This is a genomic window from Candidatus Binataceae bacterium (genome assembly GCA_035650475.1).
Taxonomy (GTDB): domain Bacteria; phylum Desulfobacterota; class Binatia; order Binatales; family Binataceae; genus JAKAVN01.
The window spans coordinates 170,722-225,856 of record DASRHP010000008.1 but is presented as its reverse complement, the minus strand read 5'-3'; the positions used below and the strand labels follow the sequence as shown (position 1 = coordinate 225,856).

Below are 55,135 nucleotides of genomic sequence, written 5' to 3'. Positions count from 1 at the left end.
GCGATGGTTTCTGCTGGCGGCAATATGTGCGGCGGCCGGGACGCTGACCAAGGGCCCGGTCGCGCTGCTGCTCGCCGGCGCCGTCGGATTCGCATGGCTGGTATGGGAAAGGCGCGTGCGCCAGATCCCGCGGATGCCGTGGCCGTCCGCGATCGCGCTCTACCTCGCGATCGTGGTTCCGTGGTTCGTGTTGGTTGCCCAGCGCAATCCCGGCTTTCTGCATTTCTTCTTCGTCCACGAGCATCTGCAACGCTACCTTGAGAGCAGCGAGCACGGATGGGGACCGTACTTCTTCGTGCTCGTGGTCGCAGGCGGGATGTGGCCGTGGATCTGCTTTGTGCCGCTCGGCGTGCGCGAGCTGATGCGCGCGGGCGCAACGGCCGACCCGCCCGCTGCGGACACCGTCCGTGCCGAGGCGGCTGCCGATGGACGGCTGCGCCCGAGCGAAGCAACGGCGGCGCTTGATGCCGCGGAGGCTCGCAGCGCGATGCGCTTCCTGCTGCTGTGGTTCGGGGTCATCTTCGTGTTCTTCTCGATCCCGCGCGCCAAACTCGGCGCCTATATCCTGCCCGCGCTGCCCCCATTGGCGATTCTTGGCGGCTACGGACTATGCCGCCTGCCACGGATTGGAGTCAGCGCATTGCGCAGCGTTCTGGGATCGGTCGCGCTGCTGAGCCTGATACTCGCGATGGCGGCGATGGTCGCGCTGCTGCGCTTCTCGCTCTACCTCAACCTCGCGCTGGTTCTCGACGGATGCGCGGCGGCGGCTGCGCTGACGCTGGGCGCGATGGTGTGCATGGCGGACGCCTGGCGCGGGCGCCATCTGCGCGGCGCGCTCGTCGCGCTCGCGGTGGGTGTCGTGGTCGCGCTGGGTTTTTTGGGCAAGGCGCGGATCGACGCGCAGCCGCTCGGCTCGTACCGGCGGCTGGCGCGGGAGATGACGTCGTACCTGGGCACCGGATGCCGCCTGCTCTCGTATCGCCACTTCGTGCAGTCGCTGCCCTTTTACACCGGCCGGCGCGAGGCGCTGGTCGCCTATCGCGGGGAACTCGCGCCGTTCGGCAACAGCCCCGACGCGCGGGAGAGCTTCGTCGCGACCGACACCGATCTGGCGCAGCTCTGGCGCAGCAACGGATGCGCCGTGCTGGTCGCCAACCGGACCGACCTCACGCATCTGCGCACGGTGCTCGATCCGCTCACGACCACCATCATCGGATGCGAGGGCAAGAAGGTCGCGCTCCACAACCGCGCCATCCCATTGCCCGCCCAGGCGCGCGGCTGCGAGGTTGGCCCGTGAGCTGACGCCCCTTGGTTTCGCCCGGCGGTAGCTGTAAGTATTCATCTGGACAGCCGCCTTAGCGGCGTTGCATCACCAGCGCGGGGGATGGGCGGATGGCTGCCGGACGGGTAAGCGAAGAAGCCGTGGGCTCCGGGGGCGAGAGCAAGACCGATGGTGTCGGCGCCACGCCGCAGCCCGAGCCGTCCAAAGCCGGCGCCGAAGCCGAGCCCAGCCTCGGCAAGACGCTCGTCGCGGCACGCGAGAAGCGCGGACTGTCGCGCTCCGAGATCGTCGCTCAAACCCGCATCCCCGCCCACTACGTTCAGATGATGGAGAGCAGCGACTACGCACTGATCTCCGACCAGCTCTATCTACTGCCATTCCTGCGCCGCTACGCCTCCTTTCTTGGGCTCGATGGCGAAGAAATCGCTATGCGCTTCGTGCGCGAGGTCCAGCGTGCAGAGGGCGCTCCGCCAGTGCGAATGTCCGAGCCACTGATGCTAGCGGACGACAAGCGCAGCCCCTGGCCGCGCGTGATGGCGGCGGCCGCCGTGCTCGCTACGATCGTCGTGCTCTATTACCTCGCCGCCAAACGCCATCGTGCCGCCTTCCCTCCACCGGCCATGGCGCCCGCGGCCCAAGTGCCCGTGACGGCGCCGGCAGCGCCGCTCGCCTCTGCGCCCGAAGCGCCGGCGGCTCCCGCGCCCGCGATGCCGATGACGGCCGCACCTGCGCCGCCACAGGACGCAGCGTCAAAGTTCTCCAACGCAAATGCGGTTGCCCGGCCTGTTGCGCCCCCCGCCCCGTCCGGGGCTGCGCGAGCATCGCGAAGCGCCGCGGCGCCGCAACCTGCCGACAGCTCGGACTGATAACTGGCGCAATCTGCGCGGCGCTCGCGCGCGGGCGCCGCTTGCTGGCGCGCGGCGCGTGGTTAACTTCTTGGTGTAAATCCGTCAAGGAGGAACCGCCATGGCCAACCAACCGCAGGTATGGTCTCCGCTGAAGGAGCTCGATCGCTTTCGGCGCGATTTCGACGATCTGTTCGACCGCTTCCTGGGCGGCCGCGCCGGCCCGTTGTTCGCGCGGGCAGGCGACTATCCGCCGCTCGAATCCTTCATCGACAACGGCGAGCTCGTCATCCGCGCGGATCTGCCCGGCGTCGATCCCAAGGACGTCGAGATCACGGTCGCCGGCGACACGCTGACGATTCGCGCCACGCGCGAGCAACAGCGCGAGGAGAAGACCCGCAACTACATCCATCGCGAGGTCAGCTACGGCAGCATCGAGCGCTCGCTCCAGCTGCCCGAAGGCGTAAACCCCGACGAGATTAAGGCGTCCTACCGCAACGGCGTGCTCGAGTTGACCGCGCCGGTGCCCAGGGAGGTCAGCGCGCGCAAGGTACCGATCGAGATCGAGCGGAAGTAGAGCAAAGCGCGCGGCGCCCGTGCGGCCGCCGGCGCCGCGTCAGGCATCGCGGCATTTCGCCGCATCAATGAAGCACGGCGTTCGCGATTTCCTCGGCGATAAGCTTGCGCGCCTGGTGCTTGTCGTAGCCGGGATGCCCCACCGCGATCACCGTGAGCCCGCTGGAGCCCTGCCCCGCGGTTGCCCGCGCGATCAAGATCGTGTCGCTCGCGCCGTCCGTGTCCGATTCCTCAAGCGCCCGGCCGGGCCGATAGTTGGGCGGAACATAGGCGGGCAGCGCCGAGCGTTGCTGTGCGGTAGCCGGCGGCACCGGCCACGGCATCATCGGCCACGGATTGAGCGCCGGCCCCATCGGCGCGCTCCCCACGCCCGGCCCCGCCTCGTAACCCTGCTGCTGATAGCTGCTAATGTCGTTGGAGAGACCCGGATTGCCCTCGGCCGCGGTCTGATCGTCGCTGCCCGGTTGCGGCGGCGGCGCCTCGGGCAGCGGAACGGGCTTGACGCCCATTGCCTTGAGCACTGCGACCGCGTCGTGGTCCCCGGGCGCAACGTCGTTGAGCGACATCCCGGGCACCAGCCTGCGCAGGCTGAGGGTGACGGTGATCGTCGTGACCGATGGAGCGCCGCCGCTGGCCAGCCGCCCGGCCACCTGGAGATCCTGACTGAGGACTTGTTGTAGGACCGGATCGGTCGCGATCACGCTGAGCGGGATGCCCGCGGGCAGCGGCAGCTCGCCGGCGACCTTGATCTTGATCAACGACTCATCCGCCGCAAGCGCGATGCGCGCGCCGGCGATTGCGGCAATCGCGGCGAGCGCAATCGTTGCGGCGGCTATCGCAAAACGCGTTCTCCCGAAGGACGTCAATACCCGCATGCGCCATCTCGTCAAGGTAGCTTCTGCTCAAGCACCTCTGTGGCACGGGCGGCGCGATATTTGATGAGCTGCTCGGCCAACTCGGGCCGGCTCAGCGCCATGATCGCCACCGCGAACAGCCCGGCGTTGCCCGCGCCCGCCTTGCCGATCGCCATCGTCGCCACCGGCACGCCGCGCGGCATCTGGACGATCGAAAGCAGCGAGTCCATCCCGCTTAACGAAGTGGTCGGCATTGGCACGCCTATCACCGGCAGCACGGTTTTGGCCGCGATCACGCCAGGCAGGTGGGCCGCGCCGCCGGCGCCCGCGATTATCACCTGCACCCCGCGCTCCTGCGCGGAAGCGGCGTACTCCAGGGTGATGTCCAGCGTGCGATGGGCGGAAAGCACCCGAGCTTCATGTGAAACTTTAAATTCTGTCAGAACTTCGGCGGCGGCAGACATGTGCTCCCAGTCGCTCTTGCTGCCCATGATGATGCCGACCAACGGCGCTCGCTCAGCGGCCATCGCACTCACCTCCCTGGTAGGATCCCGAGTCAAGCAGGCTTGTCCGCGCGGGGGCGGTTGTCAAGCCGCTTCGGGAAACGTAATCACTGATCGAGCGCGTGCGCGGCGCCTTGCGCCATCGGGATGCGGCGCGGCGCGGTGGGGAAATGGCGACGCCGATACCAGCCAACGACTGCGCCTTCCGGCTTGACGAAATCGCGGCGGCCACTGGCGGGCAGATCATCTTTGGCGCTCCGGATACCCGCGTGCGCGGAGTCTCGATCGACACGCGCACGCTTAACACGGGCGCGCTGTTCGTGGCGCTCAGAGGCGCCCAGGGACGCGACGGCCACACGCATCTGGTGGAAGCTGCCCGCCGCGGCGCCGCCGCCGTGCTGGTCGCGCGCGGCCGGAGTCCAGCCGAAGCAGCCGGGCTGGCCGCGGTCGAAGTTGACGACACGCTCGTCGCGCTCGGCGACCTCGCACGCCATCATTTGCACCGTACGCGCGCCGCTCGCCCCCTGGCAAGCCTCGCCGTCGGCGGGGCCGCTGGCAAGACTACAACCAAGGAACTCTGCGCCGCGGCAGTGCGCGCGCTGTTCGGCGAAACGCTCGCCACCCCGGGCAATCTCAACAATCTGATCGGCGTTCCGATGACGATCTTCCTGCTCGGAACGCCTCATCGCGCCGCCGTGCTCGAATGCGGCACCAACACGCGCGGCGAGATTTCGCGCCTGGCGCGCATGGTCGAGCCCGACGTTGCGCTGGTGCTCAACGTGGACGTCGAGCACAGCGAAGGACTGGGCAGCCTCGAGGAGATCGCCGACGAGGAGGCGGCGTTGTTCGCGACCGCGCGCCACGCGGTCGTGGCCTGCGCCGAGGAGCGGCTGGTGATGGCGCGCCTCCCGCGCGGCGCCGAGGTCGTCAGCTTCGGCACGGGCGCGGGATGTGACGTGCGGGTGGTCGCGCGCGAGCCGGCGGCGGCCGGCGCCGGCTCGCGCGCGACCCTGGAACTCCACCCGCGTCTGCGCGCACCGGGCGCGCCGGCGCGCCTGGAGCTCAGCCTCGCGCTGCTCGGCGAGGCAGCCGCACGCAATGCGGCGGCGGCGCTCGCCGCCGCCGCCGCCTTGCGCGCACGGGCGCTGGAGGTGGCCGAGCTCGCCGCTGTCGCTCGCGCCCTCGCTGCCGTCGCGCCCGTGGCTGGCCGGCTCAACCCGCGGATGCTCGGGGACGTGCTGGTGATCGACGACACCTACAACGCCAACCCGCGCTCGGTGCGCGCGGCGCTCGCGGCCGCGGCCGAGCGCGCACAGGCGGGCCGCGCGCGCCTGATTGTCGCGCTCGGCGACATGCTGGAGCTGGGGGCGTTGAGCGCCCCGATGCACGCTGAGATCGTGCGGGAGACCCTCGGGCTGAACCCCGCGGCGTTCGTTGCCGTGGGACCGGAGACGACCGCCGCGCTCGAGTTGGCCGAGCGCGGCCAGCGCGACGCGCGCGTGCTCACCGCACCTGACAGCGCCACCGCCGCCGCGCTGGTCTGCGCGGCGGTGCGCGCGGGCGACGTCGTGCTAGTCAAAGGCTCGCGCGGCCTGCGGATGGAGCGGATAATCGAGGCGCTCGAACACAAACTGGGAAGCCGCACGTAATTGGAAGTCGCACTCAAAATTGATGTCGACACTCATCAGGGGCTCGCGCAGGGCGTGCCGCGGATGGCGCGGATGCTCGCGCAGGAGGGCGTTGCGGCGAGCTTCTTCATTGCGATGGGCCCCGACAACTCGGGCCGCGCGATCGTTCGCGTGCTGCGCAACCCGGGCTTTCTCGCCAAAATGCGCCGCACCCGCGCGGTCAGGATGTACGGGCTGCGCACGGTGCTCTCCGGCACGCTGCTGCCGGCGCGCCCGATAGCGCTCGCGCTGCCCGCGGTCGTGCGCGGACTCAAGAGCGCGGGCTTCGAGGTTGGCGTGCACGGATGGGATCACGTGCGATGGCAGGATCGCCTCGACCAGCTCAGCGATGCCGAAATCCGCGCCGAGCTGGAACAGGCGTTCGAGGCCTACCGCGCGATCTTCCGCGCGCAACCGGCGAGCTTCGCGGCCCCCGGATGGCGCACCAATGCGAGCGCGCTCAGGATCCTCGACACGATGGGGCTCGCCTATCGCAGCGACACGCGCGGGCGCGCGCCGTTTCGATGCCGTATCGACGGCCGGGTGCTCGCGACGCCCGAGATCCCCACCACGCTGCCGACGCTGGACGAAGTGATGGGACGCGACGACCTGCCCAACACCTCAGCGCTGCTGGAGTTTTACCTTGCGCAGTTCAGTGCCGACCGGCTCAACGTCCATACGGTGCATGCGGAAACCGAAGGCATGAGCGAGTTGGACAGCTTCACGGCCCTGGTGCGGGCGCTCAAGGAGCGAGGCGCAAAGTTCGTCCGCCTTGACCAGGCCGCGGCACGCCTGCGCGGCGCCGAGCTTGCGATATGCGAAATCGTGCGCGCGACCCTCCCCGGCCGCGCCGGATGGATCTCCGTGCAGGGCCCCGACGCAACCTCCGAGCTCCATCCGACCTGACAATACGGGCAACGCGGGCTTCAGCCCGCGTCCTGCGCCTGTTCACCTGAGCGTGCTCAGAATTTCTCCTTGAAGGGCCGCACGTCGACCTCCTGGGTCCATGCGCTGCGGTCCTGATGGGCGAGGTGCCAGTAGGTTTCCGCGATTGCCGCCGGTGCCAGCATGTCTTCAGGCTTCAGCTCCGGCCGCAGTTGATGGATGAAGGGCATGTCGATCGGACCGTCGATATTGACGTAGGCGACGTGCACACCCTGCGGCCCCAGGTCGCGCGCCATCACCTGCGCCAGCCCGCGCAGCGCGAACTTCGCGGGCCCGAAAGCAGCCGAGGTCGCAAACGGCTTGACGCCCGCGGTCGCGCCGGTGAACAGGATCGCGCCCCGTCCGCGCGCGAGCATGGCCGGCACCACCGCCTGCGCGCACAAGAACGCGCCCAAGGCGTTGACCCGCCAGGTGTTCTCGAACGTGCTCGGCTTGGTCTCCATCAGACGCCCGAACGGCCGCATCGCCGCGTTGTACAGCAGCACTTCCGGATCGCCGAGCTCGGCACGGATATGCGCGAAGGCGGCCTCGATGTCTGCGGCCCTGCTCATGTCGGCCGCCACCGGCAGCGCGCGAGCGCCCGCGCCGCTCAACTCCGCCGCAAGCTGCTCGAGCTTGTCGGCGTGGCGTGCGACCAGCGCGACGGCGTAGCCGGCCGCGAACCGCCGCGCCAAGGCCGCGCCCAGCCCGGGCCCGACACCGACCACCACTGCTACCGATTTGTTCGTGTCGGTCATTGCGTTTGCCCTCCTCCCCTACGCGCGCGCCGCCGCGGCGGCGGCCAGCGCCTGCTCGACGAAATCGAGCCGGTCGTTGCCCCAGAAGATGTCCTCGCCGACGAAAAAGGTCGGCGCGCCGAAGGCGCCGCGCCGCACCGCTTCCTCGGTGTTGCGCCGCAGCTCATCCTTGACCGCCTGCTCCTCGCTCATCGCGTTTAGGCGCACCGCGTCGAGCCCCGCCTGCTGCAGGACTTCGCGCATCACCGCGTCGTCGCCCAGATTGAGCCCGCGCGCCCAGAAGGCGTCGAACACCGCGCGATGGTACGTCGGAAACACACCGGCGCGCTGGGCCGCGATCGCGCCGCGCATCAGGCGCATCGTGTTGATCGGAAAATGCGCGTTGCGCAGCGGGGCGATGCCATAGCGTTTCGCCCATCGCCCGAGTTCGACCGTCATGTAGTTGCGCTTGGCCTCGATGGTTATCGGCGACGCGTTGCCGGTTTGCTTGAACACGCCGCCGAGCAGGATTGGACGATAGGCGATCTCCGCGCCGGTGCGCGCGGCCAGCCCGTCGAGCTGGGTATCGGCCAGGTAGCTGAACGGGCTTCCGTAATCGAAGAAAAACTCCAATGTGGGCGCCATGCGGATTCCTCCCAGCGAGTGAAAGTTGCATCATGCAACCGACATACGCGAAGCGAGCCTAACAGCCGCAGTTGCATAATGCAACCTTTGCGCGTAAGCTCGCTGCGCGATGCGGCGCAAGACCTTCGCACACATGAACTGCTCGGTCGCACGGGCGCTCGAAGTCGTCGGCGAATGGTGGTCGATGCTCATCCTGCGCGAGGCCTTCATGGGCACCCGCCGCTTCGCCGACTTCCAGCGCCACCTCGGCATCGCGCGCAACATTCTCAGCGCCCGCCTGCGCAAGCTCACCCGCCAGGGCATCCTGCGCCGCGTCCCGGCGCCGGACCCCCGCGCGGGACGCTACGAATACCGCCTGACCGACAAGGGCCGCGCGCTCTTTCCCGTTATCACTGCGCTGCGCCAGTGGGCCGATCGGTGGGTGGTCGGGATGGACAAGCTGCCGGTGCGCGCGATCGAAATCGCCTCGGGCGAGGACATCGCAGAGGTCAAGGTCGCAAGCCGCGCCGGCCGCGAGCTTGCCCCGTCCGAGGTAGCGCTGGTCGCCGGCCCGGGCGCAACCCGCGCGACGCGCGCACGCCTGGCGGCAATCCTCAAGGCGCGCAACCTGTCCTGAGTCTGCGCGCGCCTGACCGCGGCCGCGCGATTATGCTATCTGGTCATCCAATAATCCGGGGCCGAGCAGGAGAGCCATCGATGCCCGCACCGCAACTGATCGCCGCGAACCCCCGCGAAGTCGGCCTTGACCCGCAGAAGGTCGAGGCGCTGTTCGAGCGCGCCGCGCGCGAGGTCAACCAGGGACTGCTGCCGTCGTGCCAGATCGCGATCGCGCGCAACGGGCGGGTTGGCGCGATGCGCACGTTCGGGCGCGCAGTGCAGGGCGGCGCCGAGCGCGAAGCCACCGATGAGACGCTCTACACCGTGTTCTCGTGCACCAAGGCGATCATGTCGGCGGCGGCATGGATCCTTATCGGCGAGGGCAAGCTCGACGTGCGCGAGCGCGCCGCGGCGATCGTTCCGGAGTTCGGCACCAACGGCAAGGAGGTGGTCACGGTCGAGCAACTCCTGCTCCATACCGCGGGATTCCCCAACGCGCCGTATGCGCAGAGCGAATGGATGGACCGCGGCAAGCGGCTCGAGCGCTTCGCCAAATGGCGGCTCGAGTTCGAGCCCGGCAGCCGCTACTTCTACCATCCTACGGCCGGCTTCTGGGTGATCGCCGAGATCATCGAGCGTCGCACGGGCAAGGACTTCCGCGACTTCGTGCGCGAGCGGATCGCGCTGCCGCTCGGCCTGCCCGGGATGTACCTAGGGCTCGGGCCCGAGCTGCACCATCGCGTGGCCGACGTCGTTCACGTCGGCGAGCCGCTGAGCGCGCAAGAATTGCGCAAGCTGGGCTTTCCACCGATGCCCGAGACCGAGGTCACCGAACAGCTGATTCAGGGCTTCAACTCGCCGGTGGTGCGGCAGTCGGGCGTTCCGGGCGGCGGCGGAATCATGACCGCGGCCGAACTCGCGCTGTTCTACCAGGGCGTGATGCGCAATCGCGGCGCCGACGGACAGCCGCTCTGGAAGCCGCAGGTCCTGGCCGAGGCGCTGCGCCCGCGCTCGGGCGAGCTCATCGATCCATTTCTCGGTCACAAGGTCAACCGCGCGCTCGGGGTGGTGGTCGCGGGCGACGACGGCAAGGCCAACTTCCGCGGCTTCGGCAAGACCAACTCGGCGGCGACCTTCGGCCACGGCGGCGCGGGCGGGCAGATCGGATGGGGCGATCCGGCGACGGGGATTTCCCTCGGCTACTGCACCAACGGCTTCGACCGCAACGAGATCCGCCAGGGCCGGCGCGGTGTCGCAATCTCCAGCCTCGCCGCCGTCTGCGCAGGCTAGGCGCTAGGGAAAAGGCGCGGCGCGACGCCGCCCTCTCCCCGGGCTACGACAGAAACGGATTGCGCAGCACGATCGTCGCCTCGCGGGCCGCGCCCACGCCCACCATCGCGAGCGGAACCCCGGCGAGTTGGGCAATCCGGTCGAGGTAGTGGCGCGCGTTGGCCGGCAACTCGTCGAGCGAGCGCGCGCCGTTGAGGCTCCCGCTCCATCCCGCCAGCTCCTCGTACACCGGACGCGCGCGCGCGAGCGCGCCGCGCCCCGGCGGCATCTCGTCGTAACGCTTGCCGCCGAGTGTGTAGGCGACGCAGATGCGCAGCGGATCGATGCCGCTGAGCACGTCGAGCTTGGTCAGCGCCAGCCCCCACAGACCGTTGAGCCGCACCGCATGGCGCGCGAGCACCGCGTCGAACCATCCGATCCGCCGCGGACGGCCGGTCGCGCTGCCGAACTCCTCGCCCTCGGCGCGCAGGCGATCGGCGAGTCGTCCCGTTATCTCGGAGGGAAACGGACCCGCGCCGACGCGGGTGGTGTAGGCCTTGCTGATCCCGAGCACCGCGTCGAGCCGGCCGGGCGCCACGCCGGCGCCGGAAAACACCGCGCTCGCAATGCAGTTCGACGAAGTGACGAACGGGTATGTACCGTGGTCGATGTCGAGCATGGTGCCGTGCGCGCCCTCGAACAGCACACGCTTACCGGCCGCGATCGCTTCGGCAAGGTAAGCGCCGGTGTCGCAGAGATAGGGCAGCAGGCGGCGGCGCACGCGGCGCAACGCGTCTATTATCTCGTCGGCCCGCAGGGCCTTGGCCTTGAGCACCGCGCGCAGGTAGGTGTTCTTGTCGGCGATGTTGCGCGCGAGCTTCTCCTTAAAGCGCGCGAAGTTCTGCAACTCGTCGAAGCGCAGACCCGCGCGCGCCATCTTGTCCTCGTAGGCGGGGCCGATGCCGAAGCCGGTAGTGCCGATCGCACGCCGCCCGGCGCGGGCCTCACGGGCGCGGTCGATCGCCCGATGGTACGGCATCACCATATGCGCGTCGCAGCTCAGCTTAAGCAGGGCGTCGTCGGTGAACTTGCCGCGGCTGCGCAGGCTCGCAAGCTCGTCGGCGAGCGCCAACGGATCAACCACGGTGCCGTTGCCGATCACACAGGTCTTGCCCGGATGCAGCGCGCCGGCCGGGATCAGGCGGAGGATGAATTTTTCGCCGTCGACGACCAGGGTATGTGCGGCGTTGTTGCCGCCCTGGAAACGCACCACCACGTCAGCGTCGGCCGCCAGCAGGTCGACAATCTTGCCCTTGCCCTCGTCACCCCACTGGGTGCCGACCACCGCCACCGTATTCATCCCCTAACGTCCATCCCTCGCTTGGCGTTGAAATGGATCCGGCGCGGCGCGCCGCGCCCCAGGCGCGCCAGACCCTCGGCCCGGCGCCATCGGCCTCCTACAGCTTGAGCAGCGCCGCCGCGGTTATCGCCGGCAACGTCTTGAGGCGCTCGAGCACCTCGGGCGGCACCGGCTGATCGACTTCGACCAGGCTGAGCGCGGTGCCGCCGACGCGGTCACGCCCGAGCTCGAGTCCCGCGATATTGATCCCCGCCTGCCCCAGCACCGTGCCCACCGCGCCGACCACGCCGGGCACGTCGCGGTTGTGCAGCATCAGGAAGTAGCCCTCGGGCACCGCCTCGACGCGGTAGCCGTCGATACGGATGAGCCTGAGCCCGCGGTTGCCGATAACGGCGCCGGCGACCTCGTGCACGCCGGCGGCGGTGCGCACGCTCAGTACCAGCGTGTTGATGTAGTCGGTGGTCTCGCGGGAGCGGGTCTCGGTCACGCTGATTCCGCGCTCGCGCGCGATGAAAGGGGCGCTGACGTAGTTGAATTCCTGGTCGAGAAAGCCGCTGAGCAGCCCCTTGAGCGCGGCCGCCGTGATCGGCTCGGCCTTGAGCCCCGCGGCCTCTCCACCCAGCCCCACCGTGATCTGCGAAGGCGCCTCGTCGATGAGCTGCGCGGCGAGCCGGCCCAGCCGCTCGGCCAGGCGCAGATGCGGCCCGAGCGCTTCGAGTTCTTTGGGCGAGAGCGCCGGCATGTTGACCGAATGGCGGATAACGCCTTCGAGCAGGAACTCGGCGATCTGTTGCGCGATGTCGATCGAGACCCGGATCTGCGCCTCGTCGGTGGCGGCCCCCAGATGGGGCGTCGCAATCACGTTGTCGAACCGGAGCAGCGGATGGTCGCGGGGCGGCGGCTCCTCGACGAAGACGTCGAGCGCGGCACCGGCGACCTTGCCCGCGCGCAGCGCCTCGCACAGCGCTTGCTCGTCAACGATCCCGCCGCGGGCGCAGTTGATGATCCGCACGCCCGGCTTCATCAGGGCGAACGCTGCGGCGCCGACGAGCCCGCGGGTGTCGTTGGTGAGCGGCGCGTGGACGGTGATGAAGTCGGCGCGGTGGTAGAGCTGTTCGAGGCCGACCAGTTCGACCCCGATCCGCGCGGCCGCCTCGGCGGTCAGGATCGGGTCATAGCCGATCACTTTCATCCTGAGCCCCTGCGCACGCTCGGCGACGATCCGCCCGATATTGCCGAGCCCGATCACGCCCAGGGTCTTGTTGGAGACCTCGACGCCGGTGAACTTGCCGCGCTCCCAGCGCCCGGCCTTGACCGCCGCGTTGGCGGCCGGAATGTGCCGCGCCAGCGCCATCAGCATCGACAACGCGTGTTCGGCGGTGGTGACGCTGTTGCCGAGCGGGCTGTTCATCACCACGATTCCGCGCCGCGTCGCCGCTTCGAGGTCGATATTGTCAACGCCGACGCCGGCGCGCCCGATCACACGCAGCGCCTCGGCGTGCTCGATTACCTCGCGCGTCACCCGCGTCGAGCTGCGGACGATTAGCGCATGGTACGGCGCAATGATCCCCGCCAGTTCGGCCGGCTTGATCCCGGTCTTGATATCGACCTTGAGCTCGGGATAGCGGCTGAAGACTTCGACCCCCTGCGGATTGAGGGCGTCGCTGAGCAGAACCCGGAAGGTTTCCGCCATGGTGCTTGCTTACGCCGCCTCGGCGATCCGGCGCGCGACCGCAGCGACTCCGGCGCCGGCCTCTAAGCGATAGCCGACCTGCTTGAGCGCCTGCTCGAGAGCGGCGACCGCGATCAGCATGTCGAACGGCGCCAGGTATCCCATGTGTCCGATGCGCACCAGCTTGCCCTTCATCTGATCCTGTCCGCCCTGGACCGACACGCCAAGCGCGTCGCGCATGTAGCGCACCACCTTGCCGCCGTCGAGGCCGGGCGGCGTCAGGATGCCGGTCACGCCGGGGGCGGGATTGTCGGGCGCGAGCAGGCCCAGTCCCAGCGCCGGCGCCGCCGCGCGCGCCGCCTCGGCCATCACGCGATGGCGGCGGAAGACCTGCGCCAGCCCCTCGGCATGGATCATCTCGAGCGCCTTGTTGAGGCCGAAGACCAGCGAGACCGCGGCGGTCCATGCGGTCGTGTTCTCGTCGCGCTGGGCCTTGAGCTCGCGAACCAGGTCGAAATAAAAGCGCGGCGTGCGCGAACGCTGCGCGCGCTCAAGCGCCCGCTCGGACAGCGCAACCATCGCGAGCCCCGGCGGCAGCATCAACGCCTTCTGGCTGCCGGTCACCAGCGCGTCGATCCCCCACTCGTCCATCCGCTGCTCGAAAACGCCGACCGAGGTGATGCCGTCGACGATCAACATCACGTCGCGCTCGCGGGTCAGTCGTGCGATCTCGGGCACCGGGTGGAGCGCGCAGGTCGAGGTCTCACTGGCCTGCACCAGCACGGCGCGCGCGGCGGGATTGGCGCGCAGCGCCTCCTCGACCTGCTCCGGGCGCACCGCGCGGCCCCATTCGACGCGCACTTCGTAGCCCGCCATCCCGTGCGCCGCGAGCAGCTTGCCCCAGCGCTCGCCGAACTTGCCGCCATTGACGAAGATCGCCTGCTCGCCGGGCTCGAGCAGATTGGTCACCGCCGCCTCCATCGCACCGGTGCCGCTCGCGGCCAGCAGGATAACCTCCTGGCGCGTACCGAACAGCGGCTTGAGCCGCTCGCGCGCCTGCGCAAGGACGGCGCTGAATTCGGGCGTGCGGTGGTGGATGATCGGGCGCGCCATCTCGAGCAGGACCTCGGGCGGGACCGGCGCGGGCCCGGGCGTGAACAGATATTTCTTCACCGGCGGCACGTGTAACTGCGCGCGCTTGCGCGGCGGCGGCAAAAAAAAGCCTGGGGCCCGCCGCAAAGGCGGAGCGCCAGACCCCAGGATCGCCCAAGCCAACGCGCGAAGCGTCTTTTAAACCGATAACGGACGCCTACGGCACTGTCAACAACCGCCTTGGCGGCGCGTTGAAACTGCGGGCGGGCAGAGGCTAAGAATTGTCGGGCGAGCCGCGCGCGCGGCGTCAACAGCGAGGCCCGGTGAACAGAATCGAGTACGAAATTCGTGACGGCGCGCTGGTCTGGATCAAAAATCCGATAACCGGCGTCATTTCCTATGTCGTCGATATGCGCGGCAAGAGTTTCGCCTTCACCCTCGGCGGCCGCAGCGAGCTCGACCCCGCGGCGCCCGCGCTGAGCGCCGAGGAGATCGCGCGGGCGACCCAGGCCTGCCCGTTTTGCCCGGGCAACGAGGCGATGGCGCCGCCCGAGATTCTGCGGGTGACGCCGGCGGAGTTCCCCCGGTGGTCAGGCGGCGCGAACGGCGGCGCCGCGACGGCCGCGGGATGGGTGATGCGAGTGTTCAACAATCTCTTCCCGCGCATTCCGGCCGAGCTCACCGGTGGGCGCAACGAGTCGTACATCGTGGTCGAGGACCCGCGCCATTTCGCGAGCCCGCATCCGCGCTCGGCGAGCGATCTGATGAGCACGGGCGCACTCGGCGAAGAGCATTTCTTCCGTCTGCTGATGACCGACGTCGCGGTGATCCGGCGCGCGATGGAAAACCGCGCGGTGCGCTCGATCGTCGTGCGCAAGAACCAGGGGCGCGAGTCCGGCGCCTCCCAGCCGCATCTCCATCAACAACTCATCGGCGCGCCCGCGCCGCTGCCCGCGCTGGTCGCCGAAGCGGAGGCCGAACGACGGATACCCGGGATGTGGAACGAACTTATCGAGCTGGTCGAGCGACTGGGGCTGCTGATCGAGCGGCGCGACGGCGTTGTCAGTTACGCGAGCCCCATCGGCGCCTTTCCGCGCAGCTACGACGTGATCATGCCGGAGTATCGGGGCACGATAGTCGAGCTGGCGGCCGAGCGGCTGCACGTTTTCGCCCGCGCGATCTGCCGCATCCTGCGCGTGCTCGGGCCGCTGCCGCTGGATTACGAGATTCATCAGGGCGAAGGGCTGCCGCTGCACGCGCACATCAACTCGCGGCTGTATCCGTATTCGAGCGTAGCGGGGACGCTCAATCTGCCGAGCGTGCTGATCCACAACGTCGCCGCGCTGCGCCGCGCGCTCGCACGCCACGAAGAGTTCTAGCCTATTCGGGAAGCCCGGAGCCTGAACTCGCCGACGGCGGTGGCGAGGCGGGCGGAGCGTAGCTCAGCGGCGACGGCTGCGCCTCGGGCGTGGGCACCGGCACGCTGGTCACGTGCGGCAGCGCCCATCCGAGGAACGGGTCGGGACACGAGGTTACCTGGACGCCGTTGCGCGGCGGATCCGTGATGCAGCTGGAGGCGGGCGTCGAAGTCGAGACGTACAGGCATCCGGCGACGCCCAGCGCCGACAGTAGCGCGAGCGCAAGCATCGCCCCCCGTCCGCGCATCCAGTGGCTCTTCCGGTACGCGCGCATCGCGGCCATTCCTCAGCCTAACGCGCCGGCGCCAGGCGCGACAACGCGACGAGCGCGCGCCTCTGCCAGGGTCGGCGGAGAGCCGTTTTTCAGCGCAGCACTATTCGGCGCGCCAGACGGGCTTGCGCTTTTCGAGGAAGGCGCGGATGCCTTCCTTGGCGTCCTTGCTCGCACGCACCATCCGGCCCATCTCCAGGATATCGTCGTGCCAGGCGTCGAACGCCGCGCTCATCGAGCGCCGCAAGCTCTTCTTCATCGTGCGCAGCGAGAGCGGCGCGTTGGCGGCGACCTTCTCCGCCCACGCGACCGCCGCCGCGTCGAGCTTGTCGACCGCCACCACCTCGTGCACCATTCCCATCTGGAGCGCGCGCTCGGCGGTCACGGGCTCGCCGGTGTAGAGGATCTGCGCGGTATTGGCGGAACCGATGACTTCGATGAGCTTGCGGATGAAGTCGTAGGGCACCAGCAGCCCGACCCGCGCGACCGTCATCCCGATCCGCGCGTCCTGCGCCGCCACGCGCAGGTCGCAATGCAGCGCGAGCTCGCATCCGCCCGCCAGCGCCGCGCCCTGCACGGCCGCGATGGTCGGAACCGGGAACTGCTCGAGGCGATGGAAGACGCGCTCGATGCCGACCGGGCTGTGGCCGCCTTCGAGGCGATCGGCCTCGGCGAGGTCGAGTCCGGCGCAGAAGCTCTTGCCGGCGCCGCGCACGATGAGGGCGCGGATTTCCTTGTCGTTCTCGCTGGCGGCGAGCGCCTTGTCCATCGCTTCGAGCAGCGCGGCATTGAGCGAGTTGCGCTTTTCCGGGCGGTTGAGCGTTAGGGTCAGATAGTTGGGTTGGCGCTCGATCTTGAGGACTTCTTCGGCCATGGAAGCAACTCCTTAGAACTGTGGGAGCATCGTGAATTTCGGGGCCCGAGCATCGCACGAGCGCGCGCCGCCCTTCAAGGGCCGGCGAAGGCGCAGCGCGCGGCCCGGGCGAAAAACGTCCGGGCGCCGTTCACTCGCCGCTCCAGAGGGGCTTGCGCTTTTCCAGGAACGCGCGCACGCCCTCCTTGGCGTCCTTGCTGCGCCACACCGCCGCGCGCATCTCGTCGATATCCTTGTGCTCGACGTTGTAGGCGTCGCTCAGGCAGCGGCGGATCGAGGCCTTCATCGCGCGCAGCGAAAGCGGCGCATTGGCGGCGATCTTCTCGGCCAGGCTGTCGGCCTCCGCGCCAAGCCGCTCGTCGGACACCACACGGTCGACGAGCCCGATTTCGAGCGCCCGCCGCGCGGCTATCGGCTCGGCCGTGTACATAATCTCCGCCGTATGTGCCGGGCCGACCAACGCCATGAACTTGCGGAAGACGAAGTAGTCGGGCACGCGGCCGATCCGCGCCGGCGTCATCCCGAGCGCCGCGCCTTCGGCCGCGATGCGCAGATCGCAGAGCAGCGCGAGCACCAGCCCGCCGGTCAGTGTCGGGCCCTGGACGGCGGCGATCGTCGGGATCGGCAGGCCTTCGAGGCGGGTGAAAATCTGATGTGCGGTAACGGTCGGCGCGGCGCCTGCCGCCTCGACCTCGTCGATCTCGCGCAGGTCGATGCCGGAGGAAAAGGCGCGCCCCTCGCCGCGCAGGACGACCGCGCGAATAGCCGTGTCGGCCTCGATCGCGTCGAAGGCGCGGTTGAACTGTTCGAACATCGCGCGGTTGAGGGCGTTGCGCTTCTCGGGGCGATTCATCGTGAGGGTCACGTGATTCGCCCGGCGGTCGAATTTCAGCACGTCGCTATCGGCCATCGCGGTCGCTCCTTGGCGGGGGTTGACAAGGGGCGAGAATCGCACGGCCCGCGCGCGCGGTTCAACTACAGACCCATCGCGGCCAGTTCGCGCCGGATGCGTTCCGGATGGGTCGCGCCCCAGTAGATCCGGCCGCATCGCGGACACAGCGCAAAACGCTCGTGGCTCGCATAGACGAATGGCGGCACGCGGCGGACCACCGTGTCGCGGCCGACCTCGCGCAGCAGCTCGTTGCATCGCGAGCAGCGGGTGAACGCGGCCGGCCGCGGATCGAAGCGATGGCGCGCCATCACCTCGCGGATCTGGTCGCGGATAAGGTTGCTCTCGAGATAGATCGCGTCGGGCGCGGTGCGCAGGCGCTTGTCGCGGGTCAGCGTTACGCGTCCCTCGGCGCGCGCGCGGCGCAGCAGCTTGTCGCTGCCCAGCGCGGGGTCGAACATAACGTCGGCGCCGAGCAATCTCAGCCAGCGTGCCAGCCGCGCCAGCATCCGGTCGGCCGCGAACTTTACCGGTTCGTCCATTGCGCCACGCTATAGTATAGCAGGGTGATACGTGCTGCGGCCGCGTCGGCGCGCGCAGGGGAGAAGCAGCGATGAACGAAGAGCGAATCACGTTCAAGTCGGGAGAGCTCACGCTGGAGGGAATGCTCGCGCGGCCGGACGGCCCGGGGCCGCATCGCGCCGCTGTCGTCTGCCATCCCCATCCGCTGTACGGCGGCTCGATGTACAACAACGTGGTGGACGCGATGTTCGAGGCACTGCACGCGCGCGGTTGCGCCACCCTGCGCTTCAACTTCCGCGGCGTCGGCCGGAGCGAAGGCGAGTTCGACAACGGCCACGGCGAGGCCGACGACGCCGCGGCGGCGATTCGCTTTCTCACCGCGCAAGGCGGAGTGCGCCGCGACGGCGCGGTTATCGCAGGTTACTCCTTCGGCGCGATGGTTGCGGTGCGCGCGGCGCGCAGCCAGCCCGAGATCGGCGCGATCGTGGCGGTAGCGCTGCCGATCGGGATGGTCGAACCGGCGGTGCTCGCCTCGATCCGCAAGCCGATCTTGCTGCTCGCCGGCGACCACGACAGCTACTGCCCGGCCAACCATCTGAGCGCGCTCGCTGAGCGGCTCGGCACCCTGGCGCAGCTCAAGATAATCGCCGAAGCCGACCATTTCTTCAGTGGCCATGAAGAAGAGGTCACCGTCGCGCTCAAGGACGCGCTCGCGAAAGTCTGAGCGGGCGCCGCCAGGAACTCGCCCGGCTGCCGCCCAGCCCGTATCACGGGCGAGACGGCATGCTTCGCTCTCCGTATCGGCAGCAGCCGGCGGGGCTTTCATATAGTTGCAAAAGCGACCTGCTGACCGGCGATGGGTCAGGCGGAAGCTCGTCGGTGACGCGCTTGTGCGCATTCCAAGGGCTGGCGCCATTGGCACGTTGAGTGCTGTGAAGGCTGGTTGACGGATGGCGATGGCTGCGAACGATCGGTTCGAAAGCGAATGCGGGGGCGGCAAGCCGCACGCCATTGACGGTGGCCTGCGGCCCGCAGCTACAGGCACTGAAGCACAGACCGTCCTCGTAGTCGAAGACAACGTGGTCAATCGGCGGCTCGCGCAAGCTCAGCTCAGCGCGCTCGGATTCGCTGCCGACGTAGTGGCAAACGCGCAGGAGGCGTTGGCCGCGATGGCGCGCCGGCGCTACGCGCTGGTCCTGATGGACTGCCAGATGCCGGGAATGGACGGCTACCAGACGACCGCCGAGATTCGCCGACGCGAAGCGGCTGCCGCACACAGGAGTGTGGTGGTCGCAATGACCGCGCATGCGCGCCACGGCGCGCGCCGCGAATGCCTGGAGGCCGGGATGGACGATTACATCAGCAAACCGGTGGAAATCGAAGCGCTCGAAGCTCTGCTCAAGCGTTGGCTGGGTACGCCCGGGCGCTGATCATTACAGCGCTGGGCTAACAAGGCGAACGCATCGCGCCAAAGCAGCGTGCGTCGCATAACAATGCGGGCGGGCGTTTCAGCCCGCCCGCCGTGTGCCGGATGGGAAATTTACCAGCGGCGATTGCCGCCGCCGCCAAATCCGCCGCCGCCGCGACCGCCGCGGCCGCGATCACGACCGCCGCCGCCACCACCACCGCCGCTCGGACGCGGGCCCTGCTCGCGCGCCTCATTGACCTTGATCGGGCGTCCCTTGAGCTCGGAGCCGTTGAGCTCCTCGATTGCGCGGGCCGCCTCGTTCGAATCGGCCATCTGGACGAAGCCGAAGCCTCGCGACTGACCCGAGTACTTGTCGGTAATCACCGCGACGTTATCGACTTTGCCGATCTGCGAAAACAGCGCTTCCAGATCCTCGTTGGTGACCGAAAAGGCCAGGTTTCCTACATACAGCTTTGCGGGCATCTAGTGCGTGCCCTCCTAGAAAATAGATTCGCCGGGAAGCGCTCGAACAGAGAAGCCGGCCGAAAGGGCGGGCTTTAAGTGCGGGAGACTAGCCGGTTAGGATAAGAGTACGTTGGTATCCGCGTATAGTCAATTGGGGATTCGCTAGAGGTCGGCCTTGGCTTCTCCTTAGAAGGCGCCCAGGAATCGCGCGATGTCCGCCCATTTAAGGGGCGCTGGAATCCGCGCCAAAGAAGACAGCAACCGCCTCATGTGGCGCTTTACAGCGGCCTCGAAGCGCAGGCAGCTGCCGGTGATATCCGGGCCCATCGGCGCGGCTACCAGCGCGAGCCCTGCTGCCCGGGCGGCGCGTTCGGCCGGCAGCTCGTCAGAAATCAATTCGAGATCGACGCCTTCGGCGATGAACGAATCACCGCTCATCAGCCGTTCGCAAGCCTCCGAGGCCGATCGGCGGGCGAGCTCGGCGGACTCATAGCTGCGGTCGCGCCCGTTTATCCAGTTGTCGGCCCAAAACGCCCACTTCGGCTCCTGATACGTCTCGCGCGCACCGATGATCGCCGACGTCACATAGTTTTCAACTGCGGCGGCATCTCTGTATGCATCAACCTTGGCAGCGCGACGCATCGGGTACTGGCTCCTTGAGAATTGGTGCGGAAGCGGCCCGACGGGCACCAATCTTTATTCCTAACCCGCCATGGAGCATCTAATATGCCAAACGATTCCTCAAAGATCTTTAGGTTTTTTGATAAGCTCTGTTGTGCAAACGTAGCTGAACTGCACCCGAGCGTTGCAAGCCTGAGACGCACCGATGGCGTTCTCCGGATGTTACTGGCTTGAGCCGGATGTCTGGGAGCGCAAAGAAAAAGACCCCGCGCGCCATCACGCGCGGAGCCTTTGCCCATTGTACGTTTTGTGGATGCGCTACCTTTGGGGCATCCGGATTCGGCGCGGTTAGCTAACCGCGTTGCCCACCACCGACACGAAGCTGACGCATCGGCCGGGCTGGCCGCCAAGATTATGCGTAAGCCCCAAACGCGGGTTCTTTATCTGACGCGGGCCGGCCTCGCCACGCAGTTGCAGCCACATCTCGTACATCATCCGCAGGCCCGAGGCGCCGATCGGATGACCGAAGGACTTCAGCCCGCCGTCCGGATTGACCGGCAGCCGCCCTTCGAGGTCGAAGAAGCCCTCCATAACGTCCTGCCACGCGGTGCCGCGCGCACTGAAACCCAAGTCCTCATAGAGAACCAGTTCGGTTGGCGTGAAACAGTCGTGGACCTCGGCGAGGCTGATCTGCTCGCGCGGATTGGTGACGCCGGCCTGCGCGTATGCATCGCGCGCCGAGGCGACGACCTCAGGGAAGGTGGTAAAGTCGTACTCCGGCGAGAGCGGCCCCTCGGCCGGGCCGGCGACGAACGACAGCGCCTTGATATATAGCGGGTTCTTGCAGTACTTGTGCGCGTCCTCGGCGCGGACGACGACCGCGGCCGCCGAACCGTCGGAGACGCCGGAGCAGTCCATGATGCCGAGGGGGTCGGCGATCTTGGGCGAATTCTTAATCGCCTCGATCGGCACTTCCTTCTGGAACTGCGCCTTGGGATTGCGGGCGCCGTTGCGATGGTTCTTCCAGGCGATGCGCGCCAGCACGTCCTTACCCCTTTCGGGGTCGAGCCCATACTTCTTGAAATAGGCGGGCGCGAGGAGCGAGAAGAGCGCCGGCGGCGTCATGCATGCTGGCGTGCCGTCGTTGGGAGGGTTGGTCACGACCAGCCCTGAGAAGCCGGAATCCTTGAGCTTCTCGACCCCGATCGCCATCACCATGTCGAAGGCGCCTGAGGCGACCGCATAGCAAGCCTGGCGCAGCGCCTCGGAGCCGGTGGCGCACATGTTCTCGACCCGAGTGACCGGCTTGTACTGGATCTTCAGCGGCTCGGACAGCGTCAGCCCCGACACCCCGGAGCCCATCGTGCCCAGCCAGTAGGCGTCGATGTCGTTAGGATCGACGCCGGCCGACTCATAGGCTTCGTAGGCGGCCTCGACCAGGAGGTCCTCGGCGCTCTTGTCCCAATGCTCGCCGAACTTGGTGCAGCCCATCCCGACGATCGCCACCCGGTCCCTGATTCCTTTGCTTGCCATGAGCGGGTCCTCCCGGCGCCCTAACGCTTGGGTCGCGCCTTCCAGAAATAGTTGTGAATGCCGTCGGCAGTAAAGAGGCGGCGGAACGTCATTTCGACTTCATCCCCGATCGCCACCCGGTCGGGCTCGCAATCGGTCATCTCGCACAGGAAGCGCCCGCCGCCGTCGTAGTCCACGACCACGTTGATCGTCGGTGGGTTGAGCGAATAGGCAAGGCGGTCGATCGCGTAAGTTGCGACGCGGCCGGTGCGATCGGCGAACGGATACGGCTCCATCTTGTCGCGCGCGCGGCACTTGACGCATACGCGCTGCGGCGGAAGCTGCGGCGTCCCGCATGCGGTGCATCGCGAGCCCACCAGGCCGAACTTCCACTTCTCGCTGCGCAACATCGGCGGACCCGCCGGACGTTCGGGGTCGGGCCGGCGCGGCGGCTCGGTCGGCAGGATCTCGCGCCACTTGAGGTAATTGGCGTAGGAGACGTCGCCCTTGGACTCGATCATGCGGCCGACCGAATGCGCGGGGCGGAACTTCGCCACCGCCGGCGTCGCTCGCAGAATCAGCGCATCGGCGCCGTCGGCGACGCCCGCCACCAGGGTCATTTCGCCCGGCTTGAGCGTCGGCAGCACCGCGGTGAGCATCAGCCCCGCATGCGCGGCGCCGGTCTGGCCGACGGTCAGGGCGAGGGTGTCGGCCAACTTGGCCGGCTCGAGCTTCATCGCGCGCGCGACTTCCTCGGAGGCGCGCGGGTTGGGCGAGTCAAGGATCACGCGCGCCAGCGCCGTCGGCGCTACGCCGGCCTTTTGCAGCACGGCCTGGATCGCCTGGCCGAGCAGCGGCACGTAGGCCTGGGTCAGCGCAAAGCGCTCCTCCCACGAGTGGGCGAAGCGCTCGTCGGGCGTGCGCCAGGTGTCGAGGAACTCGCGCGTCAGCGAGGCGCTGGCGACGATCTCAGCGATCACGGCCTCGCCCGTCCCGAGCACGAAGGCGGCCGCGCCGTCGCCGCCGGCCTGCTCGAGTCGTCCCTCGGGCGCACCGAGCCGGCAATCGGCCATCGCGGCGACCGCCGGGCTTCCGCCCACGGCGGCGTCGGCGGCCTGGAGCAGCGCCGAGAGCCCCGCGCGCACCGAGCCGGTGAGGTCGGCGGCGCGGCTTTCGCGCGGCAACTGCGAGGCGGCGGCGACGATCGCAGCGTTGAGCTTCTCGCCGTACGGCGGGGTCGAGGTCGCGAAGAGCAGCGTGCGCGCCGGCGCGACCGGCGCGCCGCGCAGCGCGTCGCGCGTCGCCTCGACCGCCATCGACACCGCGTCCTCGTCGAAGCTTGCGACCGCGCGCTCGCCCTTCGAGGCGGGGACGCCGAGCACCTCGGCGATCGCCGCGCGTTTGAGCCGCCGGTAGGGAATATACGAGCCGTAGGAGACGATACCGACCATGGCGCGATTAAATGGCTTCCGTCCCGCGCGGTCAAGCGCGCCAACTACGGCAGCAGGACACTCGATCCCGTCGTCTGGCGGTCGCCGAGCGCGCGGTGGGCGGCGGCGGCGTCGGCCAGCTTGAAGCGCTGCTTCACCTCGCAGCGTACGATCCCGCGGGCGAGCACGTCGAACAGGTCGCGCGCCATCGCTTCGAGCTCCTCGCGCCGGGCCGCGTAGGTCTGCAGCGTCGGCCGGGTCAGATAGAGCGAGCCCTTGGCGCTCAGGATATTGACGCTGAACGGCGGCACCACGCCCGAGGCTTGCCCGTAGCTCACCATCAGGCCGCGCGGGCGCAGACAATCGAGCGACTTCATGAAGGTCGCCTGCCCGACCGAATCATAAACGACCGGCACACCCTTGCCGGCAGTGATTTCCTTGACCCGCGAGACGAAGTCCTCGCGCGAGTAATTGATCGTGTGGGCGCATCCGTTTTGCGCCGCCAGGCGCGCCTTCTCGTCGCTGCCGATGGTACCAATCACGGTGGCGCCAAGATGCTTCGCCCACTGGCACAGGATGAGGCCGACGCCGCCCGCCGCCGCGTGCACCAGGATCGTCTCGCCGGGCTTGAGCGGATAGGTGGAATGGATGAGAAAATGCGCGGTCAGGCCTTTGAGCATCGCCGCCGCCGCGGTTTCGTCGTCGATGCGATCGGGCAGCTTCACCAAAAAGCGCGCCGGCATCACGCGCGCCTCGGCATACGAGCCCATCGGCCCGCCACAGTACGCAACGCGGTCGCCCACCTTGACCTCGCTCACACCGGGGCCGACCGCCTCGACCACGCCGGCGCCCTCGTTGCCGGGCGTGTACGGCATCGTACCCGCGGGGTAGACACCTGTGCGGAAGTAGATGTCGACGAAGTTAAGCCCGATCGCGCGATGGCGTACGCGCGCCTCGCCGGGCCCCGGCTCGCCAACCTCGCGCTGTTCGAGCTTGAGCACTTCGGGCCCGCCGGTCTGATGGACCATAATCGCTTTAACTTGCATAAGAGCTCCGTCTTACGATGGGCGCGGCGGCAATCGGGCGCCCCGCATCAGGGATCGTCGCGAGTATTGCGCGATGCGCGCGCTTTTGCCACGCCGACGCGCTTGCCGCCGCACGAGCCGCTACGATATGAGAGCTTTGCATCGGCGAGCGACCCGGGAGAACGCCAATGCCGCACATCACCACCGACGACGGCGTGAAGCTCTACTACGAGGAGGCCGGCGAGGGGATGCCGGTCGTCTTCGTCCACGAGTTTGCCGGCGACCATCGCAGTTACGAGCCGCAAGTCCGCTACTTCTGCCGACGCTACCGATGCGTCGCCTACAACGCGCGCGGCTACCCGCCCTCCGACGTTCCCGAGGACGTCTCGAAGTACTCCCAGGCGCGCGCCCGCGACGATATCCGCGCCGTGCTCGACGGGCTCGGGATCGACAAGGCGCATATCGTCGGCATCTCGATGGGCGGATTTGCGACGCTGCACTTCGGGATGCGCTATCCCGAACGCGCGCGCTCGCTGGTTATCGGCGGATGTGGCTACGGCGCCGACCCCAACCGGCGCGCGCAGTTCAAAGAGGAAGCGGAGAAGGCGGCGCAGATGTTCGACCATATGCCCATCGCCGAATCAGCAAAGCGCTACGCGCTCGGCCCCACGCGCGTCCAGCTGCAGAACAAGGACCGCCGCGGATGGGAGGAGTTCGCGGCGCAGCTCGCCGAGCATTCGGCCCGCGGCTCCGCCAACACGCTGCGCGGCGTGCAGAAAGAGCGTCCATCGCTCTACGACCTCGTCGATCAGATGAAGAAAATCGCGCTGCCGACGCTGGTGATGACCGGCGACGAGGACGACCCGTGCCTGGAGGCGGCGCTCCTGATGAAACGCACGATCGCAAGCGCGGGACTGGTGATGCTGCCCAGGACCGGACACGCGCTCAACCTGGAGGAACCCGCGCTGTTCAATCAGATGCTCGACGAGTTCTTTCATCAGGTGGAGGCGGGGCGCTGGACCACGCGCGACCCGCGCTCGACCACGGAAAAGATATTGTAGCGCGCTCAGTTGCGGCAGACGTAAACCGCGGCAGGAGCGCCGAGAATCGTCACCCGCCGGATCGATTCGACGCGGAGCCAGCCGCGCGCCGCCGCGTCGTGCATCAGCGCGCGCTCCGCCGTAATCAGCACCAGCCGCCCGCCCGGCCTGACCACGCGCGCGAACTCCTCGAACAGGCGCGGATAGAGCCGGCGGTTCTCCGGATGGGATCCGTACTTCGTGCCCCAGGGCAGGTTGGTCACAAGATGGGTCGCCGCTCCGGCGCGCATCGGAATACGCGCGGCGTCCGCGCGTGCGAGCCCGATCGGCTTGTAGCGCGGACCGATATTCGCCGCCGCGGCGGCGAGCGCCTCGGCATCGCGGTCGTATCCGGCCAGCATCGCGTAGCGCGCAAGATGGGCGCGTTCGATCAGGATCGTCCCCGCGCCGCACATCGGATCGACCACCACGTCTTCGGCACCCGGACCGCTCAGCCATCCAAGCGCCGCCGCGACCGCCGGGCGCAGCGAGCCTGAGCGATGGGCGATTTTGTACTCGCGATGGCGCATCCGCTCGTCCACCAGCCGCAGCGCGAGGAACAGCTCGCCGCCGAGCATCGTCGCCCAGAACTCGACGTCGGCGTCGTCGCCGGCAAGCCGCCATGAATGGTCTGCGCGCTCGGCGATCCCGCGCTCGACCGCGCGCTGAAAGTCGAGCCGACGAAATTCGTGCCCGCCGACAAGGCGCGCGATCACGCGAAAGCCCAGCCGGCGCCCCGCACGGCTGCCCGGGGTAAGCCGCACGCGCGCGCCGAGCGCCGCTTCGACGTAGGGCGCCTCGCGGGCCGCGGCGCGCACCTTGTCGAGCGCGGCGGACGAGGCCGGAAGCCCCGCGCGGTAGCCGGCCAGCGCGAAGACGTCCTCGACGGTGCGCGCGCGGACAAGCGGTTCGGGGCGCGGCGCGCTGAAGAGCGCCATCGCGGCGCGCTCCGGCACCATTCGCCGTCCCAGCTCGCGTATCGCGCCGACGTCGGCCTGGGCGTAGCGCGCGGCTATCTCCTCGGCGGCGACGCCCTCGAATCCGGGCTGGGTATGGACGACATAGACATTCGGGCCGAGGCGCAGCGGACGCGCCTCGGAGTGCTCAGCCGCGGTGCGCGGCGCGCGCCGGGGAGCCGAGCGGAGGGGGCGCTGCTCGCCGGCGGCGCTCATCGTAGCGTGCGTGCGGCCCGGGCGAGTAGCGCGCGGCGTGGCGGCGGGCCTACTTTGCGCGCGCCATGTATTCGCGCGTCTCGGTGTTGATCGTGATCGTCTCGCCCTCCTGGACAAAGTGCGGCACCTGCACCACCAGCCCGGTCTCCAGCGTGGCCGGCTTGAGCGTGTTGGTGACCGCCGCCGACTTCATCCCAGGCTCGGTGCTGACGACCTTGAGATTGACCGTCTTGGGCAGGCGGACGTTGAGCGGCGTGCTCTCGTGGAACTCGACCTCGACCTTGAGGTTGGGCGTCAGGAACGGGACCACGTCCTCGATCAGCTCCTTGGGGATGGTGATCTGGTCGTAGGTCTCGGTGTTCATGAAATGGAAGTCGTCGCCGTCCTGGTAGAGAAACTCCATCTCGACCTGGCTTAGGATGACGCGCTCGACGCGATCTTCAGAGCGGAAGCGGTTTTCGGTCTGGGTGCCGGTCTTGACGTTGCGCAGCTTGGTCTGGACCATGCCGCGCCAGTTGCCAGGCGTGATATGCGTAATGGTCATCACGCGCCAGAGATCCTTGTTGTACTCCAGGATCATCCCGGGGCGTAGCTGGGTAGCCTGAATCAGCATCTTAGGTTCACTCGCAAAGTTTCGGTCAAATAAGAAAGTCTAGCCGAGCGCGCGCGCGCTCACAACGAGGGTTCGCGCGAACCTCTGTCGGCGCTCAGCGGCCGGAAGCGCTCGGCGGCGCGGGTGCGTTGCCCCACGGATGCGCCGCGGGCGGCGCGCCGTAGGGGCTCACGCCGTACGGGCTGGCGTACGGATTCATCCCGTAGGGGCTCCCGTACAGGCCGCCGTAGGGGCTGACGCCATACGGGTTCATCCCGTAGGGCGAGACTCCGGGCCCGATATTGATATTGAACGACGGGGCCGACGAGTAGGGGTTGGCGCCATACGGCGAGTAGTACGGCGCGTACGGTGAGGCCACCATCGGCGGCGCCGCCACCCCGGGCATCCCGATCGACGACTCGACGTAGCGGTTGCCCGCGCCAAAGGCGCGAATCGTCGCCGTGCCGCCGTTCATGATGAACGTCGCGTTGAAGGCGCTGACTGACGCGCCCGAGGCCACCGGCAGCCGCTTGACCAGCCGGCCGTCAACGTAGATTCCCGCCCGGCGCACGCCGCGGCCGGAGATCTGTCCGCTCACCTGATAAACGTGCGCGAGCGCGTCAACCACGTTGACCGCCGTGACGTTGATCTGCACGTTGCCCATCGGCGCCATCGACGCAGATCCGCCGCCGCTCAACGGACCAGGCGAATCCAGCGAGTCGCTGCCCATGCTGGGAATCTCGGCCGTGTTGCCGCCCGAGGTCGCTCCGCTGCCGCGGTTGACTTCGACTCCGCCCTCCTCGGCATTGCCGGCAAGTGCCGTGGTATCGCCGGCGTAGACCGAGGCGATCGCCCTGCGCCCTGCATGGTCATAGACGCGCAGGTTGGTCGCGACGTCGGCGCCGTTGAGCGCGAGATCGAATTCGACTTTCTGGAAGCCGAGAATCTTGTCAACCTTGATCGGCTTTACCCGCCGCGCGCCCTCGTAGATGCCAGCCGATTTGAGAAAAGTGCCTTCGAAATAGCCTTTGATATGAGCCGCGCCATTCTCGACCGAGCGCGAGGTGATCTCGATCCGCGGTCCCTTGTCCGTCGCATGCTCGGGCTCCGTGCCGGCGGCGACTCCCGAACCGTCCGGCGCCGCGCCGCTGGCGCTCTCCGGCGAAGCGGCGCCGGGGGCGGCAGGCGGCGGCAGGCTCGCAGCCGCTGATGCGCGCTCGGGCGCCGAGCCAACCGCAGCAGCCGGTACGCGCTTTTCGAGCGCAGCCAGTTGCTGCTTGAGCGAATCCCAGTCGGCGGCTTTGACCGCGCCGCTGTGCGCCCTGAGCGCCCTGTCGAGCGCCGCCTCGTCGGCCTTTAGCAAGGCCATCGCCCGTCCCGCGCCCGCGCGGTCACCCTTGCTGAGCGCCTGGCTCAGCGATTGCGCGTCGCCGGCGAAGCTTGCGACCTCGCCGATCACCGGGCTGGTCGTGCCCTCGGCGCCCGCGGCATTGAGCGCATTGAGCATCGCAAACGCGCGATTGCTGAGCTCGCTCGCTGCCGCGGCATCGTCAGGCGCCCCCCACGCGCGGGGCGCGGTCAGCGCCACGCATACCGCCGTGGCCAAGAGCGCGCCCGCAAGCGCACGCCGCCATCCCCCGCGCGATGTCGCCTTAGCAACCATCACCGGCGCTTGCGACTCTCACGTACCCGGCTTCGGCGCACTCTGCTGCTTGTATTTGCCGGCAACCAACTTGATTTGCTGCGCCAGCTTCAGGAAGACCTCGCCCTCGTCAAAGATGAAGAGCGCCAGCGCGACCGCAAACCCGATTATCAGGCCCAGTATGAATGCACCCATAGATCAAACTGCGCCTCCGCCGCCAGTATACGAGATTGGCCGCGATGATAGAATTGGCGACTTTTCAGCGTCCGCGGCGGCGGCGAGCTCGGAAATTGTGCCGCGCTCGCGGCTTCTGCGACCATGCGCTCGCACTGGTTGTCGGCCACGAACGACGCGCGTAAACTTTTTCCTGTTGACGTCAGTCGCGTCGCGGTTTCGCCTTCTGTTTGGGAGACCATTCGCACTTTCCCTGCCCGAAGAGAGTTCGGGGCCAGCGGCGGCGGGTCACCGTGTTCGCCTGCCCTTGGAAGCAAGTTGGCGTGAGTAATACCCAGATTAATCCCGGATCCACTGAGATCACCGGCTTGAGCGGCCCACTCGCTGCCGAGATCGAGGCCGGCTACCGCGCCCTGCGTTACGGCGCCGGGGTGCGAGTGTGCACAGAACGTATCGTGATTCGCATGACCGGCGACGACCGCGTCTCGTTCCTGCACGGAATGTGCAGCAACGACATCAAGGGACTGGCCGCCGGTGGCGTTGTCGCGGCCCTGTTCCTGACCGAGCGCGCCCATCCGATTGCCGACGCCGTGGTATGGGCAGAGCCGGACGCCTTGCTGATCGAAACCGAGCGCGCGCTATGGCCGGCGGCGCACGAACAGCTTGAACGCTTCCTCGTCGCCGACGACGTCGAGATGGAGGAGCTCGCCGACCGCTCGGTAATCCAAATCGACGGTCCGCGCGCGACGGAGATCATGGCCGCCGCTTTCGGCGAACAGGCGGCCGGCGCGGGCGCAGGTCGTTACGTCGAGGCCGGAGACGCGCGTATCGCAACCGTCATGCGACGGGGCGCACCGGCTTTCTCGATGATCGTCGAAAACGCGCAGGCGTCGCCGATCGCCGCGCGCCTGGTCGACGCGGGCGGCGGGCGCGAAGTGTGCGAGGTTCCTGTCGATGCGACCGAAATCGTGCGGGTCGAAAGCGGCACCGCGCGTATCGGCGTCGACACCGACGCGCGCACGCTGGCGCTGGAGGCGCGGATGGAACCCGCGATCTCGTTCACCAAGGGATGCTATGTTGGCCAAGAGACGGTCGAGCGAGCAACCGCCCGCGGCGCGCTCAAGCGGCGGCTGATGGGCCTGCGGATCGACGGCGCGCGCATGCCGCAATCCGGCGCGCAGGTGATACTCGCCGGCAAAGAGGTCGGCCGCCTGACCAGCCCGCTGCGTTCGCCGCGGCTCGGCGCGATTGGCCTTGCGATCCTGCATCACAGCGCATGGACGCCGGGGGCTGCGGTCGCGGTGCGTGACGGCGGCGGCGGCGAGGCGGCGGCGCGGATAAGCGATTTGCCGTTCGCCCCCGATTGAAGAAAGACGCGCGATCCTTTAGAAAACGGCGGGGGCCTCGACGCCCGAGGAGTTCGAATCTCTACGGCCGGAGCCGCAAGGGCCGGCGACGATAACGGGGAGTGTCAGACGATGGCTAACCAGTTGGGTAAGCGTTACCAGTGCGACAAGTGCGGCACCGAAGTGCTGTGCAACAAGCCGGGCAACGGCGCGCTCGAATGCTGTGGCGGCGAGATGAAGATCAAGGAAGTCAAGCCGCTTCCGTCTTCCGATTAGCCGCACCGATAGGCGCGCGGCGTGCGCCGGGATTGACCGTGCGCGCCGCCGGGCGCTTCGCCGCGCATCTTTACGATGGCCCAGGACAAGGCCGATCTCGTTCTCCACGAGGGCGCGATCCTGGGCCATCCCGCCAGCGACTCGCTCGCGGTCGTCGGCGGCAAAATCCACAGCCACGGACCGTTCGGCGAACTTAAGTCGCTGGTAGGCCCGCGCACCCATCTAATACGCCTGGGCGGACGCACACTCGCGCCCGGCCTTATCGATTCCCACCTACATTTTCTCGAGGGCGCCTCGGCCGCCGCTGGCCTTGGCCTGTGGCGCTGCCGCACGCTCGGCGAACTGTTCGCCGAGCTGCGCGTGGCCGCGGGCAGGACGCCGCCGGGCAACTGGCTGCGGGCGTTCGGATGCGACGAGGCGCTGCTCGCCGAGCGCCGTGGCCCGACCCGCGCCGAGCTCGACCAGGCGGTGCCGAAAAATCCGCTCCGCCTGCGCCATCAGACGCTCCACGCCTCGTGGCTCAACTCGCGCGCGATCGCCGCGCTGGGCCTCGAGGGCCCCGACTTCAAACCGCCAGAGGGCGCCGTCGTGATGCGCGACGCGAGCGGACGGCTGACGGGCCTGGTGGTCGGGATGGAGAGCTGGCTGACGCGCCGGCTGCCACGCGTTACCGCGGCCGAGACGGAGGCGCGCGCGCGCCTGTTCAGCCGCGAGCTGGCCGCGGCCGGCGTCACCGCCTTTACCGACGCGACCGTGCGCAACGGCCCCGAGGAGGTCGCCCTGATGGCGCGGCTGGTCGGCGCGCACGCGGTCGTTCAACGCGTGGCGATGATGCTGGGCGCGCCGAACCTGGGCGCAATCGAAGATGCGCGCCGCGCCGCAGCGCCGGCCGGGATTTCGATCCCCGCGGTCAAGTTCATCGAAAGCGCTGGCGTCGATTATCGCGCGATCGCGCGATGGGTCGCGCGAGCGCGCCAGAGCGGCCTTGACTCGGCGTTCCATTGCACCGAGGTCGAGGAGCTCGAAGTCGCGCTCCAGGCGCTGGAGACCGCGGCGCGCGGGATGCCGCCGGCGGGCGACGGCACGCCGCTGTTCCGGATCGAGCACGGCGGCGTGATCACGCCCGACCAGCTCGACCGGCTCCGTGCGCTCGGTGCATGGGTGGTCACCAATCCCGGCTTCTCCTACTATCGCGGCGCCAAGTACGTCACCGAGCCGGGACTCATACCCTATCTCTATCGCTTGCGCAGCCTCATCGAGGCCGGACTCGAAGTCGCCGGCGCAACCGACGCACCAGTGACGCCCGCCCGCCCATTGGCGGCGATCGCTGCCGCGGCGACGCGGATTTCGATCGAAGGCTACGAGATTGGGTTGAGCGAGCGCGTCGCCATCGAGCAGGGCCTCACGCTCTTCACCTCGCGCGCGGCGCGCCTGGCGCGGCTGGAGGCGGGCGAGATCGCGCCCGGCCGCCTCGCCGACCTGATCGTGTTGCCGCGCAATCCGACCGGGCTCAAGCCGGCCGAGCTGATTAATCTGCCGGTCGATATCACGATCGTTGCCGGCCGCGTGGTCTTTGAGCGCGGCCGCCCAGAGGTCGCCGCCAGCCCCGGCGCCGACTTGTTTTCCTAGGCGCCCCCGGGTTTTTCCTTCAAGCCGCCGAAGGGCGCGAAATGAAAAAAATGAAGGAAAATCCGGCCGCCGCCGCCTCGTCCAATGAGTGAAACCCGCATCCTGGCGCCCTCACCTGGCTTCAGCACTATCCGCTTCGATAAGCGGGGCGTGGTCGCCTGGATAACGCTCAACCGCCCGCGCCAGCTCAACGCCTACAACATGGCGATGCGTGACGACCTGTTCACCGCGCTCAGCGCCATCCACGATGACCCCGAAATCCGCGCGATGGTGCTGACCGGCGCGGGGCCGGCGTTTTCGACCGGCGGCGACGTAAGCGAGTTCGGCTCGGCGCCCTCGCCCACAGTCGCGCGATGGGTGCGCTTCCGGCGCGACGTATGGGGCCGGATGCGGGGGCTGCCCTGCCCCACGATCGCGGCGGTCCACGGCTACGCGGTCGGCGGCGGGATGGAGATGGTGCTGCTGTGCGACTACGCGATCGCGGCCGACGATGCGCGTTTCTGCCTGCCGGAGACCGGCCTCGGGATGATCCCGGGCGTGGCGGGCACGCAGACTGCACCACGCCGGCTGCGTCTGGGATGGGCGCTCGACCTGTGTTTGACCGGGCGTTGGATTGACGCCAAGGAAGCTTTATTAATAGGTTTGGTCGCCGAAGTCGTACCCCGGGCGACGCTGATGCGGCGGGCCGGCGCGCTGGCGCGCCGCTTCAGCCGCATCCCGCGCGAGCGCGCCGCGATGGCCAAGCTGGCGCTCTGGGAGGGTCTGGAGCTGCCGCTCAGCGAGGCGCTGGCGATGGAGCGCCGGCTCGCCCGCAGGCTCGACAAATTATCGGCGATGGAGAATTCGCCCGGCGGGCGCCAGCGCGGCGCCGCCTTGGAGGTAACGTAGCCCCGTGAATACGGTAAATTTCGTCAGCATCCCCGCCTCGCTTCTGCCCGACCAGGAGGCCGTGGTCTTCGGCGACCGCAGGTTGACTTACGCCCAGCTCAACGAGCAGATCGGTCGGATGAGCTCGGTGTTCAAAGGCCTCGAGCTCAAACATCACGACGTGATCGCCGCCCTCGACACCAACTCCGACCGCTATATCGCCGGCTACTATGGCGCGTCCAAGGCGGGCCTCACATGGCTCCCGCTCAACTACCGCGCCAAGGACGCCGAGCTGGAGTACATGATCAACACCGCGGGCGCCAAGGTGCTGCTGGTCGGCGACCGCTACCTCGACCTCGTCACGCGCATCGCGCCCAAGCTCAAGAACGTCAAGCTCGTGGCCTTGGGCGAGGGCAGGTCCCGCATGACGCGGCTCGACGACCTGCTTGGCAAGGCCGATCCCGACGGCGACGAGGCCGAAATCGAGGACGAGGATATTTCGGTCCTGATGTACACTTCGGGCACAACCTCGCTGCCCAAGGGCGTGATGCTCAGATACCGCGACTTCACCGCCTACGTGACCGCCAATGTCGAGATGGCCGACGGCAGCGACCGCGGAACCGCTCTGGTGTGCGTGCCCTTTTACCATATCGCCGGTACCACCGCGATGATGACCAATCTGTGGACCGGGCGGCGGATGATCGTGATGCCGCAGTTCGAGCCCAAGACCTGGCTGCAACTGGTCGAACGCGAGCGCGTCACCCATGCTTTCGTCGTGCCCACGATGATGAGCCAGTTGCTTAACGAGCCCTCGTTCGCCAGGACCGACTTCTCCAGTCTCACCAATCTCGCCTACGGCGGCGCACCGATGCCGATCCAGGTTATCCGCCGCGCGATCGAGGCCTTCCCCAAAAATGTCGGCTTCGTCAACGCCTACGGCCAGACCGAGACGACCTCCTCGCTCACCGTGCTCGGCCCTGACGACCATCGGATCGAGGGCGATGCGAAGACCATTGAGCTCAAGCTCAAGCGGCTCAATTCGATCGGCCGCCCGCTACCCGACGTCGAGGTCCGCGTGCGCGACGACGACGGCAGGATCCTGCCCGCCGGCCAGGTCGGCGAGATCATCATCCGCACCCCGCGCATCATGAAGGGCTACGCCGGCCGCACCGACGACTCCGCGCTGCCCGAAGGATGGCGCGCGACCGGCGACCTCGGCTGGATCGACGAGGACGGCTACATCTTCTTCGCCGGCCGCAAGGACGACATGATCATCCGCGGGGGCGAGAATATCGCGCCGGCCGAGGTCGAAACCGTCCTGATGAGCCATCCGGCGGTCGAAGAAGCGGCGGTAATCGGCGTGCCGTCGGTCGAGTGGGGACAGACTATCAAGGCCTTCGTCGTGCGCCGCCCGATGCAAAACGTCAGCGCCGCCGACCTCAGCGAGTTCTGCCGCACGCGCCTTGCCAGCTTCAAGCGCCCCGAGGAGATCGAATTCATCGACGCCCTGCCCAAGAACCCGCTCGGCAAGATCCTGCGCAAGGAGCTGCGTGACCGGGGCGACCGCCAGCAGGCCTAAGCCGCGCGCGCGCGGCCTAGGCCCCGCGCCGCGCGAGGGCCGCATCGAGGTGGCGCGCGCGGGCGGATGCGTCAGCGCGACGCTCGATCGTCCGGGCGCGCGCAACCGGCTGAGCGCCGCGATGGCGCGCCGGCTCGTCGAACTCGCCGAGGAGGTGGAGGACGACGACGGCGCGCTGATGCTCGCGATTCGCGGCACCCGCGCCGACTTCTGCGCGGGCTTCGACGACGATGTCGATCCAGCGGTGGTAGAATCGCTCGCGGTGCTCACCAAGCCGACGCTCGCGATCATCGGCGGCGCTGCCGCCGACGAAGGGATGGAACTCGCGTTAGCGATGGACCTGCGGGTGGCGTCGGCGGGCGCGCGCTTCACGATGGGCCAGCTCGCCCGCGGCCGGCTGCCCCGCTTCGGCGGCACTCAGCGCCTGCCGCGGCTTGTCGGCGTGGCGCATGCGATGCGGATGCTACTGACCGGAGCGACGGTCGATGGCCGCGAGGCGATGCGTCTGGGGCTGGTGACCTACCTCGCGCCGTCGGCGGGCGCGCTTGAGCGGACTGCGGATGAGGTCGTGCGCGCGCTCTCAAGCCGCGGCCCAGTCGCCGCGCGCATGGCCAAGGAAGCCGTGCGCCGGGGGGCAGACCTGACGCTCGATCAGGGCATAAGGCTTGAAGAGGATCTGTATGCCCTGCTACAAACCACAGCCGACCGCGCCGAGGGCGTGCGCGCTTTTCTCGAAAAGCGCAAGCCGCTGTTTCGCGGCGCCTGAATCCGCGCGGCGCTACCTCAGCAAACGGAGTGACCAGCAACGATGGCTAACCAGCTTGGCAAGGTTTACATCTGCGGCAAGTGCGGATCACAGGTAATCGTCACCAAGGGCGGCGGCGGCACGCTCAAATGCTGCGGCGCCCCGATGGAACAGAAGAAGTAGCGGCTGCGGGCCAGCCGGCACGCGCTCCGGCCGCTTTCACCCCAACAATCCTGTGCGTGTCGCGCGGTGCCCTCGATTCAGGGCGCGACGGGGGCCGTCGAAGTGAAAGTCACGCTTAGCTTCGACAACGGCCCCGAGCCCGAGGTCACCGACCGTGTCCTCGACGTGCTCGGCGCCCACCGCTTGCGCGCGACCTTCTTCGTAATCGGCAAAAAACTCGCCGATCCCGCCCGTCGCGCGCTCGCCGAACGCGCCCACGCCGAGGGCCATTGGATCGGCAACCACAGCTTCACCCATTCCAGGCCGCTGGGCGAGCGCCTCGACCGCGACGGCGCCGCCGACGAGATCGGCCGCGCGCAGGTGATGCTCGGCGCGCTCTCCCATCCCGACCGCCTCTTCCGCCCCTTCGGCGGCGCCGGCCGGCTCCATCGCGGACTGCTCAACCGCCGTGCCGTGGATTATCTTTGCGCCGGCGGCTTCACCTGCGTGCTGTGGAACTGCGTGCCGCACGATTGGGAGGACGCCTCTGGATGGGCCGCGCGGGCGCTCGACGAGTGTCGCGCGCAGGCCTGGAGCCTGGTCGTGCTCCACGATCTGCCCACCGGCGCGATGCTCTACCTGGAGCGTTTCATCGAAGCGCTGGAGGCGGCGGGCGCCGAGATGGTGCAGGACTTTCCGCCCGCCTGCGTCCCGATCCGGCGCGGTCAGATCGTCCTGCCGATCGATTCGTACGTCGCCGCGGATTGAGCCCGCCCCGACGGCGCGCCGGGCTGCAAAAGCCGCCGCCGGCGCGATAGACTGTTTACATGCACTCCATCATCGGCGCGCTCGTCATCGGGCTTATCGCGGGATGGCTGACCGGCAAGCTGATGCGCGGCGAGGGCTACGGAATGCTCGCCGACATCCTGCTCGGTCTCGTCGGCGCGGTCATCGGCAACCGCATCTTCGATGCCTTCGGCATCGTCGCCTACGGTGGTATCGGGTACCTGGCGATGGCGCTGGTGGGGGCGATCGTGCTGGTCGGCGCCGTGCATCTGATTCGCCGCCCAGTGCCCCAACGCTAAGGCGCCCACGGCAGCCCCACCGCGATGAATGATCTCCAGGTCGTATTTGCAATGGCGGCCGCGCTGGTTGTGCTCGCGATGCTTGCCGGGCTCGGCGTGTTGCTGGCGATCGCGATGGCGCGTGATGACGGCGAGGGCGCGCGCACAGAGGCTGCAGGGGCGCAGGCGGCGCCGCGCGTCGCTGGCGCCGCGCTCTTGCGGCGCGCGGCGGGGCGACGATGCCCGCGATGCGGCCGTGGGCGCGTCTTCCGTTCCTACGTCAAGATGAACCCGCAGTGCACGGAGTGCGGCGCGGTGTTCTGGGTTGACGAGGGCGAGTGGCTGGGCCCGTTCGTGCTCGACTACGCCAGCGCGACCGGTGTCGCGATTATCGCATGGGCCGCGATCGAGCTGCTCGCGCCGCAGATCGGTTTGATTCCCGAAGTGATGTTGCTCTGCGCGGTCGTTATCGCGAGCCTGCTCTTAAGCTTCCCGTGGACGCGCAGCCTGTGGACGGTGTTTCTCTACGTCGCGGGCGCGATGGGCGAGCGGCCGGCCCGCGCGGAGGCGACCGGCACCCATCCGCCGCGCGCCGGCGCCTGAAAAAAAAGCCGGCGCGGCCGATAGGTTCGGCCGCGCCGCACTACGGTCAGGGACTTAGAAGAGCGGAAATGGCGGAGTGCCGCCGAAGGGCGTCGTGGTGCAAAAGCTCTTTCCACCCAGCAATATCGGGGGTTTTACTCCGTTCTGAGTCATGATGCTCACCTGCCCCACCAACACCGCTCCACCCGAGCCCGTGACCTCGATCACGTTGTCCGTGCCGGGCGTCGAGCCGCCCGCGAGCGTGATCTGGAGCGAAGTGTTCACCGGGATCGCGTAGTCAACCGAGTCGCCATCGCGATATTTGACGTGCACGAAACCATTGGCACCACCGATATCGCCACGGTTGGACATCGTGATGTACATAACAAAGGGTGCCCTCGCCGAGCCGGCAGCCTTGGCGGCGCCGCACTGCACGCTCACGTCCGGAGTGGGGGCCTCCTGGTCGAACAGTGCAAAGTCGGACTTCTGATTGTCCGCGCGAGCTGCGCTCAAAGACAGCAAAAGGAAAGCTCCAAGTGCCGCCATAGAAAAAAAGAGCCTGTTAATTTTCATCCTTTAACCTCCTGCTACGTCTTTGACCACGAAAAGAAACGATAACAATATTGGACTCTTGTGGCTGCGCGAGAGCAAGAAATGAATTTTGTCATTATTAAGCCAGTTTTGCCTATCCTTATTTGGAAAGACAGAAGTCGCGCGGATTTTCGCCCTACACCGCGCTGAAGCCGTCGCGGCTGAACAGCACCCGGCTCTTGCCCAGCCGCGCCCGCATCGCAGCCATCAGCGCCCCCTCCGCACCTGGGCGAAACCACCCGCCGTAGCCCAGCCGCTCGTACAGCTCGCCCATTCCCAGTGCGCGCGAGCGCTGACCGCCCGAGCCGTCGCCGTCGAAATAGGTGTCGATAACCACGCGGTCGGCGGCGGCATCGGCAAGCTCGGCCAGGCGCTCCGGATCGTTAGGTAACATCGGCGCGACCGCGAGTTGCACGAATACGCCCGCGGCGCGCAGCCGCCGCGCCGCAGCCAGCCGCCGCGCGATCGACGGCGAGGTCGGCGTAAACGCGCGGCGCACCTGTTCGTCGTCGGTCTCGACCGTAATCGACGCGATCATGCGCGGGCCGAGCCGCACGAGCAAATCGAGGTCGCGCTCGATCATCGGGCTGCGCGTCTGGAGCAGCAGGCGGCGCGGCGGACGGCGCGCGAACAGCTCGAGTGCGCCGCGCGTCAGCCGCATCCGCCGCTCCACTCCCTGGTAGGGGTCGGTAGCGCTCGACATGAAAATCGTGGTGCGCGCGAGCTTGTCCGCCGCTGCAAGCGCCTCGAGCTCGCGCGCCAGCAGCTCGCGCAGATTAGACTTGGCGATGACCCATGCGCCCCACGGCCCCGCTCCCGCACGCGCCACCGGCAGCGCCCGCACGTAGCAGAACGGGCATCCGCCGTTGTCGCCGAACGCGCATCCGACGTACGGGTTGAGCGAGTGCGTAAAGCCGCCAAGGAAGCCGCCGGTCGGCGTGAGCGCCCGCGTCGCCCGCGTCTCCGAGTACCGCCGCATCACGCGCTCCGCCCGCCGCGCCGTGCCACCATGGCCGACGACGATATGCGCACCTGCGCGCACCGTCCGTCCGGCGCGGGCATTGACTCATGCCGCAGGGCGGGCTCAAAGTAGGGCATGCGGCGATTCGCGCTCAGCATCGCGCTTGTCCTGGCGCTGGCGGTGCCGCGGTCGGCTTTCGCCCAGGGCCCCTACAACGACAAGCAGAACCCAAACGAGTATACCAACGCCGAGGACGGCCAGCCGCTGAAGTTCTTCAGTTATTTCGTCGCCCCGCTAGGCTATGCGCTGGAGTGGGGTGTGACGCGTCCCCTGCACTATCTGGCGACGCAGACCCCGCTTGCCCCGGCGCTGAGCGGCGACACCGAGTACAGCGAGATCTACAACCCCGGGCCTACCGTCGAGCCGCTTCAGCCACTGCCTCCGGCCAATATTCCCGCGCCGGCGGCGCCCCAAGCCAACCTTCCGTCGCCGCCGGGCTCGGCCGTGATGCCGGCACTGCCGCAGACGCACGTGGCGCCCGCGCCCTCGGGCGGCCAGCCCGCAATGCACTGACTCCATGCGGCGGCACGCGCCGCGCAGTTCCTACGCCTCGGCTTTGAAGCGGTCGCGCAGCGCGTTGGCGTAGGAGACGCGCCGCGGCCGGATCCGCACCATCCGCAGCCCGTCGTTCTTGAAGAACGGCTCCTCGAACGCGTTCTTCTTCAGGAAGGTCGCCTTGAGCGACTCCCACTCGGAGCCTCCGCGCGCGACCTCGCTCGCCACGCCCTGGAGCCAGGCGCGGATGACCTCGAAGCTCGATACCTGGCCCTTGTCGCGGTTGTCCACCAGCACGGTCGCGCTCGGCCGCTTGAGCAGGTTCTGAAACTTCTCGCTGTCGGCGGCCATGATGAAGATGATGTCGAGCTCGGGCGTCTCGGCAAACGCCTGCAGGTTGGCGGTCGGCCATTCGTCGCCCTGGGTGACGAGCACCGCGACGTGCTCCTGGGCGAGCAGCGCGGCGAGCTTTTCCTTCTGGGTCGCGTCCAGTGCCACTTCGAATCCTCCGTGTGATCCCGCGCTCCGAGATGGAGCGCTCTGGCCAGTCTAGCCCACGTCACGGCGAAGAATCGCGCTCCCGCGCGGCGGCCGAGTCGTGCAATGCGAGCCGGCCGTTCTGCAAGCGAAAGACCATTGCTCCGCCAACGCCGCTCTGCAACAATCGGCGCTCGCGCCTGGTTCCGCCGCCTGACCGCCGACAGGGCCGATGCGCCCGCTTCCGGAACGCCGCGCTGAATTGACGCCGCATGTCCGCCGCCCCGCGCGAAGTTCCGCCCTCGCCCGCAGAGCATTACGCCGCCTCCGGCAAATGGCTGGTTGCGCTGGCCGCCATGCTGGCGACCGTGATGGAGGTGCTTGACACCACGATCGCCAACGTCGCGCTCGACCATATCCGCGGCGGTTTGGCGGCCGGGGTCGACGAGGCAACCTGGGTCCTGACGTCGTACATCGTGAGCAACGCGATCGTAATCCCGCTCACCGGATGGTTCGGCAATTACTTCGGGCGCAAGAAATTCTTCAACTTCTCGATCCTGCTCTTTACCGCGAGCTCGCTGATGTGCGGGCTGGCGCCCAATCTCCAGAGCCTGGTCTTCTTCCGCATCGTGCAGGGCGCCGGCGGCGGCGCGCTGATGCCGATGTCGCAGGCGGTCCTGATGGAGACCTTTGCGCCCGAGGAGCAGGGGATGGCGATGGCGGTGTGGGGGCTGGGGATGATGCTGGGGCCGGTGATGGGCCCGGTCTTCGGCGGCTGGATCACCGACAACTACAGCTGGCGCTGGATCTTCCTGATAAACGTGCCCGTGGGCCTGTTCGCCTCCTTCCTCGTCACCGTCATCCTCGAGGACCCGCACTACATCAAGCGCAAGATCAGCAGGATCGACTGGTGGGGCTTCGTCCTGATGGCGCTCGGGATCGGCGCGCTCCAGATCGTGCTCGACAAAGGCGAGCGCGCCGACTGGTTTAGCTCGCCCCTAATCACGACGCTCGCCGCGGTCGGCGTGGCGGGGCTGCTGCTGTTCGTCGCGCGCGAGCTGACGGTCAAGGAGCCGGTGGTCGATCTCAGTGTCTTCACCAACCGCACCTTCGCCATCGGCACCGCGATGACGACCTTCGTGATGTTCGGGCTGTATGGCACCTTCGTGCTGATCCCGCTCTACTGCCAGCTCGCGCAGGGCTACACCCCGCTGCTCGCGGGCAAGGTGCTCTCGATCCAGAGCCTGGGGACGTTCGGCGCGATCATGGCGGCCGGGCGGCTGTTCAACCGCGTCGATCCGCGCCTGATGGTGTCGTCGGGATGCCTGATGGCGGGGATCGGCACCTGGTACATGGGCGAGTTCAACCCCCAGATCGACTTCTGGAATATCGCCTGGCCCGGGCTGATCCGGGGCATCGGCTCCGGAATGATCTTCATCCCGCTGACGACCGTCGCGCTCGGCGCGGTCAGGCGCGAGCAGATGGGCAACGCGTCGGGGCTGTTCAACATGGTGCGCTCGGTGGGCGGCAGCGTCGGCATCGCGCTGCTCATCACGATGCTCTCGCGCAACCAACAGACCCATCAGAGCCACCTCGTCGAGCACCTCAACCTGTTCAATCCGCGGCTCCAGAGCGCCTTCGCGCTCGCCGCCTCGGGCGCGATCCCCGGGCTCGGCCGCAATCACGCGCCGGTGTTCGGGATGATGTACGGCGAGGTGCAGCGACAGGCGCTGGTGCTGTCGTTCCTCGACGACTTCCGGCTGATCGCGATGATCTTCTTCGCGCTGGTGCCGATGGTGTACCTGATGCGCCGTCCGGGCGCGGCCGCGCCCGCCACCGCCGCGCACTAGCCGCGCAGGCTTGCCGCACTCGCGGCCGGCGGAAGTATCGCTCCGCTGAGATTTTTCATTCCGGCCCAGGCTCCGTTTAGAACGACAGAGAGAGCGGCGCTTCCTGTTGCCGTCATCCCGAGCGAAGTGAGCAACGCGAACGAAGTCGAAAGCTTTCGGACCGCTTCGCGCAAGCGAAGCCGGTAGCGGTTCTTCGTCGGCAAAGCGCTCCTTCGCCCTTCCAGCCCGGTGATTCAGCTCTGCTGGCTCGACAGCAGCCCCAGGCGCATCCGGCCGTACAGCTCGCCCGAGGTGTCGAAGTCGATGCTCGCGTGTTGAGCGCCGACATTGACGTTACGGAAGGCCGCCTGGAGCGGCGCCGAATCGTAGATCGCGTGCGCGCCCGAGCCGGAGAACAGGCGCGCCACCGCGCGCCGGCAAAGCTCGGCCGAGTACGCCGCCTGCCATTTGACCCGCGCGCGGTAGCCCATGTCGGTCGCGCGGTGGCCCGAGCGCGCGACCTCGCCCATCAGGTCGATCGCGTCGCGCAGCAGAAGCTCCGCGCACTGGATTTCCGCCATCGACTCGGCGAGCCGAAGCTGGGTCGGCCCGTGCTCGGCCTTGCGCGCGCCAGTGACGATCACCCGCCGCTCTTTGGTCCGCTCGATGAATTTCTCCAGCGCGAATCTGGCCGAACCCAGCACCGCCGCCGGCACCGACGACGACAGCATCGAGTCTGCCGACACCCGATAAACCGGGCTTTGGTGATTCAGCGTATGGGGCGACGAGCCGGTCATCAGCTGGCGCGTGTCGATCGCGCGATAGGCCGGGACAAAGAGATCCTTCGCCACCACGTCTTTGCTCCCGGTGCCTTCCATCCCGAGCACGTGCCAGGTGTCATCGACGACGATCTCCTCGCGCGGTACCACGACGTGTACGCCCGGCCCACCGCCCTCGGCGTCGCCGCATCCGAGGATCACCCAGTTCGAGTTGTCCACGCCCGAGCAGAACTGCCAGCGCCCGTCCACGCGGTAGCCGCCCTCGACCGCGCGCGCCTTGCCCTGCCATGCGAGCGTGCCCGAGACCAAGCCGTCGCGCCCGCCGCCGAAGATCTCCTCCTGCGCGGGCTCGGGCCACGAGGCGAGACAGAAATGATGCGCCCCCATCACCATCACGATCCATCCGCTGGACGGGCAGATCTGCGAGAGCGCGGTGATGGTTTCGGACTGCACGCGCAGGCCGAGCTCATAGCCGCCGACGCGCGCCGGCTGACAAATCCGGAACAGCCCCGCCTCGACCATTGCCTTCATGCTTTCGGGCACGACGCGGCGCGCCTCGACGCAGGCCGGGGCGTTGGCAGCAAGGATGGGCGCGATCGCTTCGATGCGCCCTGCGATCTCTTCAGCTGACGGTTTCATGGTTTCTTTTTCTACCGGCTCAGCGACCGGCTGGCCAGTGGGCGCGGCCGAGGCTCCTCCAAGCCGAAAAGTCGTTACTCTCCGTCCCCTGGCCACAGGGCCTGGGCAGGTCGCATCGCGCAGCCAATGCGCCGCGTGACTCGGCTCGGCGCTTGTGATTTGAGTATCCGCAAAGGCCCAAGTCCGCCGCCCGGCAAGGAGAACCGAGCAATGAGCGCAGAGAACACGAGCCGCCGTCTGGTCTGGCACGGGATGCTGCTGTTCCTGCTGGGCCTGTTCACCGGATTCGCCGAGCCGCATTTCGCCAACGTGCGGATGGGGCTCACCGCCCATGTCGAGGGCGTAATGAATGGGATGTTCCTGGTCGCGCTGGGCGCCGCATGGAGCCTCCTCCGGCTCTCGGCGCGGCAGAGCGCGGTGCTGTTCTGGACCGGGCTTTACGGCGCCTACGGCAACTGGGCAGCGTCCGTTCTAGCCGCCGCGTTCGGCACCGCCGCGCTCTCGCCGATCACGTCGGCCGGCCATCATGGCCTGCCCTGGCAGGAAACGCTGGTCACGGCGGCCTTGCTGAGCGTCGGCGTGACAATCATCATCTGCACGGTGATTGCGCTGCGCGGCGCCCGCCGCCTCGCGCTTCCGCTGCGCTGATCATTCCGACCGGGGAACAGCGAAGCCATTTTTCGCAGTGGCGGCGAGCGCCCCTGCGCGCCAGTCGCGGGGCAGGAGTTTCTTTAGTCAAAGCCAGCGACCATTGCGTCCTGCGCATCACGCGTCGACGGTTTCTATGGCGCGAACCTGACGGACGGGCCCGGCTGTCCGACTCCTAGCTCGTATCCGAACTGGGAAGTCTATGTTGCGCCGGGGCTTCAGCTCGCCGGGCGGCGCAGCACTGCCGGATCGACCTTGCGCGGGATGAGCTGGCCGTAAGCCAGCTCCGCACCGAGCCTCCCGTTCTCTACGATCACCTTGCCACGCAGAATCGTCGTCACTGGCCATCCCTCGACCTTCCATCCCTCCCACGGGCTGTAGTCGCTGACGTGGAAATCTTCTTTGCTGAGCGTCTTTCTGATTGAAGGATCGATGAGCACGATGTCGGCGTCGCTGCCGGCGGCGATCGCGCCTTTGCGCGGATAGAGTCCGAGGATGCGTGCGGCATTGGTCGAGGTCACCGCCGCAAACCGCTCCAGCGTCATCCCGCGGCGCACCACGCCCTCGGTGTACACGATTCCCATCCGCGCCTCGGCGCCGAGGTTGCCGCCGGTGACGTTGTCGATCCGCTTGCCGGCGAGCTTGTGCTCCAACGTGGTCGGGAACTCGTCGGTCGCGGTGGTCGAAACCGCGTCGTTGACAAGCCCGTCCCACAGCGCCTTGTTGTCGTCCGGCCCCTTGAGCGACGGATAGGTGTGGTAGCAGAAGCCGCGCGGCGTGCGGTAATCCTCGTGCGAGAAGCAGGCGTAATGATGGAGCGTCTCGCAATAAACCGGCAGATTGCGCCCGCGGGCCTCGGCCACCGCCTCGACTCCCTCGCGTGCCGAGGTGTGGACGAAATAGACTCCGGCGCCGCTCGCGCGCGCTAGCCCGATCACGCGCTCGAAAGCGAGCTCTTCGGACAACTTGGTATGGACCAAATGCATGTTCCAGCCCTCGGTGCGCCCCTCTGCGGCGAAGCGTTCGTAGTTGAACTGCACCAGGTCGTCGTCCTCGGCGTGCACCACCATGATTCCACCGGCCCGCGCGACCCGCTCCATCGCGAGCTGGATTCGGCCCATGTCGAGCCGTACGCGGACGCGCTTCGGATGCGGCGGCATCACGTCAGTGGTGAAGACCTTGAAGCTCGGAAAGCCTTGCTTGACGATGTCGTCTATCTGATCGAAAACGCTCAGCGGCAGGGCCCCCATCAGGCCGACATGAAATGAGTAATCGACGTATGATTGCCCCTTCCAGCGCGCGGCGCGCTGCTCGATTGCCTCGATCGGATTCATCCCGGGCTCGATGAAGCAGAAATCGAGATGGGTGGTGGTGCCGCCGAAAGCCATCCCCCGCGTGTCCTCTTCCGGACCGAGCGTGTTCTTACCGTAGTCCGGATTGGTGAGGTCGTAGATGTCCAGATGGGCGTGCGGCTCGATGCCGCCGGGGACGACGATCTTGCCGCCGGCGTCGATCGTGCGGCCCGCCGCGGGAGCCTGCTCGTCGGTCCCGACGAATACGATCTTCTCGCCCTTGATTCCGATCGCCCAGTTGCCGACCCCCTGCGGAGTCACGACCTTGCCGCCGCGGATCACCAGGTCCAACATGGCTTGCTACCTCGCTTGGACAATTGCCTTGGCTGCTACGTACGTCACGCCGGTGTGGCTGAACCAGATCTGCCCATTTTGGCGGCGCACCTTGAGCCCCGAGCGGTCGGTCTCCAGTGACGCCTCCATCATCTCGTAGATCTGCGCGCGGCGCTCGGGCGGCGGGCCGCCATGCGCCATCCATGACTCGAGGTCGTAGTGCGTCTCGCGCCCGCCACGATGGATGACTTCGAGCCCGGCGTCGGCAAACATCCGCTCCCACTCGGAGACCGGCAGTGCCCGCGCGTGCGACGGGTCGCACAGTCGTTCTATGCGGTTGTGATAGTCGGATTGCGCGGGGTCCTCGGAGGTCATCATGTCGACGATCACCATCCGCCCGCCCGGCCGCAGCACCCGCGCCATCTCGGCCAGCACCGCTTTCGGATGGGCGAAATGATGGAATGCGAAGCGGCAGGCGGTAGCTTGAAACTCGCCAGCGGCAAACGGCATCCGCTCGACGTCGCCCAGCATGAAGGTGACGTTGTTGATGCCGCGGGGCGCGGCCTCCGCCCGGGCGCGCGCGACCAGGCGGTCGGTCGCGTCGATTCCGATCACCGCGCGGCACTTCGCCGCGAACGCCATCGCGACGTAGCCCGGCCCGCTGGCGACGTCAAGTACGCGCGCATCCGGCGCCGCGCCCGATAGCTCGACCATGCTTTCGAGGATGCGCGGGTCGGTAACGACCTTCATCGTCGAGTACGCCTCGGCCTGGCGGCGAAATTGGCGCTGGACTTCAAGGAGGTTGTCGGGTCGATCCTCGGTCATCGCAAGGCTCCTTCGGGCGGCCGCTGCACGACGAAAACCCTGACTTCCAGCCCCTTAGCTGAGGGGAGGGAAGCAAAAATCCTTCAATCGCGCGCTCATCCGCGCTCCAGGACGAAGCTCATGCTGGTATGGATGAGGCGAATCGTGTCGCCGTCGCGCATGAGCGAAAGCCCGGCGCGGTCGCCGTCGAGCGCGTCTTCGAGCATTGCGCGCAGCTTCGTGAGGTTCTCGGGCGGCGCCCCGCCCAAGCGCATCCAGTTCTCCGCCGTGGAGCGCGCCTTGCGCGCGATCTCCATCGCCACCCGAAAGCCGTGCGCGGCGAACATCCGCTCGAACTCCGAGGCCGCAAGCGTCCGCCCGTGGGTCGGATCGCACAGCCGCTCGAACTCATTGTGTAGTGCGGCCTTGGCCGCATCCTCGGCGGCGGTCACGTCCACCACCACCATCCACGCGCGCCGCGCCACCACCCGCGCCATCTCGGCAAACACGCGCCCGGGATTGACGCAGTGATGAAAGGCGAAGCGGCAGACCGCCGCGTCGAAGGCGCCGTCGGCAAACGGCATCGCCTCGACCTCGCCCGCCACAAAGTCGGCATTAGCGACGCGGCGGCGCGCCGCCTCCGCGCGCGCGCTGCCGGCGAGCGCCGGCGAGACGTCGAGCCCGACCGCGCGGGCGCATCGCGCGGCGAAGGCTATCGTGCATCCTCCGGGGCCACAGGCGACGTCGAGCACGCGGTCGGTCCGGGCGACGCCCGAGATCGAAACCATGTAATGCAGAGAGTCGGCGTCGGCCGGCATCCGCGCGAACGAATCGGGATTGCGGCGGAATTGTCGCTCGACGCTGTTGGCAGCCTCGCCCATCGGAGTTGCCGCGCGGCGCCCCTCGGCTGCGTCGATACGCGCGGTCAGGCGCTGATGTTAGCGCCGCCGGCACTCGGCTGCCTAGCGCCGCGGCTCTTGCCCGGACGGGCGGCGCCGCCGCACAATCGGGCGCACCGGCGCCCTGCTGGCCTCCTTATCGACGCGCCGGGCGAAAGGAGCCGCGCCGATGGCACAATGGAAGACCGAACTGATCCCGCCCGCGCCGCGCATCGCCGTCGACCACATGGGCGAGGGCCCGCTGGTGATTTGCCTGCACGGAATCGGCGGCAACCGCACGAACTGGCACGACCAGCTTCCCGACTTCGCGCGCCGTTTCCGCGCCGCGTCGTGGGACGGGCGCGGTTACGGGATGAGCGACGATTACCCCGGGCCGCTCGACTTCCATGACTTCGCTCGCGATCTCGCGCGCGTCCTCGACCATTTCTGCGCGCGCAAGGCGCACCTGGTCGGGCTTTCGATGGGCGGACTCATAATCATGGACTTCCACGCGATGTATCCGGAACGGGTGGCGACGCTGACCGTCTGCGACTCGCTGCCCGGGTTCGCCGACCTCTCGCCCGCGCAGCGCGCGGAGTTCATCCGCCTGCGCAAGGAGCCGCTGGTACAGGGCAAGGAGCCCAGAGACATCGCGCCGGCAGTGGCGCGTACGCTGGTCAGCCCGTCGGCGGTCGCCGGCTCCTACGAGCGGCTGGTCGCCTCGATGAGCGCGCTGCACAAGGAATCCTACATCAAGACGATCGAGGGGATGGTGAATTCGGGGCTGCAGATCGAACTGGAGAAAATCCGCGTGCCGACGCACGTCGTGGTCGGCGAGGACGACCGGCTTACGCCGCCGGCGTTGTCGCGCGCGATGGCGGGGCGGATTGCGAACGCGAAGCTGAGCGTGATCAAGAACGCCGGCCATCTCGCCAATATCGAACAGCCGCACGCGTTCAACGAGGCGGTGCTCGCCTTCCTGCTCGAGCATCGCGCCGCCGCGGCCTGAGGCGGCGGCGGTTCAGCCGAGCGCGCGCAGGCGCAGGTCGCGCGCCTGACTGCGGTAGGGTTCGGGCAGTGCGAGTTCGCGCGCGTCGAGCCAGTTGCGCTCGAGGCGGTAGAACTCGCGCGTCTCCTCGAAGAAGATGTGGACCACGACGTCGTTGAAGTCGAGCACCGCCCAGTGGCCGTGGCCGACGCCCTCGACCGACAGCGGGCGCTCGCCCTCGCGCGCCATGCGCTCCTCGACGCCACGGGCGATGGCGCGCACCTGGACGTCGGAGCGCCCGGTCGCAACCAGGAAATAGTCGGCGATTGAACTTAGATGCTCGACCTCGAGCACCACGAGGTCGTAGGCCTTCTTCTCAAGCGCGGCCTGGGCGATCGCGATTGCCTTCTCGAGTGCGGTCACGTGGTTCGAGGCGGCTTGAGTCGCCGCAGATAAGGGGAACCGCCGGCGGTTTTAGAAACCGGAAAGCTGCGCACCGTCAGTACAGTCCGTGGCGCTCGATGTAGTCCACCACGTCGCCCGGCATCAGGTAACGCACGGACTGGCGGCGGCGGAGCTTCTCGCGGATGAGCGTGGCCGAAATCGGCAAAATCGTCGTGGCTACGAAGGACAGCGTTTGCCCGCTCGGATGCACGTAGTGATCGTCTCTCTGAACATAACCAAAGCGCTTGACCGCCGCAAGCGAGAGCCGCGACGGCTCGCCCTCCGCGGATTGGCGGCTGTGCACTACGATCGAAGTCAGTCGCACCAGCTCGTCGCAATCCTTCCAGGTGTCGAGTTCGGCAAACGCGTCGGCCCCCATCATGAGGAACAGGGTCGCCGGAGCGCGCAGGGTGGCAAGGAAGTAGCGCACCGTGTCGATCGTGTAGGAACGGCCGCCGCGCCGGATCTCGAGATCGGAGACCATGAAGTGGCGGTTGCCCTTGGTCGCCAGCCGCACCATCGCGAGCCGATGCTCGGCCGGCGCAAGTCCCTCGCCCGGCTTGTGCGGCGGCGAGGCGGCGGGCACGAAGTAAACGAGGTCGAGCCCGAGCGCCTCGCGCACCTCCTCGGCCGAGCGCAGATGGCCGAAGTGGATCGGGTTGAAGCTGCCGCCGAGTAGTCCTACGCGCATGATGCCGGGACACTCCGGGCGGCCGGCCGACCGATGCGGGCGCGGCCGGCAATCGCTCGTGGGTCGTACGTCAATTTCGTACCTGGCCGCTGCCCTCGATGAGATACTTGTAGATCGTCAGTTCGCGCAACCCCATTGGGCCGCGCGCATGGAGACGGTTGGTCGAGATCCCGGTTTCGGCACCGAAGCCGAACTCGCAGCCGTCGGTGAAGCGCGTCGAGGCGTTGACGTAAACCGTGGCCGAATCGACCTCGCGCTGGAAGCGCGCGGCGGCATCCTTGTCGGCGGTGACGATCGCGTCGGCAAGGCCGGAGCCATGGCGCGCGATGAACTCGATCGCCTCGCCAAGCGAATCGACAACCTTGATCGCAAGGATGAGGTCCAAATATTCGGTGTCCCAGTCGGCTTCGGACGCCGGTTTGGCCGCGGGCAGCACGGCGCGCGTGCGCTCGCATCCGCGCAGCTCGACGCCCGCACGCTCCATCCGCGCGGCCAGCGCGGGCAGAAAGCGCGGCGCGACGTCGCGATGCACCAGCAACGTTTCCATCGCGTTGCACACCGACGGCCGGCTGCACTTGGCGTTGAAGCAGATCTCCTCGGCCATCTTCAGATCGGCGGCGCGATCGACGTAGGTATGGCAGATGCCGTCAAAGTGCGGAAGCAGCGGCACCGCCGAACCGCTCAGCGCCTCCTTCAGCGTGTTGCCGCCGCGTGGAATGATCAGGTCGAGCGCCTCGGGATGGCGCTTCAGAATCTGGACGACCTCGCGGTCGGGATTGGCGACGAAGCTGAGCGCCTCGCGCGCAACTCCGGCGCGCTCGAGCGCCTCGCGGACAAGCCCGGCCAGGCAGGCGTTGGAACTTAGCGCCTCCTTGCCCCCGCGCAGCACGACCGCGTTGCCGGCCTTGAGCCCCAGCACGCCGGCGTCAATTGTGACGTTGGGGCGCGACTCGTAGATTATCGCGATCACACCGATGGGCACGCGGACCTGGGAGATTTCGAGCCCGTTGGGCCGGCGCCATCGCGCGATCACCTCGCCCACCGGGTCCGCCAGCGCGGCGACCTCCTCCACCCCGCGCGCCATCGCCTCGACCCGCGCGTCATTGAGCGTCAGGCGTTCGACGAACGCGCCCGCCATCCCGGCCGCCCGTGCGCGTGCGAGGTCCTCGGCGTTGGCCGCAATGATTGCACCGCGCCGCTCGCGCAGTATCGCGGCGAGCTCCGCCAGCGCGCGGTTCTTCCGTTCGGTCGGGCTCAGCGCCAGGCCGCGCGCGGCGGCGCGCGCGCGGCGCAGCAGGTCGAGAGTTTCGGCTTCCAGGCTCACGTCGATTTCCGATCTATCGCAGGTCTTCGAGCAGCACGAAATTGTCGCGGTGGATAATCTCGTCGGCCACCTTGTAGCCGAGCACGCGCGCGATCTCGTAGGTGTGCCGGCCCTTCAACCTTAGTACCTCGGCGGCGGGATAGTTGACCAGCCCACGGCCGAATTCGACGCCCTCGTGGTCGAGGAGGCTTACGCAGTCGCCGCTTGCGAACTCGCCGGCGACTTCGCGGATGCCCGACGGCAGCAGGCTGCGGCCCTTGCTGCGCAGCGCCTCGGCCGCCCCGCGATCGACCGTAAGCGAGCCCGACGGACGCAGGGCGAAGGCGATCCAATGCTTGCGGCCGCGCAGGCGGCTGCGCGCTGGGAGCACCAGCGTGCCGCACTCGCGCGCCGGGTCGAACGCGGCGGCGAGCACTTCCTGCGCGCGGCCGGCCGCGATAATCACCGCCATACCGGCGCGGGCGGCCTGGCGCGCGGCCTTCAGCTTGGTCGCCATCCCGCCGCTGCCCAGCGGCCCCGCGTTTTCGGCCACCAGCCCGCGCATCCCGGCCTCGGGGTCGGTGATCAACGGGATAAGCTGGGCGTCGGGCCGTTTGCGCGGATCGCCGGTCAGCACGCCCGCGACGTCGCTCAGAATGATGAGCAGCTGCGCCTGCGCCATCCCCGCCACCAGCGACGAGAGCACGTCGTTATCACCCATGCGGATCTCTTCGACCGCGACGGTGTCGTTCTCGTTGACGATCGGGACCACGCCGGCTTCGAGCAGGGTCTGGATGGTATGGATCGCGTTGTTGCGCCGGGTGCGCTCGGCGACGTCCTGATGGGTGAGCAGGAGTTGGGCGACGGTGCGCCCGTGCGCGGCGAGCGCGCGCGCCCATTCGGCCATCAGTTCGATCTGGCCGGTCGCCGCCGCGGCCTGGCGCGCCGCGATGCCCGCGCCGCCGAGTTTGGCGAGCCGTGCACGTCCGGCCGCGATCGCGCCCGAGGAGACCACGATTATCTCGCGCCCGCCGCGGATCGCCGCGTCGATACCGGCGGCAAGGTTCGCGATTACGTCACTGCGCAGCCCGTCGGTTTCGGAGAGCACGGCGCTGCCGACCTTGATCACGGCGCGGCGCGTGCGCGCGATCAGATCCGCCTTGTAGCTCAGCTGCGACACGCAACCGCCGCCTCTGGCGCTCCGAGCGTCCGCGCCACCGCCGCCACCAGTGGCTCCAGACCGACCCGCTTCTCGGCCGAAATGAGAAAGACCTCCAATCCCGCCGCCTTCTCCATCGCACGCGCGGCCGATTCGGCGCGCGCGCGATCGACGAGGTCGAGCTTGCTCAGCGCGATCACGGCCGGCCGCTCGCCCAACGCCGGATCGAACGAGAGCAGCTCGCCGCGCACGGTTTCGAAGTCGCGCTCGGGCTCCGCGCTCAGATCGAGCACGTACACCAGCACGCGCGTGCGCGCCAGATGGCGCAGGAAGCGGATGCCGAGGCCGTGGCCGAGATGGGCGCCTTCGATCAGCCCCGGAATGTCGGCGAGGCTGAAACCGCTGCCGTCGGCAAGCTGCACGCGGCCCAAGTTCGGAGTCAGCGTGGTGAAAGGATATGGCGCGATCTTCGGATGAGCGGCGCTGAGCGCCGCGAGCAGCGTCGATTTGCCGGCGTTGGGCAGGCCGACCAATCCGGCCTCGGCGACCAGGCGCAGTTCGATTCGCACCCATCGCTGCTCGCCGGCCGTTCCCGGAGTCGCGATTCGCGGGGCGCGGCGCGTGGGCGTGGCGAAATGCATGTTGCCGCGACCACCGGCGCCGCCATGGGCGACGATCGCGCGCGCACCCGGCATCACCAGGTCAGCCAGTTGCTCGCCCGTCGCGTCGTCGCAGACCAGCGTGCCGGGTGGCACGCGCACCACCAGATCGGCGCCGGCGCGGCCGTATTGCTGCTTGCCGCGGCCGGGCTCGCCGTCGCGCGCGACCAGGCGCGGGTTATATCTGAAGTCGAGCAGGGTCGAGAGCCCTTCATCAACGACGAAGATCACGTCGCCGCCGCGCCCGCCGTCGCCGCCCGCCGGCCCGCCGAACGGGCGGTATTTCTCGCGCAAGAAGGCGATCGCGCCGTCGCCGCCCTTACCGGCGCGCACGAATACTCTGGCTTCGTCGACGAACCGCATCGTTCAGCGGGCTTCCACCTCGGCGCCCGCGCGCAAATTATACCAGCCGCAAAATACCGCTGCCTCGCCCGGACGCAACCGGCGCGAGCCTACAGCAGCATCTCGGCGAGCGCGCGGATCGCCTCGACTTGACGCGTCCCGACGAGCATCGTCCTGACCGGCGCGGCCTTCCACGCCGCGACGCGCTCGGCAATACGCTCGCGCGGGCCGACCAGCGCGACCTCGTCGACCAGCTGGTCGGGAACCGCGGCGGCGGCCTCGTCGCGCCTGCCGGAAAGGTAGAGCTCCTGGATCTTGTTGGCCGCCTCTTCATAGCCGGCGCGCCGCGCGTAGTCGTTGTAGAAATTCTTGTCGCGCGCGCCCATCCCGCCAATATACAGAGCGAGGTTTTGCTTGACCGGCTCACGGCACTTGGCGACGTCGGGACCCATCACGCAGGTCACGAACGGCGCGACGTCGAACTTGTTCGGATCGCGCCCGCCCGCTGCCCGCGCGAAGCCGCGCTCGAGATGCGGCTTGAGCAGGTCCCAGCGCTCTGGATTCATCCACACCGACAGCACGCCGTCGGCAATTTCGGCCGCGAGCGCAAGCCCACTCGGCGTGATCGAGGCCATGTAGATTTCCATGTCGCGCCGGCCGTGCAGAATCGAGCGCAGCGGCTTGCCGAGCCCGGTCGCGCCCGGGCCACGGTAGGGGATCTGGTACTCGCGGCCCTGAAACTCGAGCGGCGCCTCGCGCGCGAGAATCTTGCGCAGGATCGCGATGTACTCGCGATAGCGGACGAGCGGCTTACCATACGGCACGCCGTGCCACCCTTCGACCACCTGCGGCCCCGACGGGCCGACGCCGAGGATGAAGCGCCCGCCCGACATCGCATCCAGCGTCATCGCGGTCATCGCCGTCATCGCCGGCGTGCGCGCGGGCATCTGCATGATCCCGGTGCCGAGGCGGATTTTCCTGGTCAGGGCACCGAGCCACGCCAGCGGCACAATCGTGTCCGAGCCCCACGCCTCGCCGGTCCATACCGAGTCGTAGCCCAGGCGCTCGGCTTCGAGCACCAGGTTGATAGAGTCGTGGGAATGCGAAAAGCCGTAAAGCAGTCCGAGTCGCATCGTCGGGTTCCTCCACCGGTCAGTTCGGGCGTCCAGGCAAAATGAAAAAGCCCCGCGGCGCGGCGGCCGCGGGGCTCCAAAATTGCGCGAACGCCGGCGCTATCTTCCGGCCGGCGTCGAGACCTCGCCCGACGGCGCCGCCTGGGCCTCGCTGATCCCGGGCGCGATCGGCTCGACGTACACGCGCCGCTTGTCGCCGCGGAACGTCTCGTATTTGACCACTCCGTCGACCAGCGCGTAAAGGGTGAAGTCGCGCCCCATCCCGACGTTGCGTCCCGGATGGACCCGGGTGCCAAGCTGGCGAACCAGGATGTTGCCGGAGCGGACGGTCTGCCCGGCAAAGATCTTGACGCCGCGATGCTGTCCCGGGCTGTCGCGGCCGTTGCGCGTCGAACCTTGCCCCTTCTTGTGCGCCACGAGTCTGTCTCCTATGGCCATGCCGGCGCCGCGGCCGGCGAAAGAAAACAATCCGCGGCGGTCTCAGGCGCCGCGCTTGATCTCCTGGATCTTGAGCACCGTGAGTTCCTGACGGTGGCCGCGTTTGCGGCGGTAGTTCTTACGCCGCTTCTTCTTGAATACGATCACCTTGGTGCCGCGCGGCTGCTGCACGATCCGCGCCCGCACCGCCGCGTCAGCCACCGTCGGCGTGCCGATCACCGGCGCGTCGCCGCCGATCGCAAGCACATCGCCGAGTTCGACCTCGGCGCCGACCTCACCCGCGATGCGCTCGACGGTTATCTGGTCGCCGACGCCGACGCGGTACTGCTTTCCGCCCGTCCTTACGATTGCGAACATGGTTCAAGTCCGAACCCCTTTAGCTACCGGAGCCCCGCGCTCAAGTCAAATACGGGTTTCTTTGGGGGGATGCTCAGTCGAGACCGAGCCGCTCGCGCCCCTCGGGTGAAATCATCTGCGGATTCCATGGCGGATCCCACACCAGGTCGACGTTAGCCTCGACGACGCCTGGCAGCGCGAGCAGCTTCTGACGCGCGTCGAGCGCGATCGACGCCCCCATCCCGCATCCCTGCGCGGTCAGCGTCATCTTGACGTCCACCCGCTTGCCCCCGTCCTCGGCGGCCCCGATCTCCATCCCGTAAACCAGCCCAAGGTCGACGATGTTGACCGGGATCTCGGGGTCGTAGCAGGTCTTGAGCTGCTCCCACACCATCGCTTCGAGGTCGCCCGAAGCGGCGGCGGGCGAGACGGCGTCTTCGGGCTTCTTACCGAGCGCATCGGCGTCACGGCCGGCGATCCGATATAGCC

At 68.1% G+C, this 55,135-nt stretch carries 61 protein-coding genes (2 of these 61 running past the window's edge); 25 read left to right on the top strand and 36 right to left on the bottom strand.

The genetic code is table 11. From position 1 onward, the window contains the following. The 3 genes from VFB33_06110 to VFB33_06100 all read left to right on the top strand — a co-directional run. Positions 1-1,297, top strand: partial view of a phospholipid carrier-dependent glycosyltransferase gene (locus VFB33_06110; protein ID HZO81252.1) — the 3' portion only. Its footprint begins 497 nt before the window's first position; only the last 1,297 of its 1,794 coding nucleotides appear in the window; the start codon falls outside the window, past its left edge; the stop codon is at positions 1,295-1,297. Positions 1,298-1,392: 95 nt separating this feature from the next. Beyond that, on the top strand, positions 1,393-2,148 hold the full coding sequence (locus VFB33_06105) for a helix-turn-helix domain-containing protein (GenBank protein ID HZO81251.1): 756 nt from the start codon (positions 1,393-1,395) through the stop codon (positions 2,146-2,148). A gap of 100 nt (positions 2,149-2,248) precedes the next feature. Beyond that, on the top strand, positions 2,249-2,704 hold the full coding sequence (locus tag VFB33_06100; GenBank protein ID HZO81250.1) for an Hsp20/alpha crystallin family protein: 456 nt from the start codon (positions 2,249-2,251) through the stop codon (positions 2,702-2,704). A 64-nt stretch (positions 2,705-2,768) separates the two neighbouring features. On the opposite strand, the gene VFB33_06095 is transcribed toward VFB33_06100, so the two are convergent. Together VFB33_06095 and purE are read right to left on the bottom strand one after the other, a co-directional pair. Further along, on the bottom strand, positions 2,769-3,461 hold the full coding sequence (locus tag VFB33_06095; protein ID HZO81249.1) for a hypothetical protein: 693 nt from the start codon (positions 3,459-3,461) through the stop codon (positions 2,769-2,771). A gap of 128 nt (positions 3,462-3,589) precedes the next feature. After that, the gene (purE, locus tag VFB33_06090) at positions 3,590-4,084 is read right to left on the bottom strand and encodes a 5-(carboxyamino)imidazole ribonucleotide mutase (protein ID HZO81248.1); all 495 of its coding nucleotides are present in this window, start codon (positions 4,082-4,084) and stop codon (positions 3,590-3,592) included. A gap of 146 nt (positions 4,085-4,230) precedes the next feature. Between purE and murF the strand changes: the two genes are divergently transcribed. After that, on the top strand, positions 4,231-5,709 hold the full coding sequence (gene murF, locus VFB33_06085) for a UDP-N-acetylmuramoyl-tripeptide--D-alanyl-D-alanine ligase (GenBank protein HZO81247.1): 1,479 nt from the start codon (positions 4,231-4,233) through the stop codon (positions 5,707-5,709). Then, on the top strand, positions 5,710-6,633 hold the full coding sequence (locus VFB33_06080) for a polysaccharide deacetylase family protein (GenBank protein HZO81246.1): 924 nt from the start codon (positions 5,710-5,712) through the stop codon (positions 6,631-6,633). Positions 6,634-6,689: 56 nt separating this feature from the next. Here the strand turns inward: VFB33_06080 and VFB33_06075 are convergent, their stop codons facing one another. Together VFB33_06075 and VFB33_06070 are read right to left on the bottom strand one after the other, a co-directional pair. Continuing rightward, a complete protein-coding gene (locus VFB33_06075) occupies positions 6,690-7,409 on the bottom strand; it encodes an SDR family NAD(P)-dependent oxidoreductase (protein ID HZO81245.1) in 720 nt (239 codons plus the stop codon). An 18-nt stretch (positions 7,410-7,427) separates the two neighbouring features. After that, on the bottom strand, positions 7,428-8,033 hold the full coding sequence (locus tag VFB33_06070; protein HZO81244.1) for a 2-hydroxychromene-2-carboxylate isomerase: 606 nt from the start codon (positions 8,031-8,033) through the stop codon (positions 7,428-7,430). A 109-nt stretch (positions 8,034-8,142) separates the two neighbouring features. Here VFB33_06070 and VFB33_06065 point away from each other — a divergent pair, with 109 nt between their 5' ends. Both VFB33_06065 and VFB33_06060 read left to right on the top strand, forming a co-directional pair. Further along, positions 8,143-8,649: a helix-turn-helix domain-containing protein gene (locus VFB33_06065; protein ID HZO81243.1), complete on the top strand. Its 507-nt coding sequence runs from the start codon at positions 8,143-8,145 to the stop codon at positions 8,647-8,649. Positions 8,650-8,729: 80 nt separating this feature from the next. Beyond that, positions 8,730-9,920, top strand: coding sequence for a serine hydrolase domain-containing protein (locus VFB33_06060; GenBank protein ID HZO81242.1), 1,191 nt, complete (start codon positions 8,730-8,732; stop codon positions 9,918-9,920). A gap of 43 nt (positions 9,921-9,963) precedes the next feature. On the opposite strand, the gene VFB33_06055 is transcribed toward VFB33_06060, so the two are convergent. From VFB33_06055 to VFB33_06045, 3 genes are all read right to left on the bottom strand, one after another. Then, positions 9,964-11,259, bottom strand: a complete 1,296-nt coding sequence (locus VFB33_06055; GenBank protein ID HZO81241.1) for an adenylosuccinate synthase — start codon at positions 11,257-11,259, stop codon at positions 9,964-9,966. 97 nt (positions 11,260-11,356) lie between these two features. Further along, positions 11,357-12,952 (bottom strand): phosphoglycerate dehydrogenase, encoded by a 1,596-nt coding sequence (serA, locus tag VFB33_06050; GenBank protein HZO81240.1) that lies wholly within the window; start codon positions 12,950-12,952, stop codon positions 11,357-11,359. A 9-nt stretch (positions 12,953-12,961) separates the two neighbouring features. Next, on the bottom strand, positions 12,962-14,113 hold the full coding sequence (locus VFB33_06045) for an alanine--glyoxylate aminotransferase family protein (protein ID HZO81239.1): 1,152 nt from the start codon (positions 14,111-14,113) through the stop codon (positions 12,962-12,964). A gap of 233 nt (positions 14,114-14,346) precedes the next feature. Here VFB33_06045 and VFB33_06040 point away from each other — a divergent pair, with 233 nt between their 5' ends. Continuing rightward, a complete protein-coding gene (locus VFB33_06040; protein ID HZO81238.1) occupies positions 14,347-15,402 on the top strand; it encodes a DUF4921 family protein in 1,056 nt (351 codons plus the stop codon). 1 nt (position 15,403) lies between these two features. Here VFB33_06040 and VFB33_06035 read toward each other — a convergent pair whose 3' ends face one another. The 4 genes from VFB33_06035 to VFB33_06020 all read right to left on the bottom strand — a co-directional run bounded on the left by VFB33_06035 (position 15,404) and on the right by VFB33_06020 (position 18,017). Then, positions 15,404-15,715, bottom strand: coding sequence for a hypothetical protein (locus tag VFB33_06035; protein HZO81237.1), 312 nt, complete (start codon positions 15,713-15,715; stop codon positions 15,404-15,406). A gap of 100 nt (positions 15,716-15,815) precedes the next feature. Beyond that, positions 15,816-16,586 carry an enoyl-CoA hydratase/isomerase family protein gene (locus VFB33_06030; GenBank protein ID HZO81236.1) on the bottom strand — a complete coding sequence of 257 codons (771 nt, stop codon included), beginning with the start codon at positions 16,584-16,586 and terminating at the stop codon, positions 15,816-15,818. Between the two features lie 130 nt (positions 16,587-16,716). Then, on the bottom strand, positions 16,717-17,496 hold the full coding sequence (locus tag VFB33_06025; GenBank protein ID HZO81235.1) for an enoyl-CoA hydratase/isomerase family protein: 780 nt from the start codon (positions 17,494-17,496) through the stop codon (positions 16,717-16,719). A gap of 65 nt (positions 17,497-17,561) precedes the next feature. After that, positions 17,562-18,017, bottom strand: coding sequence for a Mut7-C RNAse domain-containing protein (locus VFB33_06020; GenBank protein HZO81234.1), 456 nt, complete (start codon positions 18,015-18,017; stop codon positions 17,562-17,564). A 71-nt stretch (positions 18,018-18,088) separates the two neighbouring features. Here VFB33_06020 and VFB33_06015 point away from each other — a divergent pair, with 71 nt between their 5' ends. Further along, a complete protein-coding gene (locus tag VFB33_06015) occupies positions 18,089-18,721 on the top strand; it encodes an alpha/beta fold hydrolase (GenBank protein ID HZO81233.1) in 633 nt (210 codons plus the stop codon). A 232-nt stretch (positions 18,722-18,953) separates the two neighbouring features. Next, positions 18,954-19,427 carry a response regulator gene (locus VFB33_06010; protein ID HZO81232.1) on the top strand — a complete coding sequence of 158 codons (474 nt, stop codon included), beginning with the start codon at positions 18,954-18,956 and terminating at the stop codon, positions 19,425-19,427. Between the two features lie 110 nt (positions 19,428-19,537). Here VFB33_06010 and VFB33_06005 read toward each other — a convergent pair whose 3' ends face one another. The 5 genes from VFB33_06005 to VFB33_05985 all read right to left on the bottom strand — a co-directional run bounded on the left by VFB33_06005 (position 19,538) and on the right by VFB33_05985 (position 24,479). Continuing rightward, positions 19,538-19,888 (bottom strand): RNA-binding protein, encoded by a 351-nt coding sequence (locus VFB33_06005; GenBank protein ID HZO81231.1) that lies wholly within the window; start codon positions 19,886-19,888, stop codon positions 19,538-19,540. A gap of 168 nt (positions 19,889-20,056) precedes the next feature. After that, on the bottom strand, positions 20,057-20,512 hold the full coding sequence (locus tag VFB33_06000; GenBank protein ID HZO81230.1) for a hypothetical protein: 456 nt from the start codon (positions 20,510-20,512) through the stop codon (positions 20,057-20,059). 327 nt (positions 20,513-20,839) lie between these two features. After that, entirely contained in the window at positions 20,840-22,024 is a 1,185-nt protein-coding gene (locus VFB33_05995) for an acetyl-CoA acetyltransferase (protein ID HZO81229.1), read from the bottom strand. 20 nt (positions 22,025-22,044) lie between these two features. After that, positions 22,045-23,454: an OB-fold domain-containing protein gene (locus VFB33_05990; GenBank protein ID HZO81228.1), complete on the bottom strand. Its 1,410-nt coding sequence runs from the start codon at positions 23,452-23,454 to the stop codon at positions 22,045-22,047. 44 nt (positions 23,455-23,498) lie between these two features. Beyond that, positions 23,499-24,479, bottom strand: a complete 981-nt coding sequence (locus VFB33_05985) for a quinone oxidoreductase (GenBank protein HZO81227.1) — start codon at positions 24,477-24,479, stop codon at positions 23,499-23,501. 167 nt (positions 24,480-24,646) lie between these two features. On the opposite strand from VFB33_05985, the gene VFB33_05980 reads away from it, so the two are divergent. Beyond that, a complete protein-coding gene (locus VFB33_05980; GenBank protein ID HZO81226.1) occupies positions 24,647-25,519 on the top strand; it encodes an alpha/beta hydrolase in 873 nt (290 codons plus the stop codon). 5 nt (positions 25,520-25,524) lie between these two features. Here the strand turns inward: VFB33_05980 and VFB33_05975 are convergent, their stop codons facing one another. The 4 genes from VFB33_05975 to VFB33_05960 form a co-directional block, all read right to left on the bottom strand. After that, positions 25,525-26,709 carry a hypothetical protein gene (locus VFB33_05975; protein ID HZO81225.1) on the bottom strand — a complete coding sequence of 395 codons (1,185 nt, stop codon included), beginning with the start codon at positions 26,707-26,709 and terminating at the stop codon, positions 25,525-25,527. Between the two features lie 49 nt (positions 26,710-26,758). After that, on the bottom strand, positions 26,759-27,322 hold the full coding sequence (gene efp / locus VFB33_05970) for an elongation factor P (protein ID HZO81224.1): 564 nt from the start codon (positions 27,320-27,322) through the stop codon (positions 26,759-26,761). Positions 27,323-27,416: 94 nt separating this feature from the next. Continuing rightward, positions 27,417-28,889, bottom strand: coding sequence for a hypothetical protein (locus VFB33_05965; protein HZO81223.1), 1,473 nt, complete (start codon positions 28,887-28,889; stop codon positions 27,417-27,419). A 93-nt stretch (positions 28,890-28,982) separates the two neighbouring features. Next, positions 28,983-29,138, bottom strand: a complete 156-nt coding sequence (locus VFB33_05960) for a hypothetical protein (protein HZO81222.1) — start codon at positions 29,136-29,138, stop codon at positions 28,983-28,985. A 302-nt stretch (positions 29,139-29,440) separates the two neighbouring features. On the opposite strand from VFB33_05960, the gene VFB33_05955 reads away from it, so the two are divergent. The 10 genes from VFB33_05955 (at position 29,441) to VFB33_05910 (ending at position 37,388) form a co-directional block, all read left to right on the top strand. After that, positions 29,441-30,484 (top strand): glycine cleavage T C-terminal barrel domain-containing protein, encoded by a 1,044-nt coding sequence (locus tag VFB33_05955; protein HZO81221.1) that lies wholly within the window; start codon positions 29,441-29,443, stop codon positions 30,482-30,484. 111 nt (positions 30,485-30,595) lie between these two features. Beyond that, a complete protein-coding gene (locus VFB33_05950; GenBank protein HZO81220.1) occupies positions 30,596-30,739 on the top strand; it encodes a desulfoferrodoxin in 144 nt (47 codons plus the stop codon). 75 nt (positions 30,740-30,814) lie between these two features. Next, entirely contained in the window at positions 30,815-32,368 is a 1,554-nt protein-coding gene (locus tag VFB33_05945; protein ID HZO81219.1) for an amidohydrolase family protein, read from the top strand. An 84-nt stretch (positions 32,369-32,452) separates the two neighbouring features. Beyond that, a complete protein-coding gene (locus VFB33_05940; protein ID HZO81218.1) occupies positions 32,453-33,256 on the top strand; it encodes an enoyl-CoA hydratase/isomerase family protein in 804 nt (267 codons plus the stop codon). A gap of 4 nt (positions 33,257-33,260) precedes the next feature. After that, positions 33,261-34,814 (top strand): long-chain-fatty-acid--CoA ligase, encoded by a 1,554-nt coding sequence (locus VFB33_05935; protein HZO81217.1) that lies wholly within the window; start codon positions 33,261-33,263, stop codon positions 34,812-34,814. Further along, positions 34,786-35,580, top strand: coding sequence for an enoyl-CoA hydratase-related protein (locus VFB33_05930; protein HZO81216.1), 795 nt, complete (start codon positions 34,786-34,788; stop codon positions 35,578-35,580). Before VFB33_05935 ends, VFB33_05930 begins: the two co-directional genes overlap by 29 nt. 42 nt (positions 35,581-35,622) lie before the next feature. Further along, a complete protein-coding gene (locus VFB33_05925; GenBank protein HZO81215.1) occupies positions 35,623-35,742 on the top strand; it encodes a desulfoferrodoxin in 120 nt (39 codons plus the stop codon). A gap of 102 nt (positions 35,743-35,844) precedes the next feature. Beyond that, positions 35,845-36,489 (top strand): polysaccharide deacetylase family protein, encoded by a 645-nt coding sequence (locus VFB33_05920; GenBank protein HZO81214.1) that lies wholly within the window; start codon positions 35,845-35,847, stop codon positions 36,487-36,489. Between the two features lie 59 nt (positions 36,490-36,548). Continuing rightward, positions 36,549-36,806 (top strand): GlsB/YeaQ/YmgE family stress response membrane protein, encoded by a 258-nt coding sequence (locus VFB33_05915; protein ID HZO81213.1) that lies wholly within the window; start codon positions 36,549-36,551, stop codon positions 36,804-36,806. A 24-nt stretch (positions 36,807-36,830) separates the two neighbouring features. Further along, positions 36,831-37,388, top strand: coding sequence for a DUF983 domain-containing protein (locus tag VFB33_05910; GenBank protein HZO81212.1), 558 nt, complete (start codon positions 36,831-36,833; stop codon positions 37,386-37,388). A gap of 54 nt (positions 37,389-37,442) precedes the next feature. On the opposite strand, the gene VFB33_05905 is transcribed toward VFB33_05910, so the two are convergent. Next, positions 37,443-37,940 (bottom strand): hypothetical protein, encoded by a 498-nt coding sequence (locus VFB33_05905; GenBank protein ID HZO81211.1) that lies wholly within the window; start codon positions 37,938-37,940, stop codon positions 37,443-37,445. A gap of 154 nt (positions 37,941-38,094) precedes the next feature. Further along, positions 38,095-38,937: a radical SAM protein gene (locus VFB33_05900; GenBank protein HZO81210.1), complete on the bottom strand. Its 843-nt coding sequence runs from the start codon at positions 38,935-38,937 to the stop codon at positions 38,095-38,097. A 117-nt stretch (positions 38,938-39,054) separates the two neighbouring features. Here VFB33_05900 and VFB33_05895 point away from each other — a divergent pair, with 117 nt between their 5' ends. Then, positions 39,055-39,492, top strand: coding sequence for a hypothetical protein (locus tag VFB33_05895; protein ID HZO81209.1), 438 nt, complete (start codon positions 39,055-39,057; stop codon positions 39,490-39,492). Between the two features lie 30 nt (positions 39,493-39,522). Here the strand turns inward: VFB33_05895 and VFB33_05890 are convergent, their stop codons facing one another. Further along, positions 39,523-39,972, bottom strand: a complete 450-nt coding sequence (locus tag VFB33_05890; protein HZO81208.1) for a pyridoxamine 5'-phosphate oxidase family protein — start codon at positions 39,970-39,972, stop codon at positions 39,523-39,525. A gap of 251 nt (positions 39,973-40,223) precedes the next feature. Here VFB33_05890 and VFB33_05885 point away from each other — a divergent pair, with 251 nt between their 5' ends. Further along, positions 40,224-41,801, top strand: a complete 1,578-nt coding sequence (locus tag VFB33_05885) for a DHA2 family efflux MFS transporter permease subunit (GenBank protein ID HZO81207.1) — start codon at positions 40,224-40,226, stop codon at positions 41,799-41,801. A 233-nt stretch (positions 41,802-42,034) separates the two neighbouring features. Here the strand turns inward: VFB33_05885 and VFB33_05880 are convergent, their stop codons facing one another. Then, complete coding sequence (locus VFB33_05880; protein HZO81206.1) at positions 42,035-43,198, bottom strand: acyl-CoA dehydrogenase family protein; 1,164 nt, start codon at positions 43,196-43,198, stop codon at positions 42,035-42,037. Between the two features lie 210 nt (positions 43,199-43,408). Here VFB33_05880 and VFB33_05875 point away from each other — a divergent pair, with 210 nt between their 5' ends. Next, complete coding sequence (locus tag VFB33_05875; GenBank protein ID HZO81205.1) at positions 43,409-43,846, top strand: hypothetical protein; 438 nt, start codon at positions 43,409-43,411, stop codon at positions 43,844-43,846. Between the two features lie 218 nt (positions 43,847-44,064). Here the strand turns inward: VFB33_05875 and VFB33_05870 are convergent, their stop codons facing one another. The 3 genes from VFB33_05870 to VFB33_05860 all read right to left on the bottom strand — a co-directional run bounded on the left by VFB33_05870 (position 44,065) and on the right by VFB33_05860 (position 47,156). Next, positions 44,065-45,492, bottom strand: coding sequence for an amidohydrolase family protein (locus VFB33_05870; protein HZO81204.1), 1,428 nt, complete (start codon positions 45,490-45,492; stop codon positions 44,065-44,067). 6 nt (positions 45,493-45,498) lie between these two features. Then, positions 45,499-46,296 (bottom strand): methyltransferase domain-containing protein, encoded by a 798-nt coding sequence (locus VFB33_05865; GenBank protein ID HZO81203.1) that lies wholly within the window; start codon positions 46,294-46,296, stop codon positions 45,499-45,501. 95 nt (positions 46,297-46,391) lie between these two features. Further along, positions 46,392-47,156, bottom strand: a complete 765-nt coding sequence (locus VFB33_05860; GenBank protein ID HZO81202.1) for a class I SAM-dependent methyltransferase — start codon at positions 47,154-47,156, stop codon at positions 46,392-46,394. Between the two features lie 187 nt (positions 47,157-47,343). On the opposite strand from VFB33_05860, the gene VFB33_05855 reads away from it, so the two are divergent. Further along, positions 47,344-48,162, top strand: a complete 819-nt coding sequence (locus VFB33_05855; protein ID HZO81201.1) for an alpha/beta fold hydrolase — start codon at positions 47,344-47,346, stop codon at positions 48,160-48,162. A gap of 12 nt (positions 48,163-48,174) precedes the next feature. Here the strand turns inward: VFB33_05855 and rsfS are convergent, their stop codons facing one another. From rsfS to sufT, 9 genes are all read right to left on the bottom strand, one after another. Continuing rightward, a complete protein-coding gene (gene rsfS / locus VFB33_05850) occupies positions 48,175-48,564 on the bottom strand; it encodes a ribosome silencing factor (protein ID HZO81200.1) in 390 nt (129 codons plus the stop codon). Positions 48,565-48,640: 76 nt separating this feature from the next. Continuing rightward, positions 48,641-49,276 (bottom strand): nicotinate-nucleotide adenylyltransferase, encoded by a 636-nt coding sequence (gene nadD / locus VFB33_05845; GenBank protein HZO81199.1) that lies wholly within the window; start codon positions 49,274-49,276, stop codon positions 48,641-48,643. 70 nt (positions 49,277-49,346) lie between these two features. Further along, positions 49,347-50,600, bottom strand: a complete 1,254-nt coding sequence (locus VFB33_05840; protein HZO81198.1) for a glutamate-5-semialdehyde dehydrogenase — start codon at positions 50,598-50,600, stop codon at positions 49,347-49,349. 13 nt (positions 50,601-50,613) lie between these two features. Next, complete coding sequence (gene proB, locus VFB33_05835; protein HZO81197.1) at positions 50,614-51,759, bottom strand: glutamate 5-kinase; 1,146 nt, start codon at positions 51,757-51,759, stop codon at positions 50,614-50,616. Next, positions 51,747-52,760, bottom strand: coding sequence for a GTPase ObgE (gene obgE / locus VFB33_05830; GenBank protein ID HZO81196.1), 1,014 nt, complete (start codon positions 52,758-52,760; stop codon positions 51,747-51,749). Before obgE ends, proB begins: the two co-directional genes overlap by 13 nt. Positions 52,761-52,849: 89 nt before the next feature. After that, positions 52,850-53,872 carry an LLM class F420-dependent oxidoreductase gene (locus VFB33_05825; protein HZO81195.1) on the bottom strand — a complete coding sequence of 341 codons (1,023 nt, stop codon included), beginning with the start codon at positions 53,870-53,872 and terminating at the stop codon, positions 52,850-52,852. Between the two features lie 99 nt (positions 53,873-53,971). Beyond that, positions 53,972-54,289 (bottom strand): 50S ribosomal protein L27, encoded by a 318-nt coding sequence (rpmA, locus tag VFB33_05820; GenBank protein HZO81194.1) that lies wholly within the window; start codon positions 54,287-54,289, stop codon positions 53,972-53,974. A 63-nt stretch (positions 54,290-54,352) separates the two neighbouring features. After that, positions 54,353-54,667 (bottom strand): 50S ribosomal protein L21, encoded by a 315-nt coding sequence (rplU, locus tag VFB33_05815; GenBank protein ID HZO81193.1) that lies wholly within the window; start codon positions 54,665-54,667, stop codon positions 54,353-54,355. A gap of 73 nt (positions 54,668-54,740) precedes the next feature. Beyond that, positions 54,741-55,135 carry the 3' portion of a putative Fe-S cluster assembly protein SufT gene (gene sufT / locus VFB33_05810; GenBank protein HZO81192.1) on the bottom strand. Its footprint extends 142 nt past the window's final position, so 395 of the gene's 537 nt are visible here — the last part of the coding sequence; the start codon falls outside the window, past its right edge — the gene reads right to left on this strand; the stop codon is at positions 54,741-54,743.

Bases quoted from the DNA above. Each gene is read 5' to 3' on its own strand.
- VFB33_06105 (HZO81251.1), top strand. From the start codon at position 1,393: ATGGCTGCCGGACGGGTAAGCGAAGAAGCCGTGGGCTCCGGGGGCGAG.
- VFB33_06100 (HZO81250.1), top strand. From the start codon at position 2,249: ATGGCCAACCAACCGCAGGTATGGTCTCCGCTGAAGGAGCTCGATCGC.
- purE (HZO81248.1), bottom strand. From the start codon at position 4,084: ATGGCCGCTGAGCGAGCGCCGTTGGTCGGCATCATCATGGGCAGCAAG.
- murF (HZO81247.1), top strand. From the start codon at position 4,231: ATGGCGACGCCGATACCAGCCAACGACTGCGCCTTCCGGCTTGACGAA.
- VFB33_06075 (HZO81245.1), bottom strand. From the start codon at position 7,409: ATGACCGACACGAACAAATCGGTAGCAGTGGTGGTCGGTGTCGGGCCC.
- VFB33_06070 (HZO81244.1), bottom strand. From the start codon at position 8,033: ATGGCGCCCACATTGGAGTTTTTCTTCGATTACGGAAGCCCGTTCAGC.
- VFB33_06065 (HZO81243.1), top strand. From the start codon at position 8,143: ATGCGGCGCAAGACCTTCGCACACATGAACTGCTCGGTCGCACGGGCG.
- VFB33_06060 (HZO81242.1), top strand. From the start codon at position 8,730: ATGCCCGCACCGCAACTGATCGCCGCGAACCCCCGCGAAGTCGGCCTT.
- VFB33_06055 (HZO81241.1), bottom strand. From the start codon at position 11,259: ATGAATACGGTGGCGGTGGTCGGCACCCAGTGGGGTGACGAGGGCAAG.
- serA (HZO81240.1), bottom strand. From the start codon at position 12,952: ATGGCGGAAACCTTCCGGGTTCTGCTCAGCGACGCCCTCAATCCGCAG.
- VFB33_06035 (HZO81237.1), bottom strand. From the start codon at position 15,715: ATGCGCGCGTACCGGAAGAGCCACTGGATGCGCGGACGGGGGGCGATG.
- VFB33_06030 (HZO81236.1), bottom strand. From the start codon at position 16,586: ATGGCCGAAGAAGTCCTCAAGATCGAGCGCCAACCCAACTATCTGACC.
- VFB33_06025 (HZO81235.1), bottom strand. From the start codon at position 17,496: ATGGCCGATAGCGACGTGCTGAAATTCGACCGCCGGGCGAATCACGTG.
- VFB33_06020 (HZO81234.1), bottom strand. From the start codon at position 18,017: ATGGACGAACCGGTAAAGTTCGCGGCCGACCGGATGCTGGCGCGGCTG.
- VFB33_06015 (HZO81233.1), top strand. From the start codon at position 18,089: ATGAACGAAGAGCGAATCACGTTCAAGTCGGGAGAGCTCACGCTGGAG.
- VFB33_06010 (HZO81232.1), top strand. From the start codon at position 18,954: ATGGCTGCGAACGATCGGTTCGAAAGCGAATGCGGGGGCGGCAAGCCG.
- VFB33_06005 (HZO81231.1), bottom strand. From the start codon at position 19,888: ATGCCCGCAAAGCTGTATGTAGGAAACCTGGCCTTTTCGGTCACCAAC.
- VFB33_06000 (HZO81230.1), bottom strand. From the start codon at position 20,512: ATGCGTCGCGCTGCCAAGGTTGATGCATACAGAGATGCCGCCGCAGTT.
- VFB33_05995 (HZO81229.1), bottom strand. From the start codon at position 22,024: ATGGCAAGCAAAGGAATCAGGGACCGGGTGGCGATCGTCGGGATGGGC.
- VFB33_05990 (HZO81228.1), bottom strand. From the start codon at position 23,454: ATGGTCGGTATCGTCTCCTACGGCTCGTATATTCCCTACCGGCGGCTC.
- VFB33_05985 (HZO81227.1), bottom strand. From the start codon at position 24,479: ATGCAAGTTAAAGCGATTATGGTCCATCAGACCGGCGGGCCCGAAGTG.
- VFB33_05980 (HZO81226.1), top strand. From the start codon at position 24,647: ATGCCGCACATCACCACCGACGACGGCGTGAAGCTCTACTACGAGGAG.
- VFB33_05975 (HZO81225.1), bottom strand. From the start codon at position 26,709: ATGAGCGCCGCCGGCGAGCAGCGCCCCCTCCGCTCGGCTCCCCGGCGC.
- efp (HZO81224.1), bottom strand. From the start codon at position 27,322: ATGCTGATTCAGGCTACCCAGCTACGCCCCGGGATGATCCTGGAGTAC.
- VFB33_05960 (HZO81222.1), bottom strand. From the start codon at position 29,138: ATGGGTGCATTCATACTGGGCCTGATAATCGGGTTTGCGGTCGCGCTG.
- VFB33_05950 (HZO81220.1), top strand. From the start codon at position 30,596: ATGGCTAACCAGTTGGGTAAGCGTTACCAGTGCGACAAGTGCGGCACC.
- VFB33_05945 (HZO81219.1), top strand. From the start codon at position 30,815: ATGGCCCAGGACAAGGCCGATCTCGTTCTCCACGAGGGCGCGATCCTG.
- VFB33_05940 (HZO81218.1), top strand. From the start codon at position 32,453: ATGAGTGAAACCCGCATCCTGGCGCCCTCACCTGGCTTCAGCACTATC.
- VFB33_05925 (HZO81215.1), top strand. From the start codon at position 35,623: ATGGCTAACCAGCTTGGCAAGGTTTACATCTGCGGCAAGTGCGGATCA.
- VFB33_05915 (HZO81213.1), top strand. From the start codon at position 36,549: ATGCACTCCATCATCGGCGCGCTCGTCATCGGGCTTATCGCGGGATGG.
- VFB33_05910 (HZO81212.1), top strand. From the start codon at position 36,831: ATGAATGATCTCCAGGTCGTATTTGCAATGGCGGCCGCGCTGGTTGTG.
- VFB33_05905 (HZO81211.1), bottom strand. From the start codon at position 37,940: ATGAAAATTAACAGGCTCTTTTTTTCTATGGCGGCACTTGGAGCTTTC.
- VFB33_05900 (HZO81210.1), bottom strand. From the start codon at position 38,937: ATGCGGCGGTACTCGGAGACGCGGGCGACGCGGGCGCTCACGCCGACC.
- VFB33_05895 (HZO81209.1), top strand. From the start codon at position 39,055: ATGCGGCGATTCGCGCTCAGCATCGCGCTTGTCCTGGCGCTGGCGGTG.
- VFB33_05885 (HZO81207.1), top strand. From the start codon at position 40,224: ATGTCCGCCGCCCCGCGCGAAGTTCCGCCCTCGCCCGCAGAGCATTAC.
- VFB33_05880 (HZO81206.1), bottom strand. From the start codon at position 43,198: ATGAAACCGTCAGCTGAAGAGATCGCAGGGCGCATCGAAGCGATCGCG.
- VFB33_05875 (HZO81205.1), top strand. From the start codon at position 43,409: ATGAGCGCAGAGAACACGAGCCGCCGTCTGGTCTGGCACGGGATGCTG.
- VFB33_05870 (HZO81204.1), bottom strand. From the start codon at position 45,492: ATGTTGGACCTGGTGATCCGCGGCGGCAAGGTCGTGACTCCGCAGGGG.
- VFB33_05865 (HZO81203.1), bottom strand. From the start codon at position 46,296: ATGACCGAGGATCGACCCGACAACCTCCTTGAAGTCCAGCGCCAATTT.
- VFB33_05860 (HZO81202.1), bottom strand. From the start codon at position 47,156: ATGGGCGAGGCTGCCAACAGCGTCGAGCGACAATTCCGCCGCAATCCC.
- VFB33_05855 (HZO81201.1), top strand. From the start codon at position 47,344: ATGGCACAATGGAAGACCGAACTGATCCCGCCCGCGCCGCGCATCGCC.
- nadD (HZO81199.1), bottom strand. From the start codon at position 49,276: ATGCGCGTAGGACTACTCGGCGGCAGCTTCAACCCGATCCACTTCGGC.
- obgE (HZO81196.1), bottom strand. From the start codon at position 52,760: ATGCGGTTCGTCGACGAAGCCAGAGTATTCGTGCGCGCCGGTAAGGGC.
- VFB33_05825 (HZO81195.1), bottom strand. From the start codon at position 53,872: ATGCGACTCGGACTGCTTTACGGCTTTTCGCATTCCCACGACTCTATC.
- rplU (HZO81193.1), bottom strand. From the start codon at position 54,667: ATGTTCGCAATCGTAAGGACGGGCGGAAAGCAGTACCGCGTCGGCGTC.